This window comes from Sphaerisporangium sp. NPDC005288, assembly GCF_040607475.1.
GTDB classification, from domain to species: Bacteria; Actinomycetota; Actinomycetes; order Streptosporangiales; family Streptosporangiaceae; genus Sphaerisporangium; species Sphaerisporangium rhizosphaerae.
The window spans coordinates 57672-100336 of sequence record NZ_JBEXGT010000039.1; the positions used below are offsets into that span (position 1 = coordinate 57672).

The following is a 42665-nucleotide window of genomic DNA, read 5'->3' on the forward strand; positions in this document are numbered from 1 at the left end:
TGATGACCCGCGCGCCCTTGTCGACGGCGTACCGGATGCCGCGCGCGACGACGTTCTCGAACCGCGCCTGGGAGTTGAAGGCGTGGAAGCCCGGCTCGTCATCCTCCAGGATCACCCGGACCGACAGCACGCGGGCGGCGGGCGCCACCCCGATCACCCCGTCGGAGCGTCCCGGCCCGTGCCCGTGCCCGGCGATCAGCGAGGCCATGTAAGTGCCGTGCAGGCGGCGGGGCGGGGTGCCGCGCGGGTTGGCGCCCCGGGTGAGGTCGGGACCGGTGACCACCGAGCCCACCAGGTCGTGGTGCCGGGGGTCGACCCCCGAGTCCAGGACCGCGACCAGGACGCCGGCACCCCGGGTCAGCCGCCAGGCGTGCGCCACGTCCAGGGTGCGCAGCACCTGGCGCTGGCTGCCGCGCACCTGGTCGGCGCGGGCGGGCGCGGCGGCCAGGACGAGCGCGGGCGCGAGCACGGCCAAGGCCAGGATCACGGCCCCGGCGAGGTGCAGCGTCGCGCGCGGTCGCCACGCCGATCCTCGCGACGGCTCTCGCGACGGCCTTCGCGCCCCTCCTCGCACCGGCCCTCGCGCCGGCCCTCGCGCCGCTTCTCGCGGCCGCCCGGCGCGGACGGGCGTCGTGCTCAGCACTGCCAGTCCTTGCCGGCGCAGTCGGGCCGCGCCGGGGTGGAAAGCGCGGTCAGCACGCGCTCGGCCAGGTCGGAGGCGAAGGCGAAGATCGTGGAGCGCTGGTGCCCGACCGACCGGGCCGGTCTGCCGTCGACCTGGCCCGCCGTGGTGACCACCAGGTACGGGCCCGCCTGCGCCAGCGATGACGCCTGGCGGGCGGCGGCCGTGAAGCGGTCGGCGACGGTCTGCGGGAAGGCCAGGGCGCGCAGCCCGGGCGAGGGCACGCCGCCCGGCGGGAACGCGGCACGGACCCTGAGGGCGGAGTCCTGGTCGGGGAAGGCGGCGACGCCCACGGTCACGACCACGCCCTGGAGGGCGTCCAGGTAGGTCGCCCGGAGCACGGCCCGGCAGCGGGCGGCCTTCAGCGCCGCGCGGAGCGCGGCGTCCACCGCGGCCGAGCAGTCGGTGCGAGAGGAGATGCCGACCCTGCGGGCGTACTCCTGCCCGCCCTGCTCGGCGACGTACGGCAGGGCCGCGGGGAAGATCCTACCCGCGGGCCACACCTGCCAGCGGCGCGCGGTCTCCTCGGCCGACGCCCGATGGAGCTCGGCGGCGCTCGGGCCGCGGGTCAACTCGGTGCCCGCGGCTCCGGCGGACACGGCGGCGGCCACCGCGCAGACCAGAGTGAGCGCTGACGCCACCACCAGGGACGGCCACGTACGCAGGACACTCACCTGCCCGACCTTAACGCCCCGGACAAGCGGACATCCGGCGTTCCATCCGCATAAACCCCATTGGAAAGTACTTGACGCTATGGAAAGTGGAAAGTACTTTCCTAAGTGGAAAGTGAGGAGACGACATGGACGCCACCCCCGACGACGCCCCCCACACCACCCCCGGGGAGACTCCCGGCCCCCCCGCAAGCACGCGGCGAGACGCCGCGTACGCCTCCTCCGAGGCCGCCCCGCACACCACCCCACAGGACGCCGCACACGTCCCTCCTGAGGCCGCCTCGGACGCCACTCCGCAGGACGCCGCGCACGTCTTTTCCGCGCCCGCGTCGGACATCACGCCCGAGGAGGCCGCACGCACCCTGCGCGAGATCCGCGAGTCGCAGGCCCGGGTGATCAGAGCCCGGCCCTGGTTCCCCCCCTGGTACACGACCGGCGTCGCCCTGTTCGTCACCGGCATGCAAGTCCTCACCGAACCCGGCACCCCGGGCGCGGTGACCGCGACGGGCATCGTCGTCCTGACGCTCGCGCTCGCGGGGTCGGTGGGCGCGGTGGTGCTCTTCGAGCGGCAGCGGCCCCACCGCAGCCTGATCACCGCCTCGGCGCTGGTCTCGTTCATGGCCTGGGTGGCGGTCTGCGTCGGCCTGTGCCTGGCGGTCGCCCTGTCCCTGTCCGGGGCCGGGGTGCCCTACGCCCGCACCTACGCCGGCCTGGCGATGACGGCGTTCATGGCGGTCACCGGCCCGCTCGTCGGCCGGTGGATCACCCGGCGCATCGCGGCCGCCGTCGAGGCCGGCTGATGGCCGAACTGGACCCGGCGATCCACGCCCCTGTGCGGCTGCGCGTCATGTCGCTGCTCGCGGCGGTGGAGGAGGCCGAGTTCGCCTTCGTCCGCGACGAGGTCGAGGTGAGCGATTCGGTGATGTCCAAGCACGCCGCCGCGCTGGAGTCGGCCGGGTACGTGGCGATCCGCAAGGGCCACGTCGGCAAGCGTCCCCGCACCTGGCTCCGGCTCACCCCGGAGGGCCGCCAGGCGTACACCTCCCACGTCGCCGCCCTCCGCGACATCGTCGCCCGCTCCGGCCTCTCCCTCACCGACGGATGACCTCCGCACCCGGCTTCATCCCGGAAACATCCGAATCTTGAAATGACGCGACCCGCCCTCCGCTGGGGAGGGCGGGTCGCGTTCGAGGTCGCGTCAGTAGGTGGGCAGCGAGGGGTCCACCGTCTTGATCCAGCTCAGCACGCCGCCGCCCACGTGGACGGCGTCGGAGAAGCCGGCGCTCTTGACGACCGCCAGCGCCTCGGCGGAGCGGGCGCCCGACTTGCAGTGCAGGACGATCTTCCTGTCCTGCGGCAGCCGCTCAAGGGCCGTGCCCCGCAGGAACTCGCCCTTGGGGATCAGCACGGCGCCGGGGATGTTGACGATCTCGTACTCGTTCTGCTCGCGGACGTCCACGACGAAGATGTCGTCGCCGCGGTCCATCATGTCCTTGAGCTCCTGGGCGGTGATCGTCGAGCCCGTCGCGGCCTGCGCCGCCTCGTCGGAGATCGTGCCGCAGAACGCCTCGTAGTCGATCAGCTCGGTGATCGTCGGGTTCTTGCCGCACAGCGGGCACTCGGGGTCCTTGCGGACCTTGACGTCCCGGTACTTCATCTCCAGCGCGTCGTAGATCATCAGACGGCCGACCAGCGGCTCGCCAATGCCGGTCAGCACCTTGATGGCCTCGTTGACCTGGATGGAGCCGATGGAGGCGCACAGGACGCCGAGCACGCCGCCCTCGGCGCACGAGGGGACCATGCCGGGAGGGGGCGGCTCGGGGTACAGGCAGCGGTAGCAGGGCCCGTACTCGGCCCAGAAGACGCTCGCCTGGCCGTCGAAGCGGTAGATCGAGCCCCAGATGTAGGGCTTGCCCAGCAACACGGCCGCGTCGTTGACCATGTAGCGGGTGGCGAAGTTGTCGGTGCCGTCCACGATGAGGTCGTAGGCGGCGAAGATGTCCATCACGTTGTCGGTCGTGAGGGCGACGTTGTGGATGACGACGTTGACCAGGGGGTTGATCTCGCGCACGCTCGCCGCGGCGCTCTCGGCCTTCAGCCGGCCGACGTCCGACTGGCCGTGGATGATCTGCCGCTGAAGGTTTGACTCATCAACGACATCGAAGTCGACGACGCCGAGCGTGCCGATACCGGCCGCGGCGAGGTACATCAAGGCCGGGGAACCGAGGCCGCCGGCGCCCACACACAGCACCTTGGCGTTCTTCAGCCGCTTCTGCCCGGCCATCCCGACGTCGGGGATGATCAGGTGGCGAGAGTAGCGGCGCACCTCGTCAACGGTCAGCTCGTCGGCCGGCTCTACCAGCGGTGGCAACGACACAGTTCTACGCTCCCGTTTCAGGGGATTCACTAATTGGCGGCTCGCCCGTCAGGCTACGCGCCCCGCCGTCTGTCACAACCTAACCCGGTCGCCCCCGCATTCCCGAATCGGCGATCTTATCCGACGAAGGTCGTATCCCTCGACTTCTGGGCTTTCTGCGGATATTTCACCCCGTCCTCGCCAGCGGCCGCCGGGCGCCGTCCTGCAGCAGGAGGCGCACGTGGCGGGCCACGAGGCCGGGACACTCCATCTGTGCGACGTGCGCCGCGTGCGGCAGCAGCACCAGGCGCACGTCGGGGAACGTGCGGCCCGCGCGCGCGGCCATCCGCGGGTGCACGAGGCGGTCGTGCCGGCCGTGAACGACCAGCGTGGGCGCCGTTACCTGCCCGGCCAGCCGCCACAGGTTCTCCTCGCCCCGGCGGAAGTACTCGCCGACCAGGGCGCGGGCGGAGCCGACCAGGGCCGGGCCCGCGTAGGGCAGTTCGTCGCGGCGGCGCAGTTCGGCCACGGCGTCCTCCAGCCGGTCGGGATGAACCCGGCCGGTGTCGGCGTAGCACATCTCCATGGTCGCGCGGATGCGCCGTTCGGCCGGCAGCGCCCGCAGCCGGGTCATCGCCCATTCGCCGATGCGCGGGGTGGCCGACATCGCGACGCGGGCGGGACCGTAGCGGGGCAGCAGGTCGGGCAGCGCGGGTGAGACGAGGGTGAGCGTGCGCACCAGGTCGGGCCGGGTGGCCGCGACCCGCACCGAGACGGCGCCGCCCATGGAGTTGCCGAGCAGGTGGACCGGGCCGCCGAGCAGCTCGATCAGCGACGTCACCGCCGCGGCGTGCGCCGCCACGGAGTAGTCGCCGCCGGGATGCTCGGGCGAGTAGCCCGCTCCGGGCAGGTCGAGGGCGTAACCCCTGACCTCGTCCCGCAGCTCGCCCATCAGGTCGGTCCAGTTGGTGGCCGAACCCGCCAGCCCGTGCACGAACACGGCCTTCTCGGGCGGCCCCTCGGGCGTCGAGCGCACATAGACGGCCAGGTCGCCGAGGTCGAGCAGCTCTCCTGGCCAGTGCGGTATCGGTTCGTCCACCGTCTTTCCCCCTCGCGTTCACCCTCGGTTTCGACGATAACCCCCGTCCAGGGCTGCCGGGGCCCCTGTGGGCCGGGGCTGGGGTACTGAGGGGTGGGGGGAGAGGGTACAAGATCGCGGGAAATATCGGACAAATCGGGAAATAACGATCTGAAAGATATAAGGGCAGGTTAAGTAGCTGCCAAAAGGCAGCGATCACCGTTTGTCGTATGGGTCGCCCGGAAAACTAGACATGTGGGAAGACTCATAACGAGTCATCCGGCATTTACTTCCTAATCCAGTAAATGCGTCCGCTGGGCAACCCGATGCGTCAAGGGGGAAAACGCAATGCCCGACGTCAAGAAATACGCGGCCATGCTGACCGTCACCGCTGCACTCACCGGTGGTGTCGTCGGCCTCGGCGCGACCACGGCCACGAGCGCGTCCGCGTCCGCGGCCGTCACCACCAACTTCGGCTGGGGCGACGACTTCGGCGGCTTCGACGGCGGCTTCGGCGGCGGTGGCGGCGGCTTCGGCGGCGGCTTCGGCGGCGGCCAGTGCCACCACGGGGGCGGCCAGGGCGGCCACCACGGCGGCCACGGCGGCTGGGGCGGCTACGGAGACGACGACGGCGACGGCGACTGGGGCGGCGGCAAGGGCTTCAGCAAGCACCGTCGTCACCACCACAGCCGCGGGGGCGGCCACCGCAACTGCTTCTTCAAGGTCGTCGAGGCGCGCTTCTTCCGCGCCATCATCGGCCACAACAGCCACGGCGGCGGGCACAACAACTGGTTCCGCGACGACCGCCGTCACTGGAAGCCCGAGCACCACTGGCACGGGCACAAGCACCACGGCAAGCACGACGACCACGGCGACCGTTGATCGAAGATCCTAGGCGGCCCTCCGGGTGGCGAGCCCACCCGGAGGCACGACGGGCCGCTTAGCACCTAATGGAAGGCCCCGGAGCGATTTCCGCTCCGGGGCCTTCCCCGCGCTCGGTGACCGCAAGCGTTTCGACGACGCCACCATTCAGGGTTGATTCCGTCCATTTCGGGAAAAGCCCCGGCACACCCCCTGCCCGGTGCCCGCCGTCCCCGCCGTGGAGGGCGCGCGGCGGAAACGGCGGCCGTTAGGCGGACTTGCGGGCGCGGCGCTTCGGCGCCTGCTTCTTGGTGTCCTTCTCCGCCTTTTCCGATTTCTCCTCAGCCTGGCCGGCGGCGGCCTTCGCGGCCGGCTTCCTCTTGTCCGCCGGGGCCTTCTCGCGCCCGCCCTCGCGCTCGCGCTTGGCCGCGTCGACGCTGGCGCGCAGCGCGGCCATCAGGTCGACCGCCGGGCCGGCCTGCTCGGCCGCCTCAGGCCGCACGAGCTCCTTGCCCGCGACCTTGGCCTCGATGACCTGCTGGAGCGCCTCGCGGTAGGCGTCGTGGTACTCGGTCGGGTCGAACTCCCCGGCCATGGTCTCGATCAGCGACTCGGCCATCTGCAGCTCCTGCGGGCGGACCTCGACGTCCTCGTCCACGAACTCGAAGCCGGGCTCGCGGACCTCGTCGGGCCAGAGCATCGTCTCCAGCACGAACACCCCCTCGCGGATGCGCAGGGCGGCCAGCGACTCGCGCTGGCGCAGCGCGACCTTCACGATCGCCACCTGCCCCGTCCGTTCGAGTGCGTCCCGCAGCAGGACGTACGGCTTCACGCCCGCGGACTCGGGCTCCAGGTAGTACGACTTGTTGAACAAGATCGGGTCGAGCTGCTCGGCCGGGGTGAACTGCAGCACGTCGATGCGGCGCGAGGTGCTGAGCGGCAGGTCGGCGAAGTCCTCGTCGGTGAGCACCACGATCTCGCCGCCGGCCAGTTCGTAGCCCTTGGCGATCTCGGAGTACGGGACCTCCTCGCCGTCCACCGAACACACCCGCTTGTACCGGATGCGGCCGGCGTCCTCGCGGTGCACCTGGTGGAACGACACGTCCTTCTGCTCGGTGGCCGAGTACAACTTCACGGGAATCGTGACAAGACCGAACGAGATGGCACCCTTCCAGATGCTACGCATGACCTCTCCTCACCTCAGCCCCACTATCGAACTCACGTTCGCTAGCGGCAAGGGCGCAAAGCAGTATCCAAATGGGCAGATACCCAGTGTGGAATGCCGTATCCGGTCAAGCCACTATCTGCTCGAACGGTGATGGACGAGAGCACGGGAAAAGAAACCTCAGGGGAAGTGGTGCGAGTGGCGGACAAGGTCCGGGTCAAGGTCGATCAACGGGAACTGACCCTGACGAACCTGGGCAAAGTGCTGTATCCCGAGGCGGGGTTCACCAAGGCAGAGGTGATCGACTACTACAGCCGGGTCGCGCCCGCGATGCTCGCCCACCTCAGCGGGCGCCCGCTCACCGTCAAGCGCTACCCCGGCGGCGTGGACGGCCAGTTCTTCTTCGAGAAGAACCGCCCCGCGCACACGCCGGCGTGGGTGCGCACGGCCCGCCTGCCCGCCCCGGGCAGCACCAAGGACCGCGACACCATCGAGTACGCGATCGTCGACGACCTGCCCACGCTGGTCTACTTCGCCGGACTCGCCGCGCTGGAGTTCCACACCCCGATGTGGCGGGTGGACGAGGAGGGCCGCGCGCTGCCGCCGGACACCATGGTCTTCGACCTGGACCCGGGCGCCCCCGCGACGATCGTCGAGTGCTGCCGGGTCGCGCTGCGGCTGCGCGAGGCGCTGGCCGAGGACGGCCTCACGGGGTGCCCCAAGACCAGCGGCAACAAGGGCATGCAGGTGTACGTGCCGTGGACCGGCCGCGAGGACGACCCGTCCGGGTACGCCAAGGCCCTCGCCCAGCGGCTGGAGAAGGAGAGCCCGGAGGAGATCGTCAGCCAGATGGCCAGGAAGCTCCGCCCCGGCAAGGTCTTCATCGACTGGAGCCAGAACAACCCGGCCAAGACCACCGTCACCCCTTACTCGCTGCGCGCCAACCCCGTTCCCACCGCCTCCACGCCGATCACCTGGGAGGAGGTCGCCGGCTGCGCCCGTCCGGGCGATCTGGTCTTCACCGCCGAGGACGTCCTCGACCGCGTCGCACGACTCGGCGACCTCATGACGCCGCCGGAGCGAAGTCAGGCCGGGGAGGGGCCGTAGTCTGGACGCATCGGGGTATGGAGCGCGCGAACCGAGCGCTCACCGCCTACGGAGGGACGGAAGATGTCGGAGATGGACCTGAGCGGCCGCGAGGTCCCGCTGGACGCGCTGGAGCCCCTCGACGACGTCGCCGAGGAACTGCGGACCGAGGTCCCCGAGGCCGACGCCATCGAGCAGCACCTCATCATTCGCGGCGAACGGCGCGAGTGGCCGCTCGAGATCCCCTATGACGCCGACCCGGCCGACGCCGCCGACCAGGAGCGCGTCGTGGACCTGGACGACGACGACTATCGCTGATCCCGATTACCCGCGCGTAGGATGTCAACCTCGCACCGGAACCATGATCAGCACCGACCGCCGCGCTGCCAGCGGCCGCGCGGCGGGTGAACCGTCCTCAAGGAGAGACCCGTGACCGCTACCCCGGACGCCAAGCCCCGGGGCACCCGGCTGCCCCGGATGGCCCGTCGCCGCCAGTTGCTGAACGCGGCGCAGGAGGTCTTCGTGGAGAACGGCTACCACGCGGCCGCGATGGACGAGATCGCCGAGCGGGCCGGCGTCAGCAAGCCGGTGCTCTACCAGCACTTCCCGGGCAAGCTCGAGCTCTACCTGGCCCTGCTCGACCTGCACGTCGACGACATGGCCAACCGCTGCCGCGAGGCGCTGGCCTCCACGACCGACAACAAGCAGCGCGTCCAGGCCGCCATCGGGGCGTTCTTCGACTTCGTCTCCAGCCAGGGTGAGGCCTTCCGCCTGGTCTTCGAGTCCGACCTGCGCAACGTCGCGCCGGTGCGCCAGCGCATGGAGCGCTCGCTGCGCGAGAGCGCCGAGATGATCAGCCAGGTGATCCAGGAGGACACCGGCTGCTCCAGCGACGAGGCCCACCTGCTCGGCGTCGGCCTGGTCGGCATGGCCGAGGTGAGCGCCCGCTACTGGCTCGCCAGCCACGGCTCCATCCCCAAGGACGTCGCGACGCAGCTCATGGCCCGCCTCGCCTGGCGGGGCATCGGCGGCTTCCCCCGCACCACCTGAGCCCTCGTCCCGCTGTTCGCCTGCGGCGATCAACGGCCTCCGGCTGTTCGCTTGACGCGATCAACGCCGGTCGCCCGCCCGCCGAAGAGTAACGATGGCCTCAGCACATCTTCCCCGCCGACGTCGAAAGGCAGCCCGATGGAAGTCAAGATAGGCGTGCGCTCCGTGCACCGAGAGATCATCGTCGAGACCGAGATGTCCGTCGAAGACGTGGAGCAGGAGCTGCGCAACGCCCTGGCGGCCGATCGAGGGGTCTTCTCCCTCACCGACGTGAAGGGCAAGCGCATCGTCGTCCCGGTGTCCGCGCTCGGCTTCGTCGAGATCGGCGGCGACGAGACGCGTCCTGTCGGGTTCGGCGGCACCGTCTGACCGTCCGCTTCGGGGGCGTGTCCCCCGGGGCGCGGGCGGTGAAGCGGGGGCCCGCGCTGAGGCCCCCGGCGACGACCGTCGCGGGCTCTACACGCCCGCGCACTCTTCTCGCGACTGGAGCGAGCAACCACAGGGACGGCGTGCGGGCCGCACCTCGTCCCGCTTGTGACTGACCGCCGGGCAGCCGGCGCTCCCCCTTCGCAACACCGGCCGGGATGTCCAGCGGTTCGGTCCACATCTCATCAGGAAACTGCCGTAGCGGCGCGAGGCCCTCATGTTCGCACGCTACAACCGCTCGGGGCATTCGCGCCCCTCGATCACGGCACCTGTTCCGCCAGAAGTCCGAAACTCCGCGTTCAGGGCCCCGGGACGAGGCCGAGTGCCGACATGCGCCGGCCGTGCTCCTCGGTGAGCCGGGCGAACAACCGCCCGATCTCCACCAGGTCGGTCACCGCTTCGGCCCGTCCGCCGGCGGCCTCGGAGGCGGCGTCGTCCTGGGCCTGCGCGATGGCCGAGACCAGCAGCAGGGCCAGGTCGGGGCGTGCCGCCGCCACCCGGTGGGCCTGGCTGAGCGCCTCGCCGACCATGCGCCGCGCCCACAGCGCGAGCCTGCCGCCCAGCTTGGGGTTGTCCGCCAAAGCCGCGCGCACCCGCTCCACCACGAACTGCGAGCGAACCTCCTCCGCCAGCGCCTCGTCGACGATCTCGCGGGTCTCCTTGTCCACGTGCCGGGCCGCCTCGCGGTAGAAGTCGGCCGCGATGCCGGTGCCGACGTACGCCTTCACCAGCGCCTCCAGCCAGTCGCCCGGCCTGGTCTGCGCGTGCCAGTCGTCCAGCGCCGCCACGAACGGCGCCATGGCGCCCTCGGGGTCCACGCCGAGCGAGGACAGCCGGTCGCGCAGGAGCCGGAAGTTGGCGTATTCGGCGGCGGCGAGATCGCTGAGCTCGGCGCGGTCGGTCAGCGTGGGGGCAAGAGTGGCGGCGTCCTCGGCGAGCCTGAGGAACGCGGTCAGCTCGGCGTAGGCGAGGACGCCGAGCAGATCGACCACACCGGCAGGGGAATCACTCATGGATGCAGGGTACGAGTCCCGCCCCGGCCCGTGGGCCCCCGCCCGTGCACCCCGGCCGCGAACCTTGTCCGCGGAGCCCGTTCTGGGGGGCAGGGGATGGCCTCGAGGCGGGAGAAACCCCTGAAGACACGGCCGTTCGCGATGTCGAACACCAAGAAATCGGCTCACTCTTGTGGTATCGAGTACACTGCTCTGTAAGAGTGCGACCGCAGTATGTCTTCAGGGAGATCATCGCCTGATAGCCCCCACGCGCGTTACGCCGCGGGCGGTCGCCGAGACGAGATGAGGGTTGGCTTTTCCGCGCGGACCCGGCACGAGGTTCCTTCTGCCAGCGGTCCCGGAAGCCCGCCTTCGCAGGAGACTTAGGCAGGCCGAGCTGACCACGTTCCGAGACCTTGGAGTCATACCCGAGATCGCCGATGCCCTGGAGACCGAGGGCATCGTCTCCCCGTTCCCGATTCAAGAGATGGCCCTACCCCTCGCGATCAGCGGGCAGGACGTCATCGGCCAGGCGCGCACCGGCACCGGCAAGACCTACGCCTTCGGCGTGGCGATGCTCCAGCGCGTCGGCAAACCCCGCAAGAACCGCAAGAAGCCCCGCGGCCTGGTGGTCGTGCCCACCCGCGAGCTGGCCCTGCAGGTCACCGAGGACCTCGTGGTCGCCGGCGGCAAGCTCGGCTCCCGCATCCTCACCGTGTACGGCGGACGGGCGTACGAGCCGCAGATCGAGGCGCTCAAGCAGGGCGTGGACGTCGTCGTCGGCACGCCCGGCCGCCTGCTGGACCTGGTGAAGCAGAAGCACCTCGACCTCGGTCAGGTGTCCATGCTGGTCCTGGACGAGGCCGACCGCATGCTCGACCTGGGCTTCCTGCCCGACATCGAGCGCATCATCAAGCTCGTCCCGGCCGAGCGGCAGACCATGCTGTTCTCGGCCACCATGCCGGGCGAGATCGTCCAGCTGTCGCGCCGCTACCTGTCGCGCCCGACCCATGTGCGCGCCGAGAACGCCGACGCCGACAGCGAGGACGTCTCCAAGACGATCCAGTTCGTCTGGCGTACCCACCGCATGGACAAGATCGAGATCGTCGGCCGCATGCTCCAGTGCGAGGGCCATGGCCTGACGATGGTGTTCTGCGAGACCAAGCGCGCCTGCGACATGGTCTCAGAGCAGCTCAAAGAGCGCGGTTTCGCCGCGGCGGCCGTGCACGGCGACCTCGGGCAGGGGCAGCGCGAGCAGGCGCTGCGCGCCTTCCGCAACGGCAAGGTCGACGTCCTGGTCGCCACCGACGTGGCGGCGCGCGGCATCGACATCGACGACGTCACCCACGTCGTCAACTACGACTGCCCGCAGGACGAGAAGACCTACGTGCACCGCATCGGCCGCACCGGCCGGGCCGGGCGCACCGGCGTGGCGGTGACCTTCGTCGAGTGGGAGGAGCTCACCCGCTGGAAGGTCATCAACAACGCCCTCGGCCTCGACTTCGCCGAGCCGGTGGAGACCTACTCGACCTCCCCGCACGTCTACACCGACCTGCACATCCCCGAGGGCACCAAGGGCGTGCTCCCGCGTGCGCAGCGGTCCCGTGCGGGCCTGGAGGCCGAGCAGATCGAAGACCTCGGCGAGACCGGCCGGCACCGCTCGCGCCGCGACCGCGACGATCGCCGTGACCGCGACGACCGCCGCGAGCGCGAGGAGCGCCGCGAACGGCCGGCCCGCAACCGCCAGCGCCGCCGCACCCGCGCCGGCCAGGCGGCGGAGGCGGGGCAGCCCGTGGGCACGGACGCCGGCACGGTGTTCGAGGGCGACATCCTCGCCCCCGAGCCCGCCGATCCGGCCGTTCTCACCGCCCCGGCACCCGTGACGACCTCACCGGAGCCCCTGCCGCCCACGGTCGCGCAGGCTCCCGAGCCGTCCACGGTCGAGCGGGCTCCCGAGCCGGCCGCCGCCGAGGCGCCGGTCCTCAAGCGCTCCCGCAGGGGCGCGAACAGGGCGGCCCTCACCGAGGCCCTGGCCGAGGTCGCCTCTCCCGTCGTGCGGGACGACGACGCGATCGCGCCCGTCGCCCAGGAGGCGCTGATCGGCGTCGAAGAGCTCGACGCGGCGGCGCCTCCCGCGCCCGTCGCGCCCGTCGCGCCCATCGAGCACGAGGCGCCCGTCGCGCACCCCGAGCCGGAGCGGATCATCCCGCCCTCTCCGTTCTCGATCATCTTCCGGTCGCCCGACCTGGCGACCGACGATGACGTGGCCCCCTCCGCGGCCTCCGAGCGCCAGCAGCAGCGCCGCAGGCCGTCCAACCAGCGTCCCCGGAGGGGCTGACCAGGCGGCACATGAAGTTCCGTGGCCTGAGCGGCCGGAACGGCGGGACGCCCTCGGGGGCGGCCCGCCGTTCGAGCGGCGCGCGCTGATCGCGGTGAACCGCCATCTGATCGGGTGAGAGAGTGGAAAGTCAACCAGCAAACCGGCATAGGGCGTTTGACGGTGTCGCGCTGATGGACCGTCAGTATTGTGGTGCCGCGTGAGCACGCCGCGATTCCTGACCCTGCCTCCCGGTGTCCGCGCGCAGCGGATCACGACTCCCGTGGGCACGTTCGCGGCCCTGGAGGCGCTGCCCGTCAGCGGCGTCCCCGAGCGCTGGCCCGCTCTGCTGGTGCCCGGGTACACCGGCAGCAAGGAAGACTTCATCGCGATCTTCCAGACGCTCGCCCAGGCCGGGCGCCGCGTCGTGGCGATCGACATGCGCGGGCAGTACGAGACCGAGGGGCCCGACGATCCGGCCGCCTACACCTGTGAGGCCCTCGGCGAGGACATCGACCACGTCGCCGCGGCCGTCGGCGACGGCGAGCCCGTCCACCTGCTCGGGCACTCCTTCGGCGGCCTGGTCACCCGCGAGGCCGTCATCGGCGGGGCCACGAAGCTCGCCTCGTACACGCTGATGAGCTCGGGCCCGTCCGGCATCACCGGGCCCAGAGAACAGGCGTGCCGCCTCATGCTCCGCGAGCTACCCGAGGTCGGCCTCGCGCACCTGTGGACGCACCGCCTCGAACCCGAGGCCATCGTCGCCGGCCTGCCCGACGACATCCTCGCCTTCCTGCGCAGGAGGCTGTTCTCCAACTCGCTGACCGGGCTGGTCGCGATGGCCCGGCAGGTGCTCGACACCGCCGACCGGCTGGAGGACCTCCGTGAGGTCGGCCTGGCCACGCTGGTGCTCTACGGCGAGCACGACGACGGCTGGTCCCCCTCGATCCAGTCGGAGATGGCCAAGCGGCTCGACGCCGAATGCGTCGTGGTCCCCGGCGCCCTGCACTCCCCCGCCGTGGAGGCACCCGAGACCACCGCTCACGCCCTGACCCGCTTCTGGAACCACGCCGAACAACATCTCCCCCACACCTGACCTGCGGCGCCGCCGGCCGCAGGCCATGTCGTGGGCGGGCGGAGTCAGCCGGATTCGGCGGCCAGGCCGTCCCAGGGCTGGTGCGCGGAGCCGGCCGCCTGACCTTCGGGGCAGTGGCGCCGGTAGTCGCACCACGAGCAGACCGGGCCGGGACGCGGCGGGAAACCGGCGTCGATCTGCGGCGGCACGGTGACGGGCCCGCCGGCCGGGACGGCCCTCGGCGCACCGGCCGCCCTCGCACCGGCCGCCCTCGCACCGGCCGAACCCGCACCGGCCGAACCCGCACCGGCCGTCCTCGCGCCGGCCGTCGCCGTGGCGGCGGACCATTCGCGGTAGCGCTCGTCGGCCTCGGAGGCCTCCGTGGCGATGTCCTCGGCGCGGCTCAGGTGCCGGCCGAGCGACTCGGCGGTGTGCTCCCACGCGAGGACCTCGCCGGTCGGCACGTGGTGCAGCTCGACCTTGTGGCACGGCCGGTGCAGGACGCGCGAGGACGCCACGGCGTAGATGGCCAGCGCGAGCGACGAGCGGGCGTCGTCCTCGGTCAGCGGGCGCCGGCCGGTCTTGTAGTCGACGATGACCAGCTCGTCGCCGCGCCGGTCGATGCGGTCGACCCGCCCGGACACCGCGATCACCGCCGTGCGCGTGGCGACGGTCCGCTCGACGCCGACCGGCTCGTCCGCCGGATCGAGCGTGCTGGTGTAGCCCGACACCATGGCCCTGGCGCGGTCGCGCCACAGCGTGGACTGCTCCTGGTCGCGAAAACCCTCGGTGATCCAGCCCTTGGTGAGCAGGATCCCCGCCATGGCGGGGGTCCTGCGCTCGTACGGCTCGCGCCACCAGCCGGCCAGGGCGTTGTGGACCGAGGCGCCGACGCTGTTGTGCGCCCATGGCGGCCCCTTCGGCGGGGCCGGCCGGTCGAGGTAGGTGAAGCGGTAGCGACGGGGGCAGTCGAGCCAGGTGTTCAGCCTCGACGGCGTGCAGGAGTACAGCCGTCGCGGCATGCCTTCCAGGCCGAGTTGCTGCACGTCACTCGTCGAAGCTCAGCTTGATCCCCGACACGCGCGTGCCGTCGGCCAGCGGCCCCTCGGCCACGGCCTCGTCATCGTCGTCGGCCGCTCCCGTGCGGGTGAGCGACCCGGCCAGCCAGTCGTCGAAGTGCGGCTCCTGCTCGCCGATGGTGGTCTCTTCGCCGTGCGCGGGCAGCACCCGCGTGTCCGGCGGCAGCGTGAACAGCCGCTCGCCGATGGCGGTCAGCTGGTCGGCCAGGGCGGGATACTCCCCGCCGAGCTTGCCGGGGCCGTCGGCCAGCAGGGTCTTGCCGGTGAACACCACCCCGAGCGCCTCGACGTACAGCGAGACGCCGCCCTGCGTGACGCCGGGCGTGGCCATGACCTCCAGCTCGACATCGGCGACGCCGAAGATGCCCTCGTCCTCCATGTCGATGTCGGGGTAGGTCTCCGCCCAGGTCTCACGCCAGAGCTGGCGGTCCTTGCGGTTGAGCGCCACGACCGCCTCGTCGCGCGCCGCCACCTCGATGGCCCCGCCCACGTGGTCGGGCAGGCCGTGGGTGCAGACGACGGCGAGGATCTCGCGGTCGCCCACGTTGGAGAGGATCGTCTCCGCGTCGCGCGCGGGGTCGATGACGATGACTTCCTCGTCGTCACCCACGATCCAGGTGTTGTTCTCGACCTTGTGCTCGGCGCCGTCGATCGTCACGACGCCTTCGGTCACCACTCGCTCGATACGCGCTGTCACGGCCACGACCTTACCGAACACTCGTGCCCGTCTCGATATTTACCGGGGACGCATTGTCGCCGATCGGCTCCGGCGCGCCCGTCCCCCCGCCGGGGACGGCCGTGGAGCCTCGCCGAGGGGGTCACGGCTCCTCGCCCAGCCGGGGTGAGAAGGCCCCGTAGGGGAGGTCGAGTTCCTGGTCGTGCTCGCGGAGGTCACGCAGCGAGAGCTGGGCCAGGGCGACCAGGCACCCCGCCTCGGCCGGCCAGCCGATCACCCACAGCCAGTCGCCCATCGCCTCGCCGACATAGACGGCGCGGTCGGGCCGCCCCTCGACCCACCACAGCGCCGTGGGGTGCCCGCGCGCCTCGACCTTGGCGTTGGGCGGCCCCGCGTCGAAGCCGGGACCCGGGTCGGGGCCGTCCAGGCCGGCGAAGGCCGCGCCGAGCCCCATGCCGGGCTCCTCCGCGACGATGATCAGGTCGGCGGGCCCGTGGGTGACTGAGGGACCCGAGCAGACCACCACGCCCGCGCGGGCGCCCGTGCGCTCGTCGCCGGCGTCGCCGAAGCCGGTCACCAGCCAGTTCGGCGGCAGCGGCCACGGCAGCCAGAAGGGGACCGCGGATTCCTTGCGGATCGCCTCCAGCGCCTCGCTGGAGGGACGCCGGGTGTGGAAGGGCAGTACGGCGCCGTGCACGCCGCAACGCCAAGCGCTTGACCATGCGCTTGGCGGCCGTAGCGTGCCGAAACACCGAGGGCAGGCGGGCGCGGCTCTCACAATTACCCACGGTGCTTCCGCCGGCGCGGGTAAGTCAAGGGCCATCCCGTTATCGCGGCGTAATCTTGGCACATGCGGGAGAGGTGCGTTGGCGGAGTGGTGCTCGACGGCGCGGGCCGGTTGCTTCTCGTCCGGCGCGGGCGGCCGCCGGGCGAGGGGCTGTGGTCACTGCCCGGCGGCCGGGTGGAGTCGGGCGAGTCGGACGAATCGGCGCTGCGGCGCGAGCTCATGGAGGAGACGGGGCTCACCGTGTCGGTCGGCGGGCTCGCGGGCACCGTGGAGCGCCCGGGTCCGGGCGGGGTGGTGTACGAGATCCACGACTACTTCGCCACCGCCGGGGCGGGGACGCCGCACGCGGGCGACGACGCCGCCGCCGTGGGCTGGTTCGCCCCGGACGAGCTCGCCGGTCTCCCCCTCACCTCCGGCCTCCTCGAGGTCCTGACCACCTGGCACGTCCTCCCCGCCGCATCCGGCGCATGAGCCGGGGTCCCGGGCAGGCAGGCCACGATCCTCGGCGGACGCGCCACGGTCCCGGGCGGACAGGACACGTTCCCGGGCAGGCGGGCGGGCCACGGCCCCGGGCGGGCCGGACGGGAGGTCAGCGGCTGAAGGAGGTGCGCCACAAGGTGAGGTGGTCGGAGGTGTAGGTCGTCGAGCGGCCGACGGCCACGACGCGGTCGCCGTCGACGGCGATGGCGCCGAGCCACTGGGCGCCGTCCCCGGTCATGCCGTCGCCGGTCAGCGTGTGCCGCTGCCAGTCGGTGCCGTCCTGGGACGTCCAGACCGCGCTGTCCTCGGTGGCCGGCGGCCCGTAGGAGCCGACGGCCACCAGCCCGTCACCGGATGCCGCGACATCGAGCACGGTCGCCGTCGCGTCGGCAGGCAGCCAGGAGTACGCCCAGGTGACACCGTCGTCGGTCGAGACGGCCGCGAAGGGCCGCTCCACACCCTTGTCGTCGGTCGCGCCGCCCACCGCCACGATGCGCTGATCGTGCACCACGACCCTGCGCAGGCTCGCCGAGCGGGCCCCCTCGGGGATCACCCGCTTGCGCGCCGTCCAGTTCAGCCCGTCACGCGACGACCAGACCACCCCGGACGTGCGGCCCGCCGCGCCCGACCCGCCGACCGCGAGGTAGCCGTCGCCCGTGGCGACGATGTCCTCGACGCGCACGTCGGCGCCGCCCGCCGGGAGGCTCTGCGGCGCGGCCCGCGAGAAGCGCTTGAGATCGGGCGAGAACCACAGGGCGGCCACCACGCCGCCGGGACCGCTGTCGTCACCGGCCAGGACGTAGCCCTTCCGCCCGGCCGCGACCACGCGCGGGACCACGGCGTACCGCCCGGAGGCCCCGAGCGCGGGCGACTCGGGGCCCGCGCGCCAGGTTCTGCCGTCGCTGGAGGTGGCGAGCAGCGGACGGACGAACGCCGAGTCGGCGGTCGTGCTGCCCACCGCGAGCCAGCCGTGGGGGCCGTGGACGACGTCGTTGAACGCCTGCCGGCCCGCCCCTCCCAGTGCCGGCGAGGCGACCGGCTTCCAGCTCTGCCCGGTCGCGCTGGTCCAGATGCCGGCGTCGCCCTTGACCGAGCCGACCGCGACGAACGACTCCCCGGCGGTGACCAGCGCGGTGGTCTCGCGAGCCGAGCGGGTGAGCCCGCTGATCTGCGCGAGCGGCACCGGGGCGGCGGGCTCGCCCTTGCCGGCCATCATCAGCACCGGCAGGTTGTCCAGGCCGCCGGACCGCTGGTCGCCGGCCGCCACCAGCGTGCCCGCGTCGGTGATCGCCAGGCCCCGCAGGGTGCCGGGGATCTGGCCGAGGTCGGTGCTCTCGGTCCAGCTCTCGCCGTCGGTGCTGGTGAACACGGCGTACCTCTCCCAGCCCGACTCGGCGACCGCCGCGACGCCCGCCGCGGAGGAGGCCAGGCCGCGCACGCCGGTCGCCTCGCGCCCGAGCCCGCCGATCACCCCGCACTGGCGCCACTCGTCCCCGAGCTCGGAACAGTAGACCCGCACCTCGCCCGCGCCGGACTTCTGCAGGGTCGGGACCAGCAGGAACCCCTTGCCGGTCACCGCGAGCGCGCCGGGCTCCGGGCGGACGCCGGGCAGCGCGGCGGCGGTGCGCAGCCATGTCCTGCCGCCGTCGGGGGAGCGCAGGATGACCGAGGTCGTGTCACCCTTGCCCGGGTCGGCGAGCGCCACGACGGCGTCCCCCCTGGCCACGACGGCGCGGATGGCGCGCACCTTGTCGGTGGCGCCGATCTCGCCGGTGTCGACGCGGCTCCAGGCGAGCCCGTCCGGCGAGACCCAGGCCACCGGGCCGCTGCCGCCGTCCGTCAAGGTCGTGGAGCCGACGGCCACGAAGCCGCCGGCGGTGCGCGCCAGGTCGGTGATCCGGTCGCCGCTCCAGAAGGCCGACAGCCGGGAGGGGTCGACGGCCGTCCACGAACGCCCGTCGGTGCTGGTCCACATGCCCCTGACCCCGGCCGCGCCGGGCACCTCGGTGCCCGCGGCGAGCCAGCGGCCCTCTCCGCCGGTGACCAGGCCGGCCGACCCGGCGGGCTGGTAGCCGGTGGCGCCGCTCACCCGGCCGAGCTGCCAGGTCCTGCCGCGGTCGGAGGAGACCAGGAACAGCGGCCTCGGCACCGGGCTGGTGGTGTCGCTGCCGACCGCGACGACGGTCGAGCCGACGGAGGTGACGGCGTTGAGCACCTGGCTGGAGCCGTTGCCGCTGACGCCCGGCGGGGCCACGAACGCCTGGTCGCCCGAGCCGCCGTCGCCCGCGGCCAGCCGCAGTCCTGAACTGGCCGGGGAGTTCACCCAGTTGACGATCACCAGTCCGAGGCCGGCAGCCGCGAGCAGCACGACGACCACGAAGATCGGGGTCAGCAGGCCGCGTCCCCGGCCACGCCACCGGGGGCGGCGGGTCGGGCGCGGAGTCCGGGGGGCGGGCTGGTCGCGGTGGTGGCGGCCGCGCCCGCCGCGCGACCGGGGCGGGCCGGAGGCGACCAGGACGTCGGGCGGCACCGTCCGTTCCGCGGGAGGCCGGCCGATGCGCTCCTCGGGCTGCGCGCCGAACGCCGGGACGTCGTGAGCCCCGTGGCCGGGCGCGTAGGGGTCACCCGCCGTGGCGGCCTCATCAGAGAGATCGCCGGAAGCGTGGGGGTCGTCGTAGGCCGCGTACGGATCCCCCTGCGCGGACAACCCGCCGGTCGCGTACCGGTCCCTCCCGGACGCGCCGCCGGTCGCGTACGGATCCCGCGGGAACGGGTCGCCGGTCCCGTATGGGTCGCTCTGGGAGGCGCCGCCGGCCGCGTACGGGTCGCGCGGGAACGGGTCACCGGGCGTGTACGGGTCGCTCTCGGACGCGCCGCCGGTCGCGTACGGGTCACGCGGGAACGGGTCACCGGGCGCGTACGGGTCGCTCTGCTGGGGCGCGCCTGGGGACGGGGCGCCGTGGGAGCGCGGTCGGCGCGGGGCGCGGGGCTCGTCCTCGGGTTCGGCCGGGATGCTGGGCTCGACCCGGATCTCCGGCAGATCCCGCGAGATCCCCTGCGCCGGCGGCCCGCTGGACGGCGTGCGCGGGGGCCCGGAGGCGACCAGCTTGTCCGGCCGGTCGACGATGCGGCGCGGCGGCCAGGCCGGCTCGTCCTGCGCCCGCGCCACCTCGTGCTCGTACTCCGCCGGAGCGCCGTAGTCGGGCTCCGCCGGAGTGCCGTAGTCGGAATCGGCCGGAGCGCCGTAGTCGGAGCGGGCGCCATGGTCGCGCTGGGCGCCGTACCCGGGTTCGGCGCTGTACTCGGGATGGGCGTCGTAGTCGTACTGGAGGGTGTGCTCGGACGGGACGCCGCGCGGGGAGGGGGCCTCGGGGGCCCAGGCGGAGGAGGTCTCCACCGGCGGCTCCGGCGACGCCCGGCCGGCGCTGTGGCGCGGCTCGGCGGCTCCGCCCCCGTACGGCCGCGCGTAGGGATGGCGGCCCGCCGAGGACGGCCTGGACGCCTCGGCGCGCTCGTCGTCATCGTCCGCCGGGGGCCGCTCGTCCGGGGTCGGCGCGCCGAAGGGCGGCAGGGCCCACGGGGAGTCCAGGGGCAGGCCGCGCGAAGGCGAGTCGGACGGCCCCGGCGGGGAGTGGTGCAGAACGTGGGGAGAAGTCCGGGCCTGGCGGGGCCTGGAAGGGTGTGGCGTGACGTCGCGGTCGGCGTCGTCGTCCGCCGGCCGCCATGACGAGCGCGGGTCGTGGGGGCCCGAGACCACGCTCAGCACCTCCTCGTCGGCAGGCTACCCCGGCGTTCGGTCCGCATATTGGGACCGTTCCACCGGACTCCAGCGCATCCGTCGCCCGTGCAACGGATCACGTGCGATCGTACCGATACCCAAACCCTGCCCGGTGATCACATAACGGGACAGAACCATGGCCGCTGCTCGCCCTCGCCGGCACCGCGCACCTCCCTGGGGCCGACCACCGGCCCGCACATCTTTAGGGCAACACGCCGAGGGGCATTCTGGCGAGACCTCTCTAGTCAGATTTATCGAGCGACAGCCTGAATTGCCCGCTTTTGGGCGATTATTACGACGACAACCGCGAAAAAGGTCAACTGGACCAGGGTGCCGGAAAGGGCCTGCCATGGCACCGCGCCCTGCCGCATCGCGCCCTCCAGTTCGCCCGCGGCCGCGGCCGGCAGGAAGCTCAGGACGTTGTTGACCACGTGCAGCGCGATGGGCGCCTCCAGGCCGCCCGTGCGCACCGCCAGCCAGCCCATCAGCACACCGAAGCTGAACACGTCGAGAATGCCCCAGTCGGTGTAGGCGTGCAGCGAGGTGAACAGGGCCGCGCCCAGCAGGATGCCCGGCCACGGCGTCCGCACGTACGCGCCGAAGGCCTGGATCACCCAGCCCCGGAACATGTACTCCTCGGCCGCGGCCTGGAAGGGCACCAGCAGGAGGATGACCACGAGCCCGGGCAGGAAGCGGCCCCACCCGGCCCAGCCGAACAGGGCGCCGATGTCCTCCCCGGTCACGGCGTACGTGGCGATCATGGCGGCCTGTCCGAGGATCAGCGCCCCGAAGGCCACCCCGACGCACAGCAGCAGCCACCGCCAGCGCAGCCGCCCGGCCACCGACGAGAGCGTCCCCGGCCGCCGGCGCTGGACCAGCCACGCGGTGAGGAACACCACCGGCAGGACCACCGCGATCGACAGCAGCAGGACGGCCAGCTCGAACACCGGCTGCCCGAAGAGCCGGTCGTCCGACATGAGAACGGGGACGCCGGTGAACTCGGCGACGACCACTCCGACGAAGATCACGACCAGGCCCGCGCCCATGAAGGCGATGGCGATGATGGCCGTCCCCACGATCGGGCGCCACCAGCGGTGGGCCGCGTTACGCGCCAGGTGGTCATAGCGCGCGCCACAGTACGGCGGGACGGCCCACGGAGCCGGCTCCGGCGGCCCCTGCCACGCCTGCGGGCCGCCCGGATGGCCCGGCGGACCCGGGTAGTAGGGCGGAACCCCCTCGGGCGGCGACCCGGGGCGGTACCGCGGATCACCTCCCGCCGGCGGGCCGGGCTGATGCCACCGATCACCCTGCGACGACGACGGCGGCTCGGCCGGCCGCTGCGACGGCCCGCCCTCCCCCGGCACGCCGTCGTCCCGGACAGGGCCGCCCTCCCCCGACGCGCCGGCTCCGTACGCGGGACCGCCCTGACCCGACGCACCGGCATCGTTCACAGGGTCACCTTCGCCCGGTGTGCCGGCATCGTTCACAGGGTCGCCTTCGCCCGGTGTGCCGGACGCAGGCGCGGGCGCGCTCTGGGCCGGTGTGCCCTGGGCGGGGGCCGGGCCGTTCCCGGGCGCGGGGTGCCGGTGGGGCGGCCGGTCGGCGGGCGGAGGCTCCTGGCCCGTGGACCCGGATTCCGGCTGTGGCTGGTGCGCCTGTGACGGGTCGTGCATATACGTCATTGTCCTCGCACCCTCTCACCGCCCGGCGGTCGCCCGGCGCTCTGGGAGAACCTCTCGATCCTGGCAACCGTTGTGCGCATTTCTTCATAGACGCCGCCGTGCCCAGGATCGATGCTGCATGCGACAACCCGACATCCTTCAGGAGTAGATCATGAAAAGGCCAGGGCCATTTCAAACGCTCGGCGCGGGGGTGGTCCTCGCCCTCGGGATCGGCGTCCTGAGCGCGCAGACCATGCCGCGCACCGACAACGCCTCCGCCTCCTCCGCCTCCGCGGGCGCCCCGGTCGCCAAGGCGACCACCTCGGTCGCTCCGGAGCCCGGCGAGACGGCCGCCGCGACCGCGTCCGCCTCTCCCTCGGCCGAGCCCGCCGACCCCACCCCCAAGCGCGCCGAGTACGCGGGCGTCGCCCAGGGCAACGGCGGGCTGGTGGCGGTCTCGATCAAGAACGGCAAGGCGGTCGCCTACTTCTGCGACGGCCGCATCGAGTCGTGGCTCAAGGGCACCGCCGAGAACAACACGCTCACCCTGACGGGCAAGGGCGGCTCGCTGATCACCGCTGCGCTCGGCGGCGGGAAGGCCCAGGGCAGGCTTCAGGTCGGCAAGGCCAAGTGGCGCTTCTCCGCCCCGCTCGTGAAGAAGCCGTCGGGCCTGTACCGCGCGACCGCGGTCGTCCGCGGCGCCAAGGTCGTCGGCGGCTGGATCGTCCTGCCCGGCGGCCGCCAGGTAGGCCTGGTGGACGTCGGCGACGCGGCGCAGGCCGCTCCGAGGCTCACCCCCGGCTCCCCGGTGACCGTCGGCGGCACGCGACTGATCCCCGAGGACACCGACGCCTTCATCGACACCCTCTGACGCCGCCGACCCCGACGACCGCCGATTCCGACCAGCCCCTACCGGGACGACCCGCGCGTTCGTACGACCGCCGGTCGCCGCCGGGACAGACGATCTCCCTCACGACAAGGAACGCCCGCCATGACCGTCCCCGATCTTCCTCCCGTTCAGCGGCAGGACCCGCCCGTGCGGGTTTCCGTTTCCGCTCCCTACCTCGTCCCCCTCATCGTCGGCGGACTGGTGGCCGTCGCCCTCGGCGTCTACGGGCGCGCGCACACCCCGACCGGATACGCCGTGGGCCTGGCCGGCTTCTCCGGCGCCCAGGCCATGAAGTCGTGGCTGGCGACCGCCGCGTTCGTGCTCGCGATCGTCCAACTGGTCTCGGCGCTCGCGATGTACGGCAGGATCCCCGGCCTGCGGGCCCCGTCCTGGACCGGCACGCTGCACCGCTGGTCGGGCCGCGCGGCCTTCCTGGTGTCGGTGCCGGTGGCCTTCCACTGCCTGTACGCCCTGGGCGCGCAGTTCGACGTGCCGCGGGTGCTGGTCCACTCGCTGCTGGGCTCGTTCTTCTACGGGGTGTTCGTCGCCAAGATGCTCTCGCTGCCCAAGCGCGACCTACCGGGTTGGACGCTGCCCCTGCTCGGCGGGCTGGCCTTCGCCGCGCTGACCGGCCTCTGGCTGACCTCGTCGTTCTGGTTCTTCACGACGTTCGGCGTGACCTTCTGAGCCGGCGCCGCGCGGTCAGGAGGCGGGGGGCTCGAACGCCTTGGTGCGGGGAAGACCGGCGGCGCGGCCCTTGGCGGCGATGACCAGGGCCATCTTGCGGGAGGCCTCGTCGATCATCTCGTCGCCGAGCATCACCGCGCCGCGGCGGTCCACCGTCGTGGCGTGCTCGTAGGCGTCGAGGATCAGCTCGGCGTGGTCGTAGTCCTCCTGTGAGGGGGAGAAGACCTCGTTGGCCGCTTCTATCTGCGTCGGGTGGAGCACCCATTTGCCGTCGAAGCCGAGCGCCGCCGACCTGCGGGCGGCCAGGCGGAACCCGTCGAGGTCCTTGATCTGCAGGTACGGGCCGTCGATGGCCTGCAGGTCGAAGGTACGGGCGGCCATCAGGATGCGCATCAGCACATAGTGGTAGGCGTCGCCCTCGGTGTATCCGGGGGGCTGCCGCCCGACGACCAGGCTCCTCATGTTGATCGAGGCCATGAAGTCGGCCGGGCCGAACACGAGCGTCTCGAGGCGCGGCGAGGAGGCGGCGATGGCGTCGACGTTGACCAGGCCGCGGGCGCTCTCGATCTGCGCCTCGACGCCGATGCGCCCGACCGGCAGCCCGGCCGCCTTCTCGATCTGGGTGAGCAGCAGGTCGAGCCAGGCGACCTGGACGGCGTCCTCGACCTTGGGCAGCATCAGGCAGTCGAGCACGTCCCCGGCGCCCTCGACGACGTCGATCACGTCGCGGTAGGTCCAGGCGGTGGACAGGTCGTTCACCCGCACGACCCGCGTCCTGCCCGACCAGTCGCCCTCGCGGAGGGCCTGGACGACGTTCTTGCGGGCCTGCTCCTTGGCCTGCGGCGCGACGGAGTCCTCCAGGTCGAGGAAGACCTCGTCGGCCGGCAGGCCCTGCGCCTTCTCCAGGAAACGCGTGTTGCTGCCGGGCACCGCGAGGCACGAACGACGTGAACGCATGCGCACACGCTAGCCTCCCCGGCCTCCTCGGCCCGCTGTGGGCCGGTCACAAAGGGGGGGACCCGTTGTTGGCACGGATCCTGTACCGATTTCCGAGTGTTTGTACGGACAATGACGTAGATAGCCTCGGTAAGGGAGATAGTCATGGCTTCTGATGCCTCTGCGGCGCTTCGGCCCGCCGTATTGTCCGATCTCATCCCCGGAAAGCTGGTTCGGGATGTCGTGCTGGTCGTGGGGGCGGCGGGTCTGACCGGACTCGCGGCGCAGGTCAGCATCCCGCTGCCGGGCACCCCCGTGCCGTTGACGCTGCAGACCTTCGCCGTCCTGCTGGCCGGCGCGGCGCTCGGCCTGCCCCGCGCCTTCCTCGGCATGTCGCTGTACTTGCTGATCGGCCAGCTCGGGGTGCCGTGGTTCGCCTCTTCGGGCGGCAACGCCACGCTGGGGTACGTCGTCGGCTTCATCCTCGCGGCCTCGGTCGTCGGCGCGCTCGCCGGCCGGGGAGGCGACCGCACCCCGGCGCGCACCCTCGCGACGATGACGCTCGGCACGGTGCTCATCTACTCCGTCGGCCTGCCGTGGCTGATGGTGGCCACCGGCATGGACTTCCCTGCCGCCTTCGCCGCCGGTGTGGTGCCGTTCCTGATCGGCGACGCGATCAAGGTCGTGGCGGCCGCGGGCCTGCTCCCCGCGGCCTGGAAGCTCGCCGGCCGCTGAGCCGGCGAGCCACATGAGCCGCTGAGCCACACGAGCCGCTGAGCTCTGTGAGCCCGCCCAGCCGCTGAGCCGCTGAGCCGGCGAACTCCTCGGGCGCCCGCGCGACCGCGGGCGCCCGGGGGTGTGGGACGGCACGGGACCCCGGCCGTAGATTGCGAGGTATGAGTCTCTCGCTGATCGAAGAGGGCGCCAAGAAGTCGGGCGTCCTGTGGGTCTCGCTGGCGGGCCGCGACCGGCTGGCGTGGCACGTCTGGCACGACGGCGCGATCTACCTGGTCACCGGCGGCGGGGAGCAGGCGCTTCCCGGCCTCGCCGAGTCCTCGCGCGTGCGGGTGACGCTGCGCAGCAAGGACAACGGGGCCGAGTTGGTCTCCTTCGAGGCCGACGTCGCGCCGGTCGATCAGTCGGCGCCGTCGGAGACCGAGGCCGGAGCGCTGGCGGCCCTGGTCAAGGAACGGCTCAACGCCTCGGACGCGACGGGGCTGGCGGGCCGGTGGGCGGCCTCGGGCGCCTCGATCGTGCGGCTGACGCCCGACGTGGCGGTCTGAGCCAGCAGCGCCCCGCCGAGGACGATCGCGCCGCCGATGATCTGCGCGGCGCCGAGCCGCTCGGCGAGCAGCGCCCACGCGATCACCGCGCCCGCGACCACCTCCAGGGACGACACGGTCGACCCGATGGCGGCCGACAGGCGCCGCACGGCGGTGACGCCGGTGACGTAGGCCAGGACGGTCGCGACGACGATGAGCCAGAGCGCGGCGGCGAGCACGGGGATGGTGCGGCCGTTGACGGTGACGCTCGTCCCGAAGGCGCTCCAGGGCACCTCCCAGGGCCGGGCGAGCGGCGCGAGCACCAGCGCGGCGCCGGCCATGCCCCAGGCGATGAGCCCGAGCGGGTCGACGTCGTCGCCGTAGCCGTCGCTCATCAGGAAGTACCCGGCGCAGCACGCCGAGGCGATCAGGCCGAGCAGCAGGCCGACGCCGTCCAGGGCCATCCCGTGCCAGACCTCCACCACGACGCCGAGGCCGGCGAGGACGACCACCGCCCCCGCGTAGGCGGCGCGTGGCAGCCGCACGCGACGGACCAGCCGCACCCAGCAGACGACCAGGACGGGCGAGGCGTACTCCAGGAGCAGCACCACGCCGACCGGCAGCCGGGTGATGGCCAGGAAGAACAGCGCCTGGACCCCGGCGACGGCGATCAGGGCGTAGGCGGTGAAGAAGCCGCGACGCCCCTTGGGGACGCGCAGCGCCCGCGGCCGGAAGACGGCGAGGATCGCGGCCAGCAGCAGCGCGGCGCCCGCCATGCGCACCCACACCGCCTGCAGGGGCGTCAGGCCGCCCAGGCCGACGAGTTTCGCCATCGAGCCGGAGAACCCGAAGCACGTGGCCGACCCGACCGCTATGGCGAGCACTCCGCCTCTCATACGCCACCGTCCTGTAATGACCGTCAGATGCTTTTGATCCTGTCACATGGCGTCCGGCGGGATCAAGGTGCGACCGTAGGTTGAGACGGCTTTTACGGGGGCCGGGCGCGGCGCGCGTGCCGCGACCTCGTACGCTGCGGTAGGTGAGGATCTTCGTCGCCCGGCTGGCCGGCACCCCGGTGTTCGACCCCGCGGGCGACCAGATCGGCCGGACCAGGGACGTCGTGGTGGCCATGCGCCCAAACGACGCGCCCCGCGTGCACGGCCTGGTCGTCGAGGTGCAGCCACGCCGCCGGGTGTTCCTGCCGATCACCCGGGTTCGCAGCATCGAGGCCGACGCCGTGATCTTCACCGGCACGATCAACCTGCGGCGCTTCGAGAAGCACTCCACCGAGTCCCTGGCCATCGGCGAACTGCTCGACCTGTCGGTCGACCTCGCCGGCGAGAAGGTCACCGTGCTCGACCTGGCCATGGAGCAGAGCAGGACCGGCGAGTGGCTCATCACCAAGGTCGCGGTGCTGCGCGGCGCGGCGGGCCGCGGACTGCGGCGGCGGCGCGGCGAGACGCTGGTCGTGGGCTGGTCGGACGTCACCGGGTTCGGCGTGGCGCAGGCCGACCAGGGCGCGGCCGGCCTGCTGGCCGCCTTCGAGGAGACCCGCCCCGCCGACCTGGCCAACGCCCTGCGCCACCTGCCCGACAAGCGGCGCGCGGAGATCGCCTCGGCGCTGGAGGACGAGCGGCTCGCCGACGTGCTGGAGGAGCTGCCCGAGCGCGACCAGATCGGCATCCTCAGCCGGCTGGACGCCGAGCGCGCGGCGGACGTGCTGGCCGCCATGGACCCCGACGACGCGGCCGACCTGCTGCAGGACCTGCCGGCCGCGCAGGCGGAGGCGCTGCTGGCCCGCATGGAGCCCCGCGAGGCGGCCCCGGTCCGGCGCCTGCTGACCTACGCCGAGAACACCGCCGGCGGCATGATGACCAGCACGCCGATCGTGCTGCCGCCGCACGCGACGATCGCCGAGGCGCTCGCCGAGCTGCGCCGCCAGGACATCACTCCGGCCGTCGCCGCGCAGGTCTACGTCGCCCGGCCGCCGAGCGAGACCCCGACCGGCAAGTTCCTGGGCGTGGCGCACTTCCAGCGGCTCCTGCGCGAGCCGCCGTCCTCGCTCGTGGGCGGCGCGATCGACAGCAGCATCGACCCCATCAGGCCGCACCTGTCCCTGCCGGGGGTGACGTCCTACCTGGCGACCTACAACCTGGTGGCGGCCCCGGTGGTCGACGAGCTGGGCCGGCTGGTGGGCGCCGTCACCGTCGACGACGTGCTGGACCACCTGCTGCCGCCGGACTGGCGCGAGCGCGACGAACGCGAGCCGAACGGGGACGGCCTCCCCGGGGCGAGCGGCGGCCAGGCGCGGGAGGTGGGCGGTGGCGGTTAACCGGCTGGACCAGCCCCGCGAGATCCGCCGCACCATCCGCCCGCACTACGACCCCGAGGCGTTCGGCCGCCTGTCGGAGCAGATCGCCCGCTTCCTCGGCACGGCCCGCTTCCTGGTCTACATGACCGGGTTCATCGCCGTGTGGGTGCTCTGGAACGCCCTGGCCCCGGGGAACCTGGCGTTCGACCCCTACCCGTTCATCTTCCTGACGCTGATCCTGTCGCTGCAGGCGTCGTACGCTGCCCCGCTGATCCTGCTGGCGCAGAACCGCCAGGCCGACCGCGACCGCGTGCAGGGCGAGCAGGACCGGTTGGCGGGCGAGCGCAACCAGGCCGAGGTGGAGTACCTGACCCGGGAGATCGCCGGGCTGCGCCTGGCGCTGGGCGAGCTGGCGACCCGCGACTACATCAGGGGCGAGCTGGAACACCTGCGGGAGGACATCCTCGAGTCCCCGGCCCGTCCCGACGGCGCCGGCGGCGCTCAGCGGGAGTAGGGCTCAGCGGCAGTAGGCGCTCAGCGGGAGCAGTGCACGCGCGCGACCGCGTCGCGTCGCGGAGCCGGTCGGTGTGCGCCACGAGCCGTGCTCCCCGGCCCCGCCGGCCCGCCGGGGCCCGCTCCCGCGCGAGTGATCTCCGTCACCATGGACGTCGCGCGGTCGTCCCGGAAGGCCGCGTGAAGCCGCCGCGGCGTCCTCGCCGATCACCACCATCCGTTACAGGAGAGGCGGAGTTCGTCGGATCGGCCCTGGGTTCGTAGCATGGATCCATGGCACCCACCCCAGATTTGGTGACGGCCGCCCTGGCGACGGTCAACGACCCGGAGATCCGCCGGCCGATCACCGACCTCGGCATGGTCAAGAGCGTCGATATCTCCCCCGACGGGGTGGTGCGGGTCGGCGTCTACCTCACCGTCGCCGGCTGCCCGATGCGCGACACGATCACCCGCGACGTCACCGCCGCCGTCTCCAAGGTCGAGGGCGTCAGCGGCGTCCAGGTCGAGCTGGACGTCATGAGCGCCGAGCAGCGCAAGACCCTGCAGACGAGCCTGCGCGGCAACCGGGGCCCCGAGAAGGAGATCCCCTTCGCCAAGCCCGGCTCGCTCACCCGCGTCTTCGCCGTCGCCAGCGGCAAGGGCGGCGTCGGCAAGTCGTCGGTCACCGTCAACCTGGCCGCGGCGATGGCGTCCTCGGGCCTGAAGGTCGGCGTCGTGGACGCCGACATCTACGGGCACTCCGTCCCCCGCATGCTCGGCGTGAGCGACCGGCCGACCAAGGTCGAAGACATGATCATGCCGCCGGTGGCCCACGACATCAAGGTCATCTCGGTCGGCATGTTCAAGCCCCCGGGCAACAGCCCGGTGGTGTGGCGCGGCCCGATGCTCGACCGCGCGCTCCACCAGTTCCTCGCGGACGTCTACTGGGGTGACCTGGACGTGCTGCTGATGGACCTTCCCCCGGGCACCGGCGACATCGCGATCTCGGTGGCGCAGCGCATGCCCAGCGCCGAGATCCTGGTCGTGACCACCCCGCAGCAGGCCGCGGCCGAGGTCGCCGAGCGCGCCGGGTCCATCGCCTCGCAGACCCACCAGCAGATCGCCGGCGTCATCGAGAACATGGCGTGGCTGCCCTGCCCCCACTGCGACGAGCGCATCGCGGTGTTCGGCGAGGGCGGCGGCCAGGCCGTCGCCGACGGCCTCACCCGCACCCTCGGCACGCGCGTCCCGCTGCTCGGCCAGGTGCCGATCGACCTGCGCCTGCGCGAGGGCGGCGACGAGGGCAAGCCGCTCGTGCTCACCGACCCCGACTCCCCCGCCGCCACCGAGCTGCGGCGCATCGCCGACGGCCTGAGCAGGCGGTCCAGCAGCCTCAAGGGCCTGCAACTGGGCCTGTCCCCGTCCGGCCGCTGAGCGACCCGCCCTTCCGGCCGCTCGGCGACCGGGAGGGCCCGTCCTACGACGGACACGCGAAAGGGCCGTCCCCGGTCTCGGGGGCGGCCCTTCGGCATGTCGTGCGGCTCGGACAGGCCTCGCCGTCGCGGCGGCCTCGGACACCACCCGGCCAGATGGCCCGGCGTCACAGGCTCAGGCGGCCTCGGCGTCGCGCCTCAGGTGGCCTCGGCGTCGTACGGGGGGATCTCGCCGTAACCGAGCTCGTCGCCGGCCGTGGTGGCGTACACGTCGGCCGTGCCGCCGTAGGCGTCGGTGTACGGCTCGCTCTGGCCGGGGGTGTGGTCCGCGGCCGGCCGGTTCCAGTCGTCCTCGAGATCTTGGAGCAGGTGCTTCCTGACGAAGTTCTTCGGATGCAGGTCGGTCGGGTCGAAGTTGGCGAACTCGGGACCGAGGTTCTCCTGCAGGTCGCTCTTGGCGTTGTTGGCCATCTGGCGGATCTGCCGCAGCGTGCGGCCCGCCTGGGCGGCGGCCTGGGGCAGCTTCTCGGGCCCGAAGACGAGAAGGGCGATGACCACGAGTGCCAAGACCTCAGGCCAGCCGAGTCCGAACACGGTGATCTCCTACGCTTTCCTACGCCCACGCCTGGCGTCGGCCGGGTTCGTCCGACGGCGACATGGTTCTTCCCAGAGTAATGCGTGACCCGGCATGGGGCGCAATGAGCCGACGCCGATCAGGACGGCTGCGGCGTCGGGACGGGCACGGCGTCGATGGTCACGGTGGTGGTGCGCTCGCTGCCGTTCCGCTGGTACTTGATGGTGACCTTGTCGCCGGGCGCCTTGCTGCGGATGGTGACGATCAGCTCCGACGGCTGGGTCACCGGGGTGTCGTCGACCGAGAGGATGACGTCGCCGGGCTTGAGCCCCGCCTTGTCGGCCGGGCCGCCGGGGGTGACCGGCTGCTGGCCGCCCTGCGGAGTGGCGGCGATGCGGACGCCCTCGCCGGTGTAGTTCTCGTCGATCGAGACGCCGATGCGGGACTTCTTGGCGGTGCCGGTGGTGACGAGCTCTTCGGCGATGCGCCGGACGTGGTTGACCGGGATGGAGAACCCGAGCCCGATGCTGCCGCTCTGCCCGCCGAAGGAGGAGTTGCCGAGCGTCGCGATGGCCGAGTTGACGCCGATCACCTCGCCCGCGGCGTTGACCAGCGGGCCGCCCGAGTTGCCGGGGTTGATCGCCGCGTCGGTCTGGATGGCGTTGATGAACGACGACTCCGAGCCGCTCTCGCCGCCGGCGGTGACCGGGCGGTTGAGGGAGCTGACGATGCCCGTGGTGACCGTGCCGGACAGCCCGAGCGGCGAGCCGATCGCGATGACGGGGTCGCCCACGACGACCCGGTCGGAGTTGCCCAGGAAGATCTCGGGGGCGCCGAAGGTGTCGGCCGGCCTGACCACCGCGATGTCGGAGCTCGGGTCGCGCCCGACGATCGTGCCGGTCGTGGACTTCTTGTTGTTGAAGGTCACCTTGATGGTGCCGGTCTGGGCCGCGGCGGCCACCACGTGGTTGTTGGTGACGATGTACCCGCCCTTGATCAGGAAGCCCGAGCCGGTGCCCGCCTCGCTGTTGCCCCGCACCTCGAGGGAGACGACGCTCGGCAGGACCTTCGAGGCCACGCCGGCCACGGAATCGGGAGGACGGTTGACGACCACGCCGCTCGGCGTGCCGAGGCTGTAGGAGGGGTTGATGCCCGAGCCGCCGGACCGGGTGAGCAGGTAGGTGCCGAGGCTGCCGAGAATCGAGGCGACCAGCGCGATGACGACGGCGAGGGTGGCCAGCACGCCGGTGCGCGGGCCGCGCGAGCCGGAGCCGCCGGTCTCGGCCGGCGGCGCGCCGGGCGGCGGCGCCCAGCCGGGGCCCATGCCGTAGGCGCCGCGCGGAGGCGGGGGCGGCGGCGCGCCGTACAAGCCGCCGGGGCCGCCGAAGCCCGCAGGGCCTCCCGGACCTCCAGGGCCTCCCGGCGAGGGCGGCAGCGGGCCGCCGGCGGGGTTGCCCCACCCGGAGGCGGAGTCGTCACCGGGCCGCCTGCCCTCGGCGGCGAAGGGGATCAGTCCGGTGGCGTCACCGGAGTGCGGGGCCGGCCGGTGGCCCTCGGCCCCGAACGCCATGGTGCCGCCCTCGGCGGTGAACGGGTCGCGCGCCGGGGCGCCGGGCTCGGCGGCGAACGGATCGCGCCCCTGCGCCCCGTACTGGGCGGTGGAGGCCTCACGCCCCTGGCCGGAGTGCTCACCCGCGAACGGGTCGCGCCCCGGCTCGCCGGACGGCCAGGCGTCGGACGCGGGCAGGAACTCGGGCCTGACCCGCATGCCGCCGCCTGGAGACTCCGATGTCGAGCCATCCCCGGACCGCTGGGGTGGAGTGGCCACGTCCCCGCTGTCGAAGGTACGTGTCTCGTCGGTCATCGAAGGCTCACTCCCGAGGCCGGTCTACGTGGCTACGACAGATTGTCGCTCAGACCGCATACGAGCGCCGTAAACGCCCTGACGGGTCCCTCCGATCGTATGCCCGCCCCGGCCGTGACGTAGACCGGACGGCTCGCTGACCGGCCTCTGGAGCCACTACAGCGCCGGGAGCGGCCCGCACGGGACCGGCTCCCGGCCTGACGGCGCGGCCCTGCGCGGGCCGGGCGTCAGGGGTGGCTGGTGGGCGTGACGCCCCTTCCGGGCACGACCTGGCCGGCCGGCGCGGTCGCCCGGTGCTGGTTGGCGAACATCTCCACCGGCGGCGCCGGCGGCCGGTTGTTCACGCCGCCCACCATGAACAAGGTGCCGAGCGCGACGGCCGCCGAGGCGACGCCGACCGCGACGTACCCGGCGCGGCGGCCGCCCGCCTGCCGTCCCGGCCCAGAGAAGCCGCCGCGGCGGCCCGGCCGGTTGTCGGCCGGGGCGCCGTTCAGCGAGTACGACGGAGTGGGAAAGGGACGCACGCGCGGCGGGACGGGGCCCCCCGGCTCGGACATCCGCAGCAGGGACATGGTGAGGTCCGCCGGCACGGCGGGCGGTTCGAGTGACCTGAGACGGCTCTTGAGCGCCCGCATGGCGTCCAGCTCCGCGCGGCAGTCCGCGCAGAACGTCAGGTGCGCCAGGGCGCGCTCGCGCTCGGCGTGGCCGAGCTCTCCGTCGATCAGCGCTGAGGCGCGCTCTCCGAGATGGCTCATGCTCCCTCCCTGCTGACGGTCGGGGGGAGTTCGTCGCGACGGGGCGCACGGTGCTCGAGCGCCTCGCGCAACTGGCTGCGACCGCGATGGATCCGGCTGCGGACGGTGCCCAGCTTCACGCCGAGCGTCGCCGCGATCTCCTCATAGGACAGGCCTTCGATGTCGCAGAGCACCACCGCGGCGCGGAACTCCGGCTGCAGCGAGTCGAGCGCCGCCTGGATGTCCGGTTCGAGCTGGGCGTCGTCGTACACCTGCGCCGGGGACGGCTCGCGGCCGCGCAGACGCTCCCCCGCGTCGTCGCCGAGCCCCTCGAAGCGGATGCGCTGCCTGCGCCGCGCCATGTCGAGGAACAGGTTCGTCGTGATGCGGTGCAGCCAGCCCTCGAAGGTGCCCGGCGTGTAGCTCGACAGCGACCTGAACACCCGGACGAAGACCTCCTGCGTGAGGTCCTCGGCGTCGTGGACGTTGCCGGTCAGCCGGTAGGCGAGGCGATAGACGCGCGCCGAATGGGCGCGGACGACCTCCTCCCATGTGGGAGGCGTCCAACCTCCGTCGGGTAGCCGGGGATCGCTCCCCGGCGACGCACTGTCGGGAGTATCGGCCTGGTGGTTGTCCTCCACCAGCACTCCTCTCTCCGGGACCACCGCTACAGCCATAGTGCCTGCTTTCGTCCCTTCCTGCGTACCCACCGGCCATTGAGGCCGGACCGTGTTCTTCGAAGGCCTTGAACAAAGGTCGTTCAAAGCGTGCAACGTACCCGTTGTGGCGTGAGTTCCCGTTCGGCCCCGACTCCCCTAGGCTGCGACCAATACGTGCCACGGCGAAGGCGGGGAGGAGAGGCCGATGGCCCCGACGCCGACCAGTCCGGTGGAGGCCACGCTGGCCTACGCGGAGGAGTTCCATTCCGAAGACGAGGTGCTCAGCGCCGCGAGACGGCGCGGCATGGAGGTGGGCGCCGTCCCGATCCTGCCCGGCGGCGGCGCGGCCCTGTGCTTCCTCGCCACGGCGATCAGCGCCAGGTCCGTGGTCGAGGTCGGCACCGGCTGCGGCGTCTCGGGGTTGTGGCTGCTGCGCGGCATGCGTCCCGACGGCACGCTGACCAGCGTCGACGCCGAGCCCGAGCACCAGAGGCTTGCACGGCACGCCTTCGCGGAGGCCGGCTTCTCCGGCAGCAGGGTGCGCCTGATCGGCGGCAGGGCCCTGGACGTGCTGCCGCGCCTGGCCGACGGCGGCTACGACATGGTGTTCTGCGACGCCGCGAAGCAGGAGTACGGCGACTACCTGGCGGAGGCCGTGCGCCTGCTGCGGCTCGGCGGCATCGTCGCCTTCGACCACGCGCTGTGGCACAACCGGGTCGCCGACCCGGCGCAGCGCGACCCGGACACCGTGGCGATCCGCGAGCTGGGCAAGCTGATCAGGTCGGACGACCGGCTGCGCGCGCTGATGATGCCGCTGGGCGACGGCCTCCTGGCCGCCGTCAAGATCGCCAACTGACGGCGGGCACGGGCGGCGGGCCGGGCTCAGGCGTGGTGCGCGGTGGACCCGGTCCGGGCGTGGCCGGCGGTCGACCCGGTTGAGGCGTGGCCGGCGGCCGGCCCGGTTCAGGCGTAGTGCGCGGTGAACCAGTCGAGCAGCAGGCGGGCGCCGAACCCCGTCGCGCCCTTGGTGAAGACCCCGTCGTCCGCGGTGGTGCGGGCCACGCCGGCGATGTCGAGGTGGGCCCAGCGCCGCCCGCCGGTGAACTCGCGCAGGAACAGCGCCGCGGTGATGGAGCCCCCGCCGTACTTGTTCGCGGAGTCCACGTTGGTCAGGTCGGCGATCTCGGAGTCGAGCGCGGCGCGGTACTCGTCGATGAGCGGCATCCGCCACAGCGCCTCGCCGGACCTCGCGCCCGCCTCCAGCAGTTCCTTGGCCAGGTCGTCGCCGGTGGAGTACACCGCGCCGATGTCGCGTCCCAGCGCGATGCCGACGGCCCCCGTGAGCGTGGCCAGGTCGATGACGGTGTCGGGCTCCAGCACGTCGTCGGCATAGGCCAGGGCGTCGGCGAGCACGAGCCTTCCCTCGGCGTCGGTGTTGAGCACCTCCACCGTTCGGCCACCGTAGTGGGTGATCACGTCGCCGGGCCGCTGCGCGCTGCCCGAGGGCATGTTCTCGGCGGCGGCGACCAGGCCGGTGACGCGCGCCTGCACGCCGAGCCGGCGCAGCGCCCCGAGCACGGCGATCACCACGGCGCCGCCCGCCATGTCGGTCTTCATGAACTTCATGCCCTCGGTCGGCTTGAGGGACAACCCGCCGCTGTCGAAGGTGATGCCCTTGCCGATCAGCACGATGTGCGGGCCCGCGGGAGCCTCGGGCTCGTAGGAGAGCTGGATCAGCCGCGGCGTGCTCACCGACCCCTGGCCCACCGCCAGGATGCCGCCGAACCCGCCCTCGGCCAGCTCGCGCGGCTCCCACACCTTGACCGCGAGGCCCTCGCGCCCGGCGATCTCGGCGGCGCGGGCGGCCAGCCAGGCGGGGTTCTTCTCCGAGGACGGGGTGTTGGCCAGGTCGCGGGTGAGGGCCGTGGCGCGGGCGGTCACCTCGGCGCGCTCGACGGCCGCGCGGGCCCGTTCGGGGCCCGACAGGCGGATCTCCTCGACGGCCCTGGCCCGGACCGCCCCGATGCGCATCGTGTAGGAGCCCAAGAGCGCTCCCTCGGCCAGGGCGGCCCAGCCCGCCTCACCGGCGCCGGGGGGCAGGGCGATGTCGATGGCCCGGCGTCCCCGGGCCCGCCGGGCGAGCACGCCGCCGGCCTTGCGCAGGGCTCGCGGCCCGCCGTCGCCGATGCCGTACAGCAGGACCCGCCGCACCGCGTCGCCGTGCGAGACCGGCACCTCCACGACCTCGCCGGGCTCGCCCTTGGCGTCGTGGTGGACGAGGAGGGCGGGGACCGGCACGGGCAGTTCCACCTCGGCGGTGAGTTCGCTCCCGAACGGCACCGCCAACAGGTCGGCGTCCTGCGCGGGCGAGTCGACGAAGCTCAGCTCGGTCTCGATGGGCATGGTGGCCTCCCCGGCCTGGAAAGTGCGACAGCCCCGGCGTGGGGGTCTGACCCGGCCGCCGGGGCCGTCAAGTCGCCTGTGTCGATGGGTCGTATCAGGGGTATGTCAGCCGACGACGTTCTTCAGAGCGTCGCCAAGGGCTCTGGCCTCGTCCGGTGAGAGTTCGACGACGAGCCGGCCGCCACCCTCCAGAGGGACCCGCATGACAATGCCCCGTCCTTCCTTGGTGACCTCCAGCGGACCGTCGCCAGTCCGCGGCTTCATCGCCGCCATGCGTGTATCCCTTCCTGCCTCGGCCGGACGACACCGCCGCGCTCGTGTGCGCGTCCGGCCGCCCGCCGCTTTCACGTCTTCTGTGACGTCCCATTATCCCGCCTCGCGAGCGCGCATGGGTAACGATCTCCTCCCAGAATGCGTTGTCCGGGGCCCTGCGGCCGATCAAACTGGTCTATGTGAACGCCCGCGCCGCGCTTTTCGACCTCTACGGCGACCACCTGCGCATCCGCTCCGGACGGGCGTCCGTGGCCGCCCTGGTGCGGCTGCTGGCCCCCCTCGACATCGCCGCTCCGGCGGTCCGCACGGCGATCTCGCGCATGGTGCGGCAGGACTGGCTCACCCCCGTCCGGCTCGCCCAGGGGCCGGGGTACGCGCTCACGCCGAAGTGCCTGCGCCGCCTGGACGAGGCCGCTTCGCGCATCTACCGCACGGGCTCGGCGGTGTGGCCGGGCCGGTGGCACGTGCTGGTCTTCCAGCCGGTGCGCGACCGGGCCAGGCGCGAGCGGCTGCGTGCCGACCTCGCCTTCCTCGGCTACGCCCCCCTGTGCGAGACCACCTGGGTCGGGCCGCGCGCCTCGCCGGAGCTGGATGCCCTGCTGGAGGAGCAGCGGGTCCGCGCCGACCGCTTCGTGAGCACTCTGGACGGTGACCCGCGCGAGCTGGTGGCCCGCGCGTGGGACCTGGGCGCCATCGCGCGGGCCTACGAGGAGTGGATGGGGCAGGCGGCCGACCTGGTCGGGGCCGTCTCGTGCGACGCCCCGGACGACCAGATCTTCGCCGCGCGGAGCAGGTTGGTCCACGGATGGCGCAACTTCCTGTTCCGCGATCCCGGCCTGCCGGCCGAGCTCCTCCCGCCCGCCTGGCCGGGCGACAAGGCCCGTGCCTACTTCGAACAGGAGGCGGCCCGGCTGCTCCCGGCGGCCGCCGCCTTCGTCGACCGCAACCTGGACAAAGGAGTCCACTGATGGAGCAGCCGATGGACGCGCGGCCCGGCGGCGAGCAGGTGCTCTACGCCGTCGAGCAGGGTGTCGCGACGATCACGCTCAACCGTCCCGACGCGATGAACGCCCTGACCATCGTGATGAAGGCGGCCCTGCTCGAAGCGCTCGAACGCGCCCGGGACGAGGCGGACGTGCGCGCCGTGCTGCTCACCGGCGCCGGGCGCGGGTTCTGCGCCGGCCAGGATCTGCGCGAGCACGCCGAGAACCTCGCGGCCGGGGCCGGTCTGGACGACACCGTCCGCGCCCACTACAACCCGATCGTCCTGGCGATCACCGGCATGGGCAAGCCGGTGGTGGCCGCGGTGAACGGCTACGCCGCGGGCGCGGGCGTGTCGCTGGCGCTGGCGTGCGACTTCAGGGTCGCGGCCGAGAACGCCCGTTTCGCGATGGCCTTCAGCGCCATCGCCCTCGGCCCCGACTCCGGCGCCTCGTGGACCCTTCCTCGTCTGGTCGGAGCGGCCAAGGCGCGTGAGCTGCTGATGCTGGGCGACCCCGTGGACGCCGCCGAGGCGGCGCGGCTCGGCATGGTGACCTCGGTCGTGCCGGCCGAGGAGCTGGCGCGGAGCGCCCGTGACCTGGCCGTGCGCCTCGCGCAGGGCCCCACGCTCGCGTACGGCGCCATCAAGCAGGCCCTGGACTTCTCCGGGGCGCAACCCCTGGAGGACGCCCTTTCGATGGAGGCCGACCTGCAGGACGCCTGCGCCAAGACCGAGGACCACCACAGCGCCACCCACGCGTTCCTCGCCAAGCAGCGGCCCGTCTACGAGGGCCGCTGACGCCCCCGCCGTTCTCAGGCGATGCCGTCGCGCACCCAGCAGTCGGCGATGTGGTCGTTGACCAGGCCGATGGCCTGCATCAGCGCGTAGGCCGTGGTCGGGCCGATGAAGCGCAGGCCGTGGCGCTTGAGCTCCTTGGCCAGGGCCGTGGAGCCGGGCGTGGTCGGCCGCAGGTCGGCGAGGGTGCGCGGCGCGGGCGAGGAGGGGTCGGCGTAGCGCCAGACCAGCTCGGAGACCCCGCCGGGGATCGCGGCGGCGGCGCGGGCGTTGGCGATCGCCGCCTCGATCTTGGCCCGGTTGCGGATGATGCCCGCGTCGGCGAGCAGCCGCTCCACGTCGGCCTCGCCGAACGCGGCGACCGCCTCGATGGAGAACCCGGAGAACGCCTTGCGGAAGTTCTCGCGTTTGCGCAGGATCGTCAGCCACGACAGGCCCGACTGGAAGCCTTCGAGCGTCAGCCGCTCGAACACCAGGTCATCGCCGCGGACCGGCCGGCCCCATTCATCGTCGTGGTAGGAGATGTAGTCCGGAGCGCTGGTCGCCCAGCCGCATCTGATGAGCTCAGGTTCCACGAACGTCGAGGTTACCGCTCTGGCCGGTGGACTCGGGGCGGTCGTCCGCCGTGGCGGTGTCACCGCCTGGGGCGCCGTGCCCTGCGGGCGGTTCGCCGTCCGGCTCGGGCGCGGCGGCGCCGGCGTCCCGCGGCGCCTCCGGCGCGGGCGGCCGGTGGTGCTTCGAGCCCGACTCGGGGTCCGGTGAGCTCCTGCCCAGCCCCGAGGCGGTCCCCTCCTCCGCCGGCCGCTCGTCCAGCGGGCGGGCCGTCAGGCCCGAGAAGGTCCTCGGCGGCGCGGGATACTCCTCCGGCATCGCGATGGGCTCCGACGTCGCGATCACCCGGGGCCCCGTGGCGCCGTCGTACCGCGACGGGCCCTCCGGCCCGGAGGACAGCGTCTCGGACTCGCCGAGGGGGTGCGGCGCGGCGGCCAGCCCCTGGCCCGTCCTGACCGGCCCCGGTTCGGGGGCGGGCGCCCAGGACGGCCGCGTCTGCGCCTCCTGACGGGCCTGGACGCGCCCCGCCAGCAGTTCGGCGACGCGCTGCTCCAGCACGGCGATGTGGGTGTCACGCTCGCCGATGGCCACCGCGGCCCGCTGCAGCGTCTCGTCCACCGTCTGTGTGTGGTAGCCGACCAGGCTCATCGGCAGCCGAAGCGCCATGAAGTCGACGGCCGTGAGCTGCCGCGGAGTGGGCAGTTCCAGGGGCGGGACGTCGGGGGCGAACTCCGTCAGCTCGCCGCCGCGCCCTTGCGAGACGATGACCACGCAGTACAGCACGGCGATCGCGGCGACAGCGAGAAGGACCAGCACATACGAATCGTGCCACATGGGTGCCTTTGAGCGCGCCTTGTTGATCCCGTACGCCGCCACGCATCAGCGGAGGGGCTGCTCGGAGTGGCCCGCCGGGTGAGGCGACCGGCATGGGGCACCGGTATGGCGGCACCGGTATGGCAGCATCGGTCGCATGACGCCCGTGCTCGTGACCGGCTCCGACCGCCCGCTCGACCCCTCCTGGGCGGTGGCCCGGTCGGCCGCCGAGGTCGAGCGGCTCGCCGGCGCCGGGCGCACCGTCGTGGTGACCCTGTCGGGCGACGAGACCGCCCAGCTCGCCGCGGCGGCGGTGTTCGCCTGGCTGGGGGCCCGCGTCTTCCGCACCGACCACGAGGAGCAGGTGCGGCGCGCGGTGGACATGACCGAGTCGCTCGCCGGCAGGCGTCCCCCGGCCCTGGCCCGCCGCGGCCTCGCCTGAACGGGGGGCCGGTCAGCCGGTGGCCGACTCGCCGATCTCGTCGGGGTGGGGGGTGAGGGGCAGCGCGGGCTTCTCCAGGTGTTCCAGGGCCTCGGTGACCGTCGTGGTCCAGGAGATGGCGTCGAAGACGTTCGGGCGGGTGAACCCCTGCTCGTACATGCCGTCGACCAGGCGGCGCAGCGGCTCGTACAGGCCCCACGGGTCCAGGATGACCAGCGGCTTGTCGTGCAGGCCGAGCACGCGCGCGGTCCAGATCTCGAAGAGCTCCTCCAGCGTGCCGATGCCGCCGGGCAGCACCAGGAACGCCTCCGAGCGCGCGTCCATGGTCCCCTTGCGTTCCCGCATGTCGCCCGTGATGATCAGCTCGTCGGAGTCGGTGTCGGCGATCTCCAGGTCCACCAGCGCCTGGGGCATCACGCCCACCGTGCGCCCGCCGGCCCGGCGGGCGGCGCCGGCGATCGCGCCCATGCACGAGACCGTGGCTCCGCCGCTGACAAGGGTGTGCCCCCTGCGGGCCAGCTCGGTCCCGACCTCCTCCGCGAGGTCGAGGTACTTCTGATCGATCTTCTGGCTGGACGCGCAGAACACACAAATCGCCATTGCCACGGCGTCACCTTACATCGCGCCTCCTTCTCGGTCGGATCGGTCGAGGTGGTGGTTGGGCGGAGCAAATACGAGCCGGAACGCGCAGTCAAGGCCCCAGGGCGTGGCGCGCGACGGCCGGCGAACGCGGCGGAGGGACTCATCTGCCGTTATGGCCGCCACCGCACCCGGCTTCGCGAGGGCGGTGATGAAAGTTACACCCCGATGTCGTTCCCCGGCCCGATGCGACCGCAATTTTCAGACCGCTATAACCGAGGTCAGAGCGCATATGCGAACTTCAGGGAATCCGAAAGTTTCGCGATGGCCTTGACTTGTTTCGGCCAGGTTTCCAGACTGACTCCCCGAGGCGGCCTCCTCCTGCCAGCTCGGTGGTGCTGCGACGAGGGACGCCGTCCGCGACGCCTCGGTGGTGTGCGTTCCGGCGACGGGACGCGGCGTCGATCCCGCCGGCCACGCCGCTCGCGCGGCTTCCCCGCTTCTTCCTGATTCAGTAACTCATGGAGGTTCAGGCATGGGCACAAACGCCCTACCCCCCACCGGAACCAAGCGACCGCTCAAGGGGCTTCGGGTCGCGCTCGCCGGCGCTCTCGGCGTGCTCGGCACGGTCGCGGCGCTGACGTTGCCGGGCCCGGCCGACGCCGCGGCGAGCACGCTGGGTGCGGCGGCGGCGCAGAGCGGGCGGTACTTCGGTACGGCCATCGCCTCGGGCAAGCTCGGTGACTCGGCGTACACGACCATCGCGAACCGTGAGTTCAACATGGTGACGGCCGAGAACGAGATGAAGATCGACGCGACCGAGCCCAACCAGAACCAGTTCAACTTCAGCGCCGGTGACCGGGTCTACAACTGGGCCGTGCAGAACGGCAAGCGGGTGCGCGGCCACACGCTGGCCTGGCACAACCAGCAGCCGGGCTGGATGCAGGGCATGTCGGGCAGCAACCTGCGCAACGCGATGATCAACCACATCAACGGCGTGATGGGCCACTACAAGGGCAAGATCGCCTACTGGGACGTGGTGAACGAGGCCTTCGCCGACGGCAACTCCGGTGGGCGGCGCAGCAGCAACCTGCAGTCGACCGGCAACGACTGGATCGAGGTGGCGTTCCGCACCGCGCGGGCCGCCGACCCCGCCGCCAAGCTCTGCTACAACGACTACAACATCGACAACTGGACCTGGGCCAAGACCCAAGGCGTCTACAACATGGTCCGCGACTTCAAGTCGCGCGGCGTGCCGATCGACTGCGTGGGTCTGCAGTCGCACTTCAACGGCAACAGCCCTTACAACAGCAACTACCGCACCACGATCTCCAGCTTCGCCGCCCTCGGCGTGGACGTGGCGATCACCGAGCTGGACATCCAGGGCGGCTCGGCCAGCACCTACCAGTCGGTGACCAACGACTGCCTTGCGGTGTCCCGCTGCGTCGGCATCACCGTGTGGGGTGTTCGTGACACCGACTCCTGGCTCGGCTCCGGCGCCACCGCGCTGCTGTTCGACGGCAACGGCAACAAGAAGGCCGCCTACACCTCGGTCCTCAACGCCCTCAACTCGGCCACTCCCAACCCCACCCCGACGCCCACGGTGACGCCCACGGTGACGCCGACCGCGACGCCTACTCCCACCGGACCTGGCGGCGGCGGCAACGGCGCGATCAGGGGTGTCGCGTCCGGGCGATGCGTGGACGTGCCCAACGCCTCCACCACCGACGGCACCGGCGTCCAGCTGTGGGACTGCAACGGCCAG

At 72.5% G+C, this 42665-nt stretch carries 43 protein-coding genes (1 of these 43 only partly in view); 21 read left to right on the forward strand and 22 right to left on the reverse strand.

Annotated elements, in window-relative coordinates:
* Together ABZU32_RS30500 and ABZU32_RS30505 are read right to left on the reverse strand one after the other, a co-directional pair.
* Window positions 1-487, reverse strand: partial view of a S8 family serine peptidase gene (locus ABZU32_RS30500; protein ID WP_354927426.1) — the start only. Its footprint begins 812 nt before the window's first position; 487 of the gene's 1299 nt are visible here — the first part of the coding sequence; its start codon is at window positions 485-487; the stop codon falls past the left edge of the window.
* Between the two features lie 149 nt (window positions 488-636).
* Window positions 637-1356: a hypothetical protein gene (locus ABZU32_RS30505; protein WP_354927428.1), complete on the reverse strand. Its 720-nt coding sequence runs from the start codon at window positions 1354-1356 to the stop codon at window positions 637-639.
* 125 nt (window positions 1357-1481) lie between these two features.
* Between ABZU32_RS30505 and ABZU32_RS30510 the strand changes: the two genes are divergently transcribed.
* Window positions 1482-2153: a hypothetical protein gene (locus tag ABZU32_RS30510; protein ID WP_354927430.1), complete on the forward strand. Its 672-nt coding sequence runs from the start codon at window positions 1482-1484 to the stop codon at window positions 2151-2153.
* Complete coding sequence (locus ABZU32_RS30515; RefSeq protein WP_354927432.1) at window positions 2153-2458, forward strand: transcriptional regulator; 306 nt, start codon at window positions 2153-2155, stop codon at window positions 2456-2458. The genes ABZU32_RS30510 and ABZU32_RS30515 overlap by 1 nt, the downstream gene beginning before the upstream one ends.
* A 93-nt stretch (window positions 2459-2551) precedes the next feature.
* On the opposite strand, the gene moeZ is transcribed toward ABZU32_RS30515, so the two are convergent.
* Complete coding sequence (gene moeZ / locus ABZU32_RS30520) at window positions 2552-3730, reverse strand: adenylyltransferase/sulfurtransferase MoeZ (protein ID WP_354840483.1); 1179 nt, start codon at window positions 3728-3730, stop codon at window positions 2552-2554.
* A 166-nt stretch (window positions 3731-3896) separates the two neighbouring features.
* The gene (locus ABZU32_RS30525) at window positions 3897-4808 is read right to left on the reverse strand and encodes an alpha/beta hydrolase (protein WP_354840480.1); all 912 of its coding nucleotides are present in this window, start codon (window positions 4806-4808) and stop codon (window positions 3897-3899) included.
* Between the two features lie 327 nt (window positions 4809-5135).
* On the opposite strand from ABZU32_RS30525, the gene ABZU32_RS30530 reads away from it, so the two are divergent.
* Complete coding sequence (locus ABZU32_RS30530) at window positions 5136-5669, forward strand: hypothetical protein (RefSeq protein ID WP_354840477.1); 534 nt, start codon at window positions 5136-5138, stop codon at window positions 5667-5669.
* A 247-nt stretch (window positions 5670-5916) separates the two neighbouring features.
* Here ABZU32_RS30530 and ABZU32_RS30535 read toward each other — a convergent pair whose 3' ends face one another.
* A complete protein-coding gene (locus tag ABZU32_RS30535) occupies window positions 5917-6834 on the reverse strand; it encodes a Ku protein (protein WP_354840475.1) in 918 nt (305 codons plus the stop codon).
* A 177-nt stretch (window positions 6835-7011) separates the two neighbouring features.
* On the opposite strand from ABZU32_RS30535, the gene ligD reads away from it, so the two are divergent.
* The 4 genes from ligD (at window position 7012) to ABZU32_RS30555 (ending at window position 9318) form a co-directional block, all read left to right on the forward strand.
* Window positions 7012-7920, forward strand: a complete 909-nt coding sequence (ligD, locus tag ABZU32_RS30540) for a non-homologous end-joining DNA ligase (RefSeq protein WP_354840472.1) — start codon at window positions 7012-7014, stop codon at window positions 7918-7920.
* Window positions 7921-7983: 63 nt separating this feature from the next.
* Window positions 7984-8217 carry a hypothetical protein gene (locus tag ABZU32_RS30545; RefSeq protein ID WP_354840469.1) on the forward strand — a complete coding sequence of 78 codons (234 nt, stop codon included), beginning with the start codon at window positions 7984-7986 and terminating at the stop codon, window positions 8215-8217.
* Between the two features lie 111 nt (window positions 8218-8328).
* Window positions 8329-8949 carry a TetR/AcrR family transcriptional regulator gene (locus ABZU32_RS30550; RefSeq protein WP_214412694.1) on the forward strand — a complete coding sequence of 207 codons (621 nt, stop codon included), beginning with the start codon at window positions 8329-8331 and terminating at the stop codon, window positions 8947-8949.
* A 138-nt stretch (window positions 8950-9087) separates the two neighbouring features.
* Window positions 9088-9318, forward strand: coding sequence for a DUF3107 domain-containing protein (locus tag ABZU32_RS30555; RefSeq protein WP_354840466.1), 231 nt, complete (start codon window positions 9088-9090; stop codon window positions 9316-9318).
* A gap of 356 nt (window positions 9319-9674) precedes the next feature.
* Here ABZU32_RS30555 and ABZU32_RS30560 read toward each other — a convergent pair whose 3' ends face one another.
* Window positions 9675-10388: a ferritin-like fold-containing protein gene (locus ABZU32_RS30560; protein WP_354840463.1), complete on the reverse strand. Its 714-nt coding sequence runs from the start codon at window positions 10386-10388 to the stop codon at window positions 9675-9677.
* A 466-nt stretch (window positions 10389-10854) separates the two neighbouring features.
* Between ABZU32_RS30560 and ABZU32_RS30565 the strand changes: the two genes are divergently transcribed.
* Together ABZU32_RS30565 and ABZU32_RS30570 are read left to right on the forward strand one after the other, a co-directional pair.
* Window positions 10855-12705 (forward strand): DEAD/DEAH box helicase, encoded by a 1851-nt coding sequence (locus ABZU32_RS30565; RefSeq protein WP_354927434.1) that lies wholly within the window; start codon window positions 10855-10857, stop codon window positions 12703-12705.
* A gap of 199 nt (window positions 12706-12904) precedes the next feature.
* Window positions 12905-13780 carry an alpha/beta hydrolase gene (locus ABZU32_RS30570; protein ID WP_354840458.1) on the forward strand — a complete coding sequence of 292 codons (876 nt, stop codon included), beginning with the start codon at window positions 12905-12907 and terminating at the stop codon, window positions 13778-13780.
* Window positions 13781-13824: 44 nt separating this feature from the next.
* Here the strand turns inward: ABZU32_RS30570 and ABZU32_RS30575 are convergent, their stop codons facing one another.
* The 3 genes from ABZU32_RS30575 to ABZU32_RS30585 form a co-directional block, all read right to left on the reverse strand.
* Window positions 13825-14805 carry a PD-(D/E)XK nuclease family protein gene (locus ABZU32_RS30575; protein WP_354927436.1) on the reverse strand — a complete coding sequence of 327 codons (981 nt, stop codon included), beginning with the start codon at window positions 14803-14805 and terminating at the stop codon, window positions 13825-13827.
* Window position 14806: 1 nt separating this feature from the next.
* Entirely contained in the window at window positions 14807-15535 is a 729-nt protein-coding gene (locus ABZU32_RS30580) for an MBL fold metallo-hydrolase (RefSeq protein WP_354840454.1), read from the reverse strand.
* A gap of 121 nt (window positions 15536-15656) precedes the next feature.
* Window positions 15657-16337, reverse strand: a complete 681-nt coding sequence (locus ABZU32_RS30585; RefSeq protein WP_354927438.1) for a DUF6758 family protein — start codon at window positions 16335-16337, stop codon at window positions 15657-15659.
* Between the two features lie 27 nt (window positions 16338-16364).
* Here ABZU32_RS30585 and ABZU32_RS30590 point away from each other — a divergent pair, with 27 nt between their 5' ends.
* Entirely contained in the window at window positions 16365-16772 is a 408-nt protein-coding gene (locus tag ABZU32_RS30590; RefSeq protein ID WP_354927440.1) for an NUDIX hydrolase, read from the forward strand.
* 118 nt (window positions 16773-16890) lie between these two features.
* On the opposite strand, the gene ABZU32_RS30595 is transcribed toward ABZU32_RS30590, so the two are convergent.
* Together ABZU32_RS30595 and ABZU32_RS30600 are read right to left on the reverse strand one after the other, a co-directional pair.
* On the reverse strand, window positions 16891-20547 hold the full coding sequence (locus ABZU32_RS30595) for a hypothetical protein (RefSeq protein ID WP_354927442.1): 3657 nt from the start codon (window positions 20545-20547) through the stop codon (window positions 16891-16893).
* Window positions 20548-20810: 263 nt separating this feature from the next.
* A complete protein-coding gene (locus ABZU32_RS30600) occupies window positions 20811-22010 on the reverse strand; it encodes a CPBP family intramembrane glutamic endopeptidase (RefSeq protein ID WP_354927444.1) in 1200 nt (399 codons plus the stop codon).
* A gap of 382 nt (window positions 22011-22392) precedes the next feature.
* On the opposite strand from ABZU32_RS30600, the gene ABZU32_RS30605 reads away from it, so the two are divergent.
* Both ABZU32_RS30605 and ABZU32_RS30610 read left to right on the forward strand, forming a co-directional pair.
* Window positions 22393-23091 carry a hypothetical protein gene (locus tag ABZU32_RS30605; protein ID WP_354927446.1) on the forward strand — a complete coding sequence of 233 codons (699 nt, stop codon included), beginning with the start codon at window positions 22393-22395 and terminating at the stop codon, window positions 23089-23091.
* Between the two features lie 120 nt (window positions 23092-23211).
* Window positions 23212-23796 carry a DUF6529 family protein gene (locus ABZU32_RS30610; RefSeq protein WP_354840437.1) on the forward strand — a complete coding sequence of 195 codons (585 nt, stop codon included), beginning with the start codon at window positions 23212-23214 and terminating at the stop codon, window positions 23794-23796.
* A gap of 15 nt (window positions 23797-23811) precedes the next feature.
* Here ABZU32_RS30610 and ABZU32_RS30615 read toward each other — a convergent pair whose 3' ends face one another.
* Window positions 23812-24753: a CoA ester lyase gene (locus tag ABZU32_RS30615; RefSeq protein WP_354927448.1), complete on the reverse strand. Its 942-nt coding sequence runs from the start codon at window positions 24751-24753 to the stop codon at window positions 23812-23814.
* A gap of 144 nt (window positions 24754-24897) precedes the next feature.
* Between ABZU32_RS30615 and ABZU32_RS30620 the strand changes: the two genes are divergently transcribed.
* Window positions 24898-25467, forward strand: coding sequence for a biotin transporter BioY (locus ABZU32_RS30620; RefSeq protein ID WP_354927450.1), 570 nt, complete (start codon window positions 24898-24900; stop codon window positions 25465-25467).
* A gap of 400 nt (window positions 25468-25867) precedes the next feature.
* Here ABZU32_RS30620 and ABZU32_RS30625 read toward each other — a convergent pair whose 3' ends face one another.
* Window positions 25868-26890, reverse strand: a complete 1023-nt coding sequence (locus ABZU32_RS30625; protein ID WP_354927452.1) for a DMT family transporter — start codon at window positions 26888-26890, stop codon at window positions 25868-25870.
* A 143-nt stretch (window positions 26891-27033) separates the two neighbouring features.
* Between ABZU32_RS30625 and ABZU32_RS30630 the strand changes: the two genes are divergently transcribed.
* From ABZU32_RS30630 to ABZU32_RS30640, 3 genes are all read left to right on the forward strand, one after another.
* Window positions 27034-28326: a CBS domain-containing protein gene (locus tag ABZU32_RS30630; RefSeq protein ID WP_354927454.1), complete on the forward strand. Its 1293-nt coding sequence runs from the start codon at window positions 27034-27036 to the stop codon at window positions 28324-28326.
* A complete protein-coding gene (locus ABZU32_RS30635; protein WP_354927456.1) occupies window positions 28316-28819 on the forward strand; it encodes a DUF1003 domain-containing protein in 504 nt (167 codons plus the stop codon). Before ABZU32_RS30630 ends, ABZU32_RS30635 begins: the two co-directional genes overlap by 11 nt.
* A 272-nt stretch (window positions 28820-29091) precedes the next feature.
* Window positions 29092-30231 (forward strand): Mrp/NBP35 family ATP-binding protein, encoded by a 1140-nt coding sequence (locus tag ABZU32_RS30640; protein ID WP_354927458.1) that lies wholly within the window; start codon window positions 29092-29094, stop codon window positions 30229-30231.
* Between the two features lie 197 nt (window positions 30232-30428).
* Here ABZU32_RS30640 and ABZU32_RS30645 read toward each other — a convergent pair whose 3' ends face one another.
* From ABZU32_RS30645 to sigE, 4 genes are all read right to left on the reverse strand, one after another.
* Window positions 30429-30824, reverse strand: coding sequence for a sec-independent translocase (locus ABZU32_RS30645; protein ID WP_354840417.1), 396 nt, complete (start codon window positions 30822-30824; stop codon window positions 30429-30431).
* Window positions 30825-30943: 119 nt separating this feature from the next.
* Entirely contained in the window at window positions 30944-32668 is a 1725-nt protein-coding gene (locus ABZU32_RS30650) for a trypsin-like peptidase domain-containing protein (RefSeq protein ID WP_354927460.1), read from the reverse strand.
* Between the two features lie 227 nt (window positions 32669-32895).
* Complete coding sequence (locus tag ABZU32_RS30655; protein WP_354840411.1) at window positions 32896-33423, reverse strand: anti-sigma factor; 528 nt, start codon at window positions 33421-33423, stop codon at window positions 32896-32898.
* Window positions 33420-34079, reverse strand: a complete 660-nt coding sequence (gene sigE, locus ABZU32_RS30660) for an RNA polymerase sigma factor SigE (RefSeq protein ID WP_354840408.1) — start codon at window positions 34077-34079, stop codon at window positions 33420-33422. The genes ABZU32_RS30655 and sigE overlap by 4 nt, the downstream gene beginning before the upstream one ends.
* A gap of 187 nt (window positions 34080-34266) precedes the next feature.
* Here sigE and ABZU32_RS30665 point away from each other — a divergent pair, with 187 nt between their 5' ends.
* Window positions 34267-34917 carry an O-methyltransferase gene (locus ABZU32_RS30665; RefSeq protein WP_354840405.1) on the forward strand — a complete coding sequence of 217 codons (651 nt, stop codon included), beginning with the start codon at window positions 34267-34269 and terminating at the stop codon, window positions 34915-34917.
* 107 nt (window positions 34918-35024) lie between these two features.
* On the opposite strand, the gene ABZU32_RS30670 is transcribed toward ABZU32_RS30665, so the two are convergent.
* On the reverse strand, window positions 35025-36464 hold the full coding sequence (locus tag ABZU32_RS30670; RefSeq protein ID WP_354927462.1) for a leucyl aminopeptidase: 1440 nt from the start codon (window positions 36462-36464) through the stop codon (window positions 35025-35027).
* Window positions 36465-36569: 105 nt separating this feature from the next.
* Window positions 36570-36737, reverse strand: a complete 168-nt coding sequence (locus ABZU32_RS30675; protein ID WP_114033903.1) for a DUF3117 domain-containing protein — start codon at window positions 36735-36737, stop codon at window positions 36570-36572.
* Between the two features lie 143 nt (window positions 36738-36880).
* Here ABZU32_RS30675 and ABZU32_RS30680 point away from each other — a divergent pair, with 143 nt between their 5' ends.
* Together ABZU32_RS30680 and ABZU32_RS30685 are read left to right on the forward strand one after the other, a co-directional pair.
* Entirely contained in the window at window positions 36881-37705 is an 825-nt protein-coding gene (locus ABZU32_RS30680) for a PaaX family transcriptional regulator C-terminal domain-containing protein (protein WP_354840401.1), read from the forward strand.
* Window positions 37705-38517: an enoyl-CoA hydratase-related protein gene (locus ABZU32_RS30685; protein WP_354927464.1), complete on the forward strand. Its 813-nt coding sequence runs from the start codon at window positions 37705-37707 to the stop codon at window positions 38515-38517. The genes ABZU32_RS30680 and ABZU32_RS30685 overlap by 1 nt, the downstream gene beginning before the upstream one ends.
* A gap of 14 nt (window positions 38518-38531) precedes the next feature.
* Here ABZU32_RS30685 and ABZU32_RS30690 read toward each other — a convergent pair whose 3' ends face one another.
* On the reverse strand, window positions 38532-39089 hold the full coding sequence (locus ABZU32_RS30690) for a DNA-3-methyladenine glycosylase I (protein WP_354927466.1): 558 nt from the start codon (window positions 39087-39089) through the stop codon (window positions 38532-38534).
* On the reverse strand, window positions 39079-39882 hold the full coding sequence (locus ABZU32_RS30695) for a hypothetical protein (protein WP_354927468.1): 804 nt from the start codon (window positions 39880-39882) through the stop codon (window positions 39079-39081). Before ABZU32_RS30695 ends, ABZU32_RS30690 begins: the two co-directional genes overlap by 11 nt.
* A 154-nt stretch (window positions 39883-40036) precedes the next feature.
* Here ABZU32_RS30695 and ABZU32_RS30700 point away from each other — a divergent pair, with 154 nt between their 5' ends.
* The gene (locus ABZU32_RS30700) at window positions 40037-40321 is read left to right on the forward strand and encodes a hypothetical protein (RefSeq protein ID WP_354927470.1); all 285 of its coding nucleotides are present in this window, start codon (window positions 40037-40039) and stop codon (window positions 40319-40321) included.
* A 12-nt stretch (window positions 40322-40333) separates the two neighbouring features.
* On the opposite strand, the gene ABZU32_RS30705 is transcribed toward ABZU32_RS30700, so the two are convergent.
* Window positions 40334-40921, reverse strand: a complete 588-nt coding sequence (locus ABZU32_RS30705; RefSeq protein WP_354927472.1) for a TIGR00730 family Rossman fold protein — start codon at window positions 40919-40921, stop codon at window positions 40334-40336.
* 514 nt (window positions 40922-41435) lie between these two features.
* Here ABZU32_RS30705 and ABZU32_RS30710 point away from each other — a divergent pair.
* On the forward strand, window positions 41436-42665 hold a 1230-nt coding region (locus ABZU32_RS30710; protein WP_354927474.1), incomplete at its 3' end, for an endo-1,4-beta-xylanase.

Excerpts from the sequence above, each read along its gene's own strand:
- ABZU32_RS30510 (WP_354927430.1), top strand. The coding sequence starts at position 1,482 with ATGGACGCCACCCCCGACGACGCCCCCCACACCACCCCCGGGGAGACT.
- ABZU32_RS30515 (WP_354927432.1), top strand. The coding sequence starts at position 2,153 with ATGGCCGAACTGGACCCGGCGATCCACGCCCCTGTGCGGCTGCGCGTC.
- ABZU32_RS30530 (WP_354840477.1), top strand. The coding sequence starts at position 5,136 with ATGCCCGACGTCAAGAAATACGCGGCCATGCTGACCGTCACCGCTGCA.
- ABZU32_RS30535 (WP_354840475.1), bottom strand. The coding sequence starts at position 6,834 with ATGCGTAGCATCTGGAAGGGTGCCATCTCGTTCGGTCTTGTCACGATT.
- ABZU32_RS30545 (WP_354840469.1), top strand. The coding sequence starts at position 7,984 with ATGTCGGAGATGGACCTGAGCGGCCGCGAGGTCCCGCTGGACGCGCTG.
- ABZU32_RS30555 (WP_354840466.1), top strand. The coding sequence starts at position 9,088 with ATGGAAGTCAAGATAGGCGTGCGCTCCGTGCACCGAGAGATCATCGTC.
- ABZU32_RS30560 (WP_354840463.1), bottom strand. The coding sequence starts at position 10,388 with ATGAGTGATTCCCCTGCCGGTGTGGTCGATCTGCTCGGCGTCCTCGCC.
- ABZU32_RS30565 (WP_354927434.1), top strand. The coding sequence starts at position 10,855 with ATGGCCCTACCCCTCGCGATCAGCGGGCAGGACGTCATCGGCCAGGCG.
- ABZU32_RS30585 (WP_354927438.1), bottom strand. The coding sequence starts at position 16,337 with ATGGCCCTTGACTTACCCGCGCCGGCGGAAGCACCGTGGGTAATTGTG.
- ABZU32_RS30590 (WP_354927440.1), top strand. The coding sequence starts at position 16,365 with ATGCGGGAGAGGTGCGTTGGCGGAGTGGTGCTCGACGGCGCGGGCCGG.
- ABZU32_RS30605 (WP_354927446.1), top strand. The coding sequence starts at position 22,393 with ATGAAAAGGCCAGGGCCATTTCAAACGCTCGGCGCGGGGGTGGTCCTC.
- ABZU32_RS30610 (WP_354840437.1), top strand. The coding sequence starts at position 23,212 with ATGACCGTCCCCGATCTTCCTCCCGTTCAGCGGCAGGACCCGCCCGTG.
- ABZU32_RS30615 (WP_354927448.1), bottom strand. The coding sequence starts at position 24,753 with ATGCGTTCACGTCGTTCGTGCCTCGCGGTGCCCGGCAGCAACACGCGT.
- ABZU32_RS30620 (WP_354927450.1), top strand. The coding sequence starts at position 24,898 with ATGGCTTCTGATGCCTCTGCGGCGCTTCGGCCCGCCGTATTGTCCGAT.
- ABZU32_RS30625 (WP_354927452.1), bottom strand. The coding sequence starts at position 26,890 with ATGAGAGGCGGAGTGCTCGCCATAGCGGTCGGGTCGGCCACGTGCTTC.
- ABZU32_RS30640 (WP_354927458.1), top strand. The coding sequence starts at position 29,092 with ATGGCACCCACCCCAGATTTGGTGACGGCCGCCCTGGCGACGGTCAAC.
- ABZU32_RS30650 (WP_354927460.1), bottom strand. The coding sequence starts at position 32,668 with ATGACCGACGAGACACGTACCTTCGACAGCGGGGACGTGGCCACTCCA.
- ABZU32_RS30655 (WP_354840411.1), bottom strand. The coding sequence starts at position 33,423 with ATGAGCCATCTCGGAGAGCGCGCCTCAGCGCTGATCGACGGAGAGCTC.
- sigE (WP_354840408.1), bottom strand. The coding sequence starts at position 34,079 with ATGGCTGTAGCGGTGGTCCCGGAGAGAGGAGTGCTGGTGGAGGACAAC.
- ABZU32_RS30665 (WP_354840405.1), top strand. The coding sequence starts at position 34,267 with ATGGCCCCGACGCCGACCAGTCCGGTGGAGGCCACGCTGGCCTACGCG.
- ABZU32_RS30670 (WP_354927462.1), bottom strand. The coding sequence starts at position 36,464 with ATGCCCATCGAGACCGAGCTGAGCTTCGTCGACTCGCCCGCGCAGGAC.
- ABZU32_RS30675 (WP_114033903.1), bottom strand. The coding sequence starts at position 36,737 with ATGGCGGCGATGAAGCCGCGGACTGGCGACGGTCCGCTGGAGGTCACC.
- ABZU32_RS30685 (WP_354927464.1), top strand. The coding sequence starts at position 37,705 with ATGGAGCAGCCGATGGACGCGCGGCCCGGCGGCGAGCAGGTGCTCTAC.
- ABZU32_RS30700 (WP_354927470.1), top strand. The coding sequence starts at position 40,037 with ATGACGCCCGTGCTCGTGACCGGCTCCGACCGCCCGCTCGACCCCTCC.
- ABZU32_RS30705 (WP_354927472.1), bottom strand. The coding sequence starts at position 40,921 with ATGGCGATTTGTGTGTTCTGCGCGTCCAGCCAGAAGATCGATCAGAAG.